48 protein-coding genes, 1 tRNA gene and 1 pseudogene (1 of these 50 running past the window's edge) are annotated in these 57,671 nt (G+C 68.4%); 13 read left to right on the top strand and 37 right to left on the bottom strand.

Going from position 1 to position 57,671, the window contains the following annotated elements:
• A protein-coding gene (locus tag EDF18_RS00225) for an FN3 domain-containing metallophosphoesterase family protein (protein WP_123545376.1) crosses the window boundary here: on the top strand, window positions 1-2,305 show its 3' portion. Its footprint begins 215 nt before the window's first position; the window shows 2,305 of its 2,520 coding nt (coding positions 216-2,520); its start codon lies beyond the left edge, outside the window; its stop codon occupies window positions 2,303-2,305.
• A 70-nt stretch (window positions 2,306-2,375) separates the two neighbouring features.
• Here EDF18_RS00225 and EDF18_RS00220 read toward each other — a convergent pair whose 3' ends face one another.
• The 11 genes from EDF18_RS00220 to EDF18_RS00175 form a co-directional block, all read right to left on the bottom strand.
• Window positions 2,376-3,236 (bottom strand): serine hydrolase, encoded by an 861-nt coding sequence (locus EDF18_RS00220; RefSeq protein ID WP_148050017.1) that lies wholly within the window; start codon window positions 3,234-3,236, stop codon window positions 2,376-2,378.
• Window positions 3,236-4,189 (bottom strand): HTTM domain-containing protein, encoded by a 954-nt coding sequence (locus EDF18_RS00215; RefSeq protein WP_123545372.1) that lies wholly within the window; start codon window positions 4,187-4,189, stop codon window positions 3,236-3,238. Before EDF18_RS00215 ends, EDF18_RS00220 begins: the two co-directional genes overlap by 1 nt.
• A complete protein-coding gene (locus EDF18_RS16095; protein ID WP_148050016.1) occupies window positions 4,186-4,779 on the bottom strand; it encodes a DUF5819 family protein in 594 nt (197 codons plus the stop codon). Before EDF18_RS16095 ends, EDF18_RS00215 begins: the two co-directional genes overlap by 4 nt.
• A 59-nt stretch (window positions 4,780-4,838) precedes the next feature.
• Window positions 4,839-5,174 carry a hypothetical protein gene (locus EDF18_RS00210; protein WP_148050015.1) on the bottom strand — a complete coding sequence of 112 codons (336 nt, stop codon included), beginning with the start codon at window positions 5,172-5,174 and terminating at the stop codon, window positions 4,839-4,841.
• 400 nt (window positions 5,175-5,574) lie between these two features.
• Complete coding sequence (locus EDF18_RS00205; protein WP_123545369.1) at window positions 5,575-6,216, bottom strand: TetR family transcriptional regulator C-terminal domain-containing protein; 642 nt, start codon at window positions 6,214-6,216, stop codon at window positions 5,575-5,577.
• Window positions 6,217-6,314: 98 nt separating this feature from the next.
• Window positions 6,315-8,477 carry a CocE/NonD family hydrolase gene (locus EDF18_RS00200; protein ID WP_233568910.1) on the bottom strand — a complete coding sequence of 721 codons (2,163 nt, stop codon included), beginning with the start codon at window positions 8,475-8,477 and terminating at the stop codon, window positions 6,315-6,317.
• Window positions 8,474-8,698, bottom strand: coding sequence for a hypothetical protein (locus EDF18_RS00195; RefSeq protein WP_148050014.1), 225 nt, complete (start codon window positions 8,696-8,698; stop codon window positions 8,474-8,476). The genes EDF18_RS00200 and EDF18_RS00195 overlap by 4 nt, the downstream gene beginning before the upstream one ends.
• A gap of 11 nt (window positions 8,699-8,709) precedes the next feature.
• Window positions 8,710-10,995, bottom strand: a complete 2,286-nt coding sequence (locus tag EDF18_RS16530) for an ABC transporter ATP-binding protein (RefSeq protein WP_158614585.1) — start codon at window positions 10,993-10,995, stop codon at window positions 8,710-8,712.
• Window positions 10,995-11,933, bottom strand: a complete 939-nt coding sequence (locus EDF18_RS00185; RefSeq protein ID WP_123545365.1) for an ABC transporter permease — start codon at window positions 11,931-11,933, stop codon at window positions 10,995-10,997. The genes EDF18_RS16530 and EDF18_RS00185 overlap by 1 nt, the downstream gene beginning before the upstream one ends.
• Window positions 11,930-13,000, bottom strand: a complete 1,071-nt coding sequence (locus EDF18_RS00180; protein ID WP_123545364.1) for an ABC transporter permease — start codon at window positions 12,998-13,000, stop codon at window positions 11,930-11,932. Before EDF18_RS00180 ends, EDF18_RS00185 begins: the two co-directional genes overlap by 4 nt.
• A complete protein-coding gene (locus EDF18_RS00175; protein WP_123545362.1) occupies window positions 12,997-14,601 on the bottom strand; it encodes an ABC transporter substrate-binding protein in 1,605 nt (534 codons plus the stop codon). Before EDF18_RS00175 ends, EDF18_RS00180 begins: the two co-directional genes overlap by 4 nt.
• Before the next feature lie 373 nt (window positions 14,602-14,974).
• Here EDF18_RS00175 and EDF18_RS00170 point away from each other — a divergent pair, with 373 nt between their 5' ends.
• The gene (locus EDF18_RS00170) at window positions 14,975-15,616 is read left to right on the top strand and encodes an SHOCT domain-containing protein (protein WP_123545360.1); all 642 of its coding nucleotides are present in this window, start codon (window positions 14,975-14,977) and stop codon (window positions 15,614-15,616) included.
• Between the two features lie 133 nt (window positions 15,617-15,749).
• On the opposite strand, the gene EDF18_RS00165 is transcribed toward EDF18_RS00170, so the two are convergent.
• Both EDF18_RS00165 and EDF18_RS00160 read right to left on the bottom strand, forming a co-directional pair.
• Window positions 15,750-16,199 (bottom strand): G5 domain-containing protein, encoded by a 450-nt coding sequence (locus EDF18_RS00165; RefSeq protein ID WP_199732281.1) that lies wholly within the window; start codon window positions 16,197-16,199, stop codon window positions 15,750-15,752.
• A gap of 216 nt (window positions 16,200-16,415) precedes the next feature.
• Window positions 16,416-16,760, bottom strand: a complete 345-nt coding sequence (locus EDF18_RS00160; protein WP_123545358.1) for a DUF4234 domain-containing protein — start codon at window positions 16,758-16,760, stop codon at window positions 16,416-16,418.
• 766 nt (window positions 16,761-17,526) lie between these two features.
• Between EDF18_RS00160 and EDF18_RS16090 the strand changes: the two genes are divergently transcribed.
• Both EDF18_RS16090 and EDF18_RS16085 read left to right on the top strand, forming a co-directional pair.
• Entirely contained in the window at window positions 17,527-18,444 is a 918-nt protein-coding gene (locus EDF18_RS16090; RefSeq protein WP_148050013.1) for a hypothetical protein, read from the top strand.
• Between the two features lie 49 nt (window positions 18,445-18,493).
• On the top strand, window positions 18,494-18,784 hold the full coding sequence (locus tag EDF18_RS16085; RefSeq protein WP_148050012.1) for a hypothetical protein: 291 nt from the start codon (window positions 18,494-18,496) through the stop codon (window positions 18,782-18,784).
• Between the two features lie 80 nt (window positions 18,785-18,864).
• Here EDF18_RS16085 and EDF18_RS00155 read toward each other — a convergent pair whose 3' ends face one another.
• Entirely contained in the window at window positions 18,865-20,160 is a 1,296-nt protein-coding gene (locus tag EDF18_RS00155; protein ID WP_233568909.1) for an RNA polymerase sigma factor RpoD/SigA, read from the bottom strand.
• Window positions 20,161-20,332: 172 nt separating this feature from the next.
• Here EDF18_RS00155 and EDF18_RS00150 point away from each other — a divergent pair, with 172 nt between their 5' ends.
• Genes EDF18_RS00150 through EDF18_RS16075 form a run of 3 tightly spaced genes read left to right on the top strand, consistent with a single transcriptional unit; the run spans window position 20,333 to window position 26,508 of the window.
• On the top strand, window positions 20,333-23,521 hold the full coding sequence (locus EDF18_RS00150; RefSeq protein ID WP_158614584.1) for a helicase-related protein: 3,189 nt from the start codon (window positions 20,333-20,335) through the stop codon (window positions 23,519-23,521).
• On the top strand, window positions 23,518-25,416 hold the full coding sequence (gene drmB, locus EDF18_RS16525) for a DUF1998 domain-containing protein (protein WP_233568908.1): 1,899 nt from the start codon (window positions 23,518-23,520) through the stop codon (window positions 25,414-25,416). Before EDF18_RS00150 ends, drmB begins: the two co-directional genes overlap by 4 nt.
• Window positions 25,417-25,419: 3 nt before the next feature.
• Complete coding sequence (locus EDF18_RS16075) at window positions 25,420-26,508, top strand: hypothetical protein (RefSeq protein ID WP_148050010.1); 1,089 nt, start codon at window positions 25,420-25,422, stop codon at window positions 26,506-26,508.
• Between the two features lie 291 nt (window positions 26,509-26,799).
• On the opposite strand, the gene EDF18_RS00145 is transcribed toward EDF18_RS16075, so the two are convergent.
• Window positions 26,800-27,735, bottom strand: coding sequence for an NgoMIV family type II restriction endonuclease (locus EDF18_RS00145; protein ID WP_148050009.1), 936 nt, complete (start codon window positions 27,733-27,735; stop codon window positions 26,800-26,802).
• A gap of 87 nt (window positions 27,736-27,822) precedes the next feature.
• Here EDF18_RS00145 and EDF18_RS00140 point away from each other — a divergent pair, with 87 nt between their 5' ends.
• Window positions 27,823-28,938 (top strand): DNA cytosine methyltransferase, encoded by a 1,116-nt coding sequence (locus EDF18_RS00140; RefSeq protein WP_123547164.1) that lies wholly within the window; start codon window positions 27,823-27,825, stop codon window positions 28,936-28,938.
• Window positions 28,939-29,811: 873 nt separating this feature from the next.
• Window positions 29,812-30,702 carry a hypothetical protein gene (locus tag EDF18_RS00135; protein ID WP_148050008.1) on the top strand — a complete coding sequence of 297 codons (891 nt, stop codon included), beginning with the start codon at window positions 29,812-29,814 and terminating at the stop codon, window positions 30,700-30,702.
• Between the two features lie 241 nt (window positions 30,703-30,943).
• Here EDF18_RS00135 and EDF18_RS00130 read toward each other — a convergent pair.
• Window positions 30,944-31,017, bottom strand: a tRNA-Pro gene (locus tag EDF18_RS00130).
• A gap of 210 nt (window positions 31,018-31,227) precedes the next feature.
• On the opposite strand from EDF18_RS00130, the gene EDF18_RS00125 reads away from it, so the two are divergent.
• From EDF18_RS00125 to EDF18_RS00115, 3 genes are all read left to right on the top strand, one after another.
• On the top strand, window positions 31,228-32,121 hold the full coding sequence (locus EDF18_RS00125; RefSeq protein ID WP_123545348.1) for an ABC transporter ATP-binding protein: 894 nt from the start codon (window positions 31,228-31,230) through the stop codon (window positions 32,119-32,121).
• Between the two features lie 64 nt (window positions 32,122-32,185).
• On the top strand, window positions 32,186-33,253 hold the full coding sequence (locus tag EDF18_RS00120; RefSeq protein ID WP_123545346.1) for an aliphatic sulfonate ABC transporter substrate-binding protein: 1,068 nt from the start codon (window positions 32,186-32,188) through the stop codon (window positions 33,251-33,253).
• Between the two features lie 116 nt (window positions 33,254-33,369).
• Entirely contained in the window at window positions 33,370-34,173 is an 804-nt protein-coding gene (locus EDF18_RS00115; RefSeq protein ID WP_123547163.1) for an ABC transporter permease, read from the top strand.
• 261 nt (window positions 34,174-34,434) lie between these two features.
• Here the strand turns inward: EDF18_RS00115 and EDF18_RS00110 are convergent, their stop codons facing one another.
• A complete protein-coding gene (locus tag EDF18_RS00110) occupies window positions 34,435-35,637 on the bottom strand; it encodes an MFS transporter (RefSeq protein ID WP_123545344.1) in 1,203 nt (400 codons plus the stop codon).
• Between the two features lie 54 nt (window positions 35,638-35,691).
• On the opposite strand from EDF18_RS00110, the gene EDF18_RS00105 reads away from it, so the two are divergent.
• Window positions 35,692-36,144 carry a helix-turn-helix domain-containing protein gene (locus EDF18_RS00105; RefSeq protein WP_123545342.1) on the top strand — a complete coding sequence of 151 codons (453 nt, stop codon included), beginning with the start codon at window positions 35,692-35,694 and terminating at the stop codon, window positions 36,142-36,144.
• A gap of 136 nt (window positions 36,145-36,280) precedes the next feature.
• Here EDF18_RS00105 and EDF18_RS00100 read toward each other — a convergent pair whose 3' ends face one another.
• The 20 genes and pseudogenes from EDF18_RS00100 to EDF18_RS00005 all read right to left on the bottom strand — a co-directional run bounded on the left by EDF18_RS00100 (window position 36,281) and on the right by EDF18_RS00005 (window position 56,897).
• Window positions 36,281-36,847 carry a hypothetical protein gene (locus EDF18_RS00100; protein WP_123545340.1) on the bottom strand — a complete coding sequence of 189 codons (567 nt, stop codon included), beginning with the start codon at window positions 36,845-36,847 and terminating at the stop codon, window positions 36,281-36,283.
• A gap of 76 nt (window positions 36,848-36,923) precedes the next feature.
• The gene (locus EDF18_RS00095) at window positions 36,924-37,346 is read right to left on the bottom strand and encodes a hypothetical protein (protein WP_148050007.1); all 423 of its coding nucleotides are present in this window, start codon (window positions 37,344-37,346) and stop codon (window positions 36,924-36,926) included.
• Window positions 37,347-37,450: 104 nt separating this feature from the next.
• On the bottom strand, window positions 37,451-39,244 hold the full coding sequence (locus tag EDF18_RS00090) for a hypothetical protein (RefSeq protein ID WP_123545337.1): 1,794 nt from the start codon (window positions 39,242-39,244) through the stop codon (window positions 37,451-37,453).
• Window positions 39,241-39,555 (bottom strand): hypothetical protein, encoded by a 315-nt coding sequence (locus EDF18_RS00085; RefSeq protein WP_123545335.1) that lies wholly within the window; start codon window positions 39,553-39,555, stop codon window positions 39,241-39,243. Before EDF18_RS00085 ends, EDF18_RS00090 begins: the two co-directional genes overlap by 4 nt.
• Before the next feature lie 143 nt (window positions 39,556-39,698).
• Window positions 39,699-41,207 carry a ribosome biogenesis GTPase Der gene (gene der, locus EDF18_RS00080; protein WP_123545333.1) on the bottom strand — a complete coding sequence of 503 codons (1,509 nt, stop codon included), beginning with the start codon at window positions 41,205-41,207 and terminating at the stop codon, window positions 39,699-39,701.
• 8 nt (window positions 41,208-41,215) lie between these two features.
• On the bottom strand, window positions 41,216-42,046 hold the full coding sequence (gene cmk, locus EDF18_RS00075; protein ID WP_199732279.1) for a (d)CMP kinase: 831 nt from the start codon (window positions 42,044-42,046) through the stop codon (window positions 41,216-41,218).
• The gene (locus EDF18_RS00070) at window positions 42,043-43,230 is read right to left on the bottom strand and encodes a prephenate dehydrogenase (protein WP_123545331.1); all 1,188 of its coding nucleotides are present in this window, start codon (window positions 43,228-43,230) and stop codon (window positions 42,043-42,045) included. The genes cmk and EDF18_RS00070 overlap by 4 nt, the downstream gene beginning before the upstream one ends.
• Window positions 43,231-44,690: 1,460 nt before the next feature.
• Window positions 44,691-45,473: pseudogene (locus EDF18_RS16520) on the bottom strand (pseudouridine synthase); the annotation flags it as partial.
• Window positions 45,463-46,089, bottom strand: a complete 627-nt coding sequence (scpB, locus tag EDF18_RS00060) for an SMC-Scp complex subunit ScpB (RefSeq protein WP_123545329.1) — start codon at window positions 46,087-46,089, stop codon at window positions 45,463-45,465. The gene scpB and the pseudogene EDF18_RS16520, both read right to left, overlap by 11 nt.
• Complete coding sequence (locus EDF18_RS00055) at window positions 46,079-46,936, bottom strand: ScpA family protein (RefSeq protein WP_123545326.1); 858 nt, start codon at window positions 46,934-46,936, stop codon at window positions 46,079-46,081. The genes scpB and EDF18_RS00055 overlap by 11 nt, the downstream gene beginning before the upstream one ends.
• Complete coding sequence (locus tag EDF18_RS00050) at window positions 46,920-47,819, bottom strand: ParA family protein (protein WP_123545324.1); 900 nt, start codon at window positions 47,817-47,819, stop codon at window positions 46,920-46,922. Before EDF18_RS00050 ends, EDF18_RS00055 begins: the two co-directional genes overlap by 17 nt.
• Window positions 47,820-47,913: 94 nt before the next feature.
• Window positions 47,914-48,837: a site-specific tyrosine recombinase XerD gene (locus EDF18_RS00045; RefSeq protein WP_123545322.1), complete on the bottom strand. Its 924-nt coding sequence runs from the start codon at window positions 48,835-48,837 to the stop codon at window positions 47,914-47,916.
• Between the two features lie 31 nt (window positions 48,838-48,868).
• The gene (locus tag EDF18_RS00040) at window positions 48,869-49,441 is read right to left on the bottom strand and encodes an NUDIX hydrolase (RefSeq protein WP_233568906.1); all 573 of its coding nucleotides are present in this window, start codon (window positions 49,439-49,441) and stop codon (window positions 48,869-48,871) included.
• 3 nt (window positions 49,442-49,444) lie between these two features.
• Window positions 49,445-51,190: a CTP synthase gene (locus EDF18_RS00035; protein WP_199732277.1), complete on the bottom strand. Its 1,746-nt coding sequence runs from the start codon at window positions 51,188-51,190 to the stop codon at window positions 49,445-49,447.
• Between the two features lie 155 nt (window positions 51,191-51,345).
• Window positions 51,346-53,055: a DNA repair protein RecN gene (gene recN / locus EDF18_RS00030; protein ID WP_123545320.1), complete on the bottom strand. Its 1,710-nt coding sequence runs from the start codon at window positions 53,053-53,055 to the stop codon at window positions 51,346-51,348.
• The gene (locus tag EDF18_RS00025; RefSeq protein WP_123547159.1) at window positions 53,052-53,975 is read right to left on the bottom strand and encodes an NAD kinase; all 924 of its coding nucleotides are present in this window, start codon (window positions 53,973-53,975) and stop codon (window positions 53,052-53,054) included. Before EDF18_RS00025 ends, recN begins: the two co-directional genes overlap by 4 nt.
• Window positions 53,976-53,980: 5 nt before the next feature.
• Window positions 53,981-54,826, bottom strand: coding sequence for a TlyA family RNA methyltransferase (locus EDF18_RS00020; RefSeq protein WP_123547158.1), 846 nt, complete (start codon window positions 54,824-54,826; stop codon window positions 53,981-53,983).
• A gap of 8 nt (window positions 54,827-54,834) precedes the next feature.
• A complete protein-coding gene (locus EDF18_RS00015; RefSeq protein WP_123547157.1) occupies window positions 54,835-55,038 on the bottom strand; it encodes a hypothetical protein in 204 nt (67 codons plus the stop codon).
• A gap of 13 nt (window positions 55,039-55,051) precedes the next feature.
• Window positions 55,052-56,110, bottom strand: a complete 1,059-nt coding sequence (locus EDF18_RS00010) for an HAD-IIA family hydrolase (RefSeq protein ID WP_123545318.1) — start codon at window positions 56,108-56,110, stop codon at window positions 55,052-55,054.
• The gene (locus EDF18_RS00005) at window positions 56,049-56,897 is read right to left on the bottom strand and encodes a hypothetical protein (RefSeq protein WP_233568904.1); all 849 of its coding nucleotides are present in this window, start codon (window positions 56,895-56,897) and stop codon (window positions 56,049-56,051) included. Before EDF18_RS00005 ends, EDF18_RS00010 begins: the two co-directional genes overlap by 62 nt.
• Between the last annotated feature and the right edge of the window lie 774 nt (window positions 56,898-57,671).

Genomic DNA, 57,671 nt, shown 5'->3' with positions numbered 1-57,671 from the left:
CTGGACCGCCGACGACTTCGACGACTCCCAGTGGAAGAACGCCCAGGGCAGCTTCGGCGCCAAGGGCGGCAAGGCGACCGGCATGGGCGGCGGCTACGCCGTCGACACCCTGCTGCAGCAGTACCTGCCGGGCGGCACCGTCGACGTGCCGACCTACTTCTTCCGCTCCTCGCTCGAGCTCACCGCCGACCAGCTCGCGGGCTGGAAGTCGCTGACCGCCGACGTCGTCTACGACGACGCGCTCGTCGTGTACGTCAACGGCACGAAGGTCGTCGGCTACGAGGACTCCCGCATTGCCGACTTCGAGGGCAACGTCGGCTACGCGGGCGACGGCGGCGGCGACCCCGACCGCTCGACGTTCACGATCGACCCGGCCCTGCTGCACGCGGGCGAGAACACCGTCTCGGTCGCGCTCTACCAGGACCGCTCGACCAGCTCGGACATCTACTTCGACTTCCTCTCGCTGACCCCCGTCTCGGCGAGCGCCGAGGCCACCATCAGCGACGTGTTCCTCAATGTCGGGGCCGACGAGTCGCAGCGTGCGGTGTCGTGGTACTCCGACTCGACCAGCGCCGAGGAGGCGCAGCTCGCGCTGACGAAGGACGTGACGGGCGGCGTCTTCCCGGCCCGCGCCTCCTCGTTCGCCTCCACCAGCGGAGTGGCGACCGACGGGCAGAACTGGCACCACGCGACGCTGACCGGCCTCGTGCCGAGCACCTCGTACAGCTACCGGGTCGGCAGCGACGCCGACGGCTGGTCGGAGACGTACGTCTTCGAGACGCAGGCGACCGGCGACTACGGCTTCCTGTTCATCGGCGATGCGCAGATCGGCGCGGGCGAGACCGCACGCGACACGGCCGGCTGGGTCGAGACGATGGGCAAGGCGTCGGGCGAGTTCCCCGACACGAGCTTCGTGCTGAGCGCGGGCGACCAGGTCAACACGGCGTCGAACGAGCTGCAGTACGACGGGTTCCTCGCGCCGTCGCAGACGAAGACGCTGCCGTTCGCGACCAACATCGGCAACCACGACGTCGCGAGCAAGGCGTACGAGCAGCACTTCGCGATGCCGAACGTCAGCGAGACGGCGGGCCGTCCCGACGCGGCCCGGGCCGGCGGCGACTACTGGTTCATCTACCAGGACACGCTCTACATCTCGTTCAACTCGAACGACCGTGACGACGCCGGCCACGCCGACTTTGCGCGGAAAGTGATCGCCGAGCACGGCGACGAGGCCCGCTGGACCATCGTGACGTTCCACCACTCGGTCTACAGCGTCGCCTCGCACGCGACCGACGGCGACATCGTCACCCGCCGCGCCGAGCTGCCGCCCGTGATGAGCGAGCTCGACGTCGACCTGGTGCTGATGGGCCACGACCACGTGTACGTCCGCAGCTACCTGATGAGCGGCACGACGCCGGTGCACACCGACGAGCCGGTCGACGGTACGGTCGCGCCCGAGGGCGACGAGGTGCTCTACGTCACGGCGAACTCGTCGAGCGGCAGCAAGTACTACGACATCCAGTCGCAGGACTTCGACTTCAGCGCCGTGCAGAACCAGGAGTACACGCCGAACTTCACCAACGTCGAGGTGACGGCCGACTCCATCGCGATGACGACGTACCGCACGACCGACATGGCCGTCGTCGACGAGGTCACACTGTCGCGTCCGGCCGACCCGACGGAGCCTCCCGTCGACCCGACCGACCCGACGACGCCTCCCGTCGACCCGACCACGCCTCCGGTGGACCCCACGACGCCGCCCGTCGACCCGGGCACCGGTGACGAGGACCCGACGGCGGTGCCGCTCTCCGAGCTGACGGAGGCGACGCACACGCTGGTCGTCACCGCCGTCGACGAGGCGGAGGGCACGCTCACCGCGACCGTCCCGCGTCGTCTCGCCGGTGCGGCGCTCGACTGGTTCGTCCACTCGGAGCCAGTCTACCTGGGCGACGACCCCAGTGACGACGACGGTGTGCTCACGCTGCGCCTCCCCGAGGGCCTCGGAGCCGGCACCCACACCCTCGTCGGCCAGACCGACGCGACGGGCGCCGAGACCTGGGGCACCTTCGAGCTGACCGCCGTCTCCGACCCGCTGCCCGGCACGCCGGGTGCCGGCGGTGCTGGTTCGGGCACCGGTGCAGACACGGGTGCGGGCACGTCGGCCGGAGGCTCGACCACCACGGCGCAGGCCGACGGCGCGCTCGCCTTCACCGGCAGCGACGCCCTCCCCCTCGCCGCGGGAGCGCTGCTGGTGCTGCTCGCCGGCCTCGCGCTGGTCATCCGGGCCCGCCGCCGCCGCGCGTAGCCCGCAGCTCGCCCTTGGGGCGTCGAGTTGCCGCACCCGTGCGGCAGCCGGCGCCCCTCGCGCCTCGTGGTCAGCCCGGGGGCTGGGCACCAGCGAGTGCTCGGGCTATGAGGGCAGTTGCGATCTGGTCGGATCGGTTCGGTACCTGTGCCAGCGCGTGAGCCGCGGCCCTGATGCCGCCAGCGGAGACGATGGCCGCACCAGAGGCACGCACCTCGCCGTTGATCCACATCGTCACCCCCTCTCGCTGCCAGCTGACGGTCCGCTCAGGTCCGGCGTCGTGGGCTAGGGCCCAGTCCGCGTACCGACACAGATCCTCGAAGGTCGACCACATGCCACCCGAGGCGGCGTAGGGAGACCCGGCCATCTGCCACGGCGCGAGCGGCCGCCCGAACCAGAGCGACGGCATGATGCAGTCGTGGGCTCTCGGGGTCACAGTGGCCGTGGTGATGCCGGCCGGGACGAGAACGTGCTCCTGGACCGCACCGAACCAGTCTCCGTGCACGCGATCCAAGATGCTGCCGAGCAGGGCGTACCCGGTGTTCGAGTACAGGTACTCGCCCCACGCTCCGCCCTCAGGTCGGACGTCCTCGGGCGACAGGGGCCGACCGACTGTGCCCCGGTAGGGGTCTCGCACGAGACCACCCCGCATGTTCGTGGGCAAGCGCCGCAAGCCCGAGGTGTGGTGGACCAGGTCCGCGACCGTGTACTCGGCGTCCGGGTACTCGGGCAGCAGGTCTGCCACACGACGATTCGTGTCGAGGGTCAGATACGCGGTGGTGCCGACCAGCCCCTTGGTGATGCTGCCCCACTCCAAGAGCGAAGCCCTTGCGTAGGGCCCCGCGGCCCCCCGGTCTTCGACCCAGGCACTGTCGGCCGCAGCACGGACACTCGCGCGCCAGTCACCAGACGCTTTCAGGGAATCTCTCATCACGCACCTCCTCGAGCGTCCGGATCGGGCCGGGGCCGCCACGCCTCGATGAGCTTCCGTACATGAACGCGGAAGCGCTCGATGTGACCATTGACGAAGAGCATGTCGTATGCGGCCATCACGAGAGCGAAGGAGGTGAGGCCCATGAGGACGCCGATGGCAAGGTGGAAAACAAGCATGGCTGTCACTGCGGCGATTCGTCCTCCACGAAAGACGATGAACACAGGAAAGAAGACAGAAACTAAGACCGTGGCGTATCCGCCAAGAACCGGAAGCCAGTCAGATTGCATGAGTAGGGGCGTGACACCGGGGAGGAAGAACTCCGGAACATTCAGGACGTAGTAAAGCGCCGTACCGTCCTGCCAAAGATCTCCTTGAACTTTGTACAGGCCAGCCATCAGATAGACGATGCAGACCTGGACCGCGAGAAGAAGCAACCCAGTGTTGTTACAGACTGCGACGGTAGCGCTCTCAGCCCGCTCTCGTCCTCGTCTCCTCACTGCGAATGACGAATGACACCGCGTAAGCAGGAGAAAGGGAATCGCGGTCGCCGTGAGCGCATCCCCGCCATCCATGAATGAGGGGTTTGCCATGTACAGCGACCAAAGCAACACATAGTGGGCAGCCAGGACGGCCCGCCCGCCGATACCGAGCAGCACAAGGAGGGCCATGACGATGCCGGTATGGAAGATGAGCTCGAAAACAACGGGCGACGATGAGGCGGAGTAGAGACTGAATGTCCCTATGCTGGCCGCATAGTCAGAGATCACCTGCTGCCCGTACACGCCGTCCGGCCCGAAGAAAAGGGCCCTATCTGTGTAGTGGCGAAGGTACAGCGCGAGGGAAGTGAACCCGATCACGGCTCTCATGAGGCTCAGCGCTGTCGTGGCCCGAGCCGCACCGGTCATCCACTCGGAAATCGAATCGGCTCGCGTCCTCAAGGCAGAAATCACAGGACGATCCACTTGGAGTCGAGAACATGCACTTCTCCCCGCGTGCTCAAGTCCATTCGAGTCGACCAAGGCGGGAGCGAACGGGTCACGTATCGAATTTGCACCGCGGTTGGTCTCAATGGTGATTGGCCTGAACAGGCGGTCACACGAGCGGCGTACCGAGCAAGAAGGCGCTCCGCCCGCTTACCGGCCGCGCCGTCGTCCGGAATGAGATCCTCAGCGTTTCTCTCCGAGAGTCGTTGCGCGATGTCGTCCCTCGCGAATCGCTCGACGAGAGCACTGCTGACGATCCGGCTCTCCCTTGACGGGAACAGTCGAGTTCCTTGAGTCTCTGCGATGGCCGGCGAGGAAATATCAACCCACGCTTCGGGATCGCCGTCGCAGCGGAGTCGTGCCACGACCCCGCGCTCGTCGCTCACGGGATCCGGCGCGAACAACTGCCAGTTCTGGGAAAAGTGCGGATTAGGTAGTTGCGCGACCGGTCCAACGTCAAATCGGATCGGGGTAACAGGTCCGGCGAGCACAAGTGCATTCAGTGTGAAAGTCATAACGACGCTCAAGCCGAGCGCAGCACCAAGTTCTTTTCGCATGAACCTTCCTTCGAGGAGCGACGGGGCTCACCCTTTCGGGTGAACCCCATCTGGACGACTTATCGATCGAAGTAGGCGGTTTCCACGTCGGGAGAATTGAGAGGCGTCGCCGACATGAAGCCCAGGACACTAGCCAGTCGGGCCATGTTGCCGACGGCCTGGGGTGCCTTGGCCGCCTTGAAGCCGATGGCCATCGCTCTCGCGACTCCCACCAGACGACGGGGCGCCATCTCGTCGACGCCTGACTCCGTGCTGGCCGGATCGTTGAGAGCTTCCGCCATGGCAGACGTCTGCTCGTACGAAGTGGGAGCGGCATTCGCTGGGGTGCCAGCTAGGACGCCCCCGAACATCATGGCGACTACCAAGCATGAACCGAGTTTCTGATTTTTCTTCATTTTATGAATTCCAATCTGCTGAAATACGAGTTCTATATGTAGCACTTTCAGACCTGTCTGTCTACGGCCAAGATCTGGGCCCCAGAGCCGCGCACCCTGATCGAGCCGGGAGCGCGCCGACCTACTTGGAGGCGCAAGGGCGAACCCGTCGACCCCGAGAAATGGCGCCCACAGGCCAGGTGCTGCTGAGCGGAGCGGTGGCGCTCGTCGCCCTGGCCCGCCGACGCCAGCCCTAGACTCCGCACGCCCTCCCTCGAGAGGCCCCGAATCGACCCCCGAGCCCCTCGGAAGGTCGATTCGGGGCCTCTCGTCCCTGCTGCGCGGCGTCAACCGGCACGGACGGTCGTCGCGAGCCGCTGCGAGAGCGCTTCGTGCCGGTTCAGCACCCTCCAGAAGGGCCTCAGGCGAAGGAGGCGCCCGTCTCGTGCCCGAGGAACGTCCACATCCACGTCGACGCCAGCTCCGACGTCAGCCCCGGAGCCTTCTGCGCCAGCTGCGTCGCGACCCCGTCGCTGTACGCGGCGAGCTTGAGCGCCACCTCCGACGCGCGATCGGCGCCGTCCGGACCAGCAGCCCCGGCCCCATCCGGGCCCGCAGCTCCTGCCGCGGACCCGAGCGCCGGGAACGCGCCCGACTCCGCCCCGCGCCGGAGCGTCCGCGTGAGGCACGCCTCCCAGACGCGGATCCGCTCGACGTACTCTGCGGCGACCGCGGGTTTCCGCGCGACGGCCGTCCAGTAGTCCGACCAGAGCCGCCAGTGTTCGTCGCTCGCGTCCGTCGCGGCGAAGAGCGGCTCGACGAGCATCCGCACGCCGGCGACCGGGTCCGGCTCGGCGTCGACAGCCTCGATGATCGACGAGTAGAAGCGCGCCGTCTCGAGCACGACGACTTCGTTGAGGATCTCCGCGACGCTCTCGAAGTGGTAGGTCACCGTGCCCACCGAGACGCCCGCCTCCCCCGCGATGTCGCGCAGCCGCGTCCCGCCGAGCCCCTCGCGCAGGATGACGCCGCGCGCCGCCTCCACGATCAGCGCCCGTCGCACGGCCGGCTTCTGCCGAGCCCCGCCCGCAGCAGCAGGAGTACTCGCAGACACACCCGCAGGCGCAGCCGAGGAGGCGCCGCTCCCGTCCCCGACCCCGCTCACGCCGACGTCCTCGGCACCCGGTCCTCGAACCGGCGTTCCGCGACGACGACGACCGGCGCCTCGGGCCCGCCGTCCCGAGCCCACGCCTGCACGGTGTTGACGACGACGAACTCGTCCCGGGTCGCCGTCAGCCGCGACGTCGTCTCGAGCCACGCCTTCCACGACGGCTTCTCGAGCCCGATGGCCCAGCGCGACTCCGCGGAGGCCGAGAGCGGGTCGCCGTCGGTGATGCGGTAGGTCTCGCGGCTGTCCTCGGTGAAGACGAGCCCGTCGGGATAGGCGCGTCCGCCGCCGTAGCCGGGGTCGACATCGAGCACCCACTCGCCCGTGCCGACGTCGTGCGAGACGCTGCGCTGCGGCAGGTCCGACGCGGCGGGCAGCGCGCGCACGGCGAGCGGGGTCGCGCGGGTCGGCGCCTCGAACCGCACGCCGTCGTCGCCGTGCCGTGTCCAGACGGGCAGCGTCACCGAGCTGTGCCGCGGGTCGATCGTCAGGGTCGCCTCGTCGGGGTGCGGCCAGATCCAGGGCCAGTAGGCGGACGAGACCGCCACCCGGAGGCGGTGGCCGACCGGGAAGGAATGTCCGGTCGAGACCAAGGCGACCTGCACGACCTCCTCGACCCCCGCCTCCATCGGGACGTTCTGATCGCGACCGTGCCGCTTGTTCAGGTTGAGGACCCCGCGGGTGACGAGCGTCGAGCTGCCGTCGGGGGCGACGTCGCAGAGCCGCACGATGACCGTGGCCGACGTCCGGTCGCTCGTCAGCGCGAGGTCGACGACGACGTTCCCCAGCAGGTCGAGGGGCGCCCCCGTGGCCAGCAGGTCGAAGCAGGCCGAGCGTCCGTCCTCGCCGCGCTGGTCGGGCGGCAGGTCGGTGGCGTTGCCGAAGGGGAAGAAGCGTCCAGCGTCGAGTCCGGTGCTCTGCGGCGAGCGCACCGACACCGGTCCGTGCTCGCCGCCGACGGCGAGCGACAGCGACTCGACCCGAGCCGAGGTCGCCTCCGATGGCCAGGCCTCGGCGGCGACCCAGCGGCCGGTCCGCTCGGCGTAGAACGTCGCGGGAGGCTCGGAGTCGTTGATCCAGGCCCGCAGCGCCGGCTCGTCGTCGACGCCGTTCGGCTCGTCGAGCAGCCAGCGGTCCCACCAGTGCAGCGTCTCCTGCAGGAACCCGATGCCCGGCCCCGGAGCCAGCCCGCGGTCCGGGTACTGGTGCGACCACGGCCCGACGATCCCCTTGACGGGGGCATCGAGGTTCGACACGAGCCGCAGCACGGCGTCGCGGTACGGGTCGGCCCAGCCGCCGACGGCGAGCACCGCGGCCGTGATCGAGGAGTAGTCCTCGCACACGCTGCCGTGCCGCCAGTAGTCGTCGCGCTCCTGGTGGGCGAGCCAGGTCGGCGTCATCGGCACGTTGTGCTCGAGGCGTTCACGCCACTGGGCGATCCAGTCGGCGCCGACCACCTCGGGCCGCGGCGGACGGGAGTTGAACGCGAACATCGTCCCTCCCCAGGCCGCCATGTCGATGCCGAGCACCGCGCCGCCCATGTAGTGGACGTCGTTGTCGTACCGGTCGTCGGTCGAGCACACGGTGACGATCGCCTTGAGCGCGGCGGGGGCGCGACCGGCGAGCTGGAGAGCGTTGAACCCGCCCCACGAGATCCCGAACATGCCCACGGCGCCCGTCGACCACGGCTGGGCGGCGAGCCACTCGATCAGGGCGATGCCGTCGTCCAGCTCCTGCACCGAGTACTCGTCGTCGAACAGCCCGTCGCTCGACCCCGTGCCCCGGATGTCCACCCGCACCGACGCGTACCCCCGCGCCGCGTACCAGGGGTGCCGCTCGCTGTCGCGCGGAGCGGTCCAGTCGTCGAGCCGGTACGGCAGGTACTCGAGCAGCACCGGCACGGGGCGCTCGACCCGCGGCGCCCAGATCCGTGCGTGCAGCCGAGTGCCGTCCGGCAGCGGCACCCACTCGTCGCGCACGTCGACCTCATGCAGCGCCTCGGTGTCGCGAAGGAGGCGCGGGTGGCGACTGGCGGACCGGTCGCCCTGGCGCCCTTGGTCGGCCTGGCGCCCCTGGTCGGCCTGGCGCCCTTGGGCGCCGTACGCGCGCTGGTCGCCGTGTGCATGCGGGGCGCGCTGCTCGTCCTGCCCGCTCACGACGCGCCCCCGTCCCGACGTCGGCCCTGTTCGCGCTCACGCAGGCGGCGCAGGAGGTGGGCCTCCGCAGCGATGCCGCCCTCCGCCTCCTCGTCGCCGGCGCGGTCGTGCAGCTGCACCCCGCCGTGCACGCTGGTCCGAACCGCGCCCCTGCCGACGTCGATCCGTCTCGTGCCGGATCGCTCGGCACCGCGCGTCCCCACCACGGCCCCCCTGGTCACGTCGTTCTCCCTCACATCGCCTCCCAGCGCTTGATCCGGTGTCCGTCGCCGTGGTCGTCCCAGCCCTCGGCGTCGCGCCAGCGCGGGCGGCCGTCGCCGACGCTCGGCAGCTCGGTGGTGCCCGGGTCGAGCGTCGCGTCGAGCAGCGTCTGCGTGTACGGATGGTTCGGGCCGGAGAACACGGTGTCGGCCGGGCCGACCTCCACGATCTGTCCGCCCGTCATGACGGCGACGCGATCGGCCACGCCGCGGACGACCGCGAGGTCGTGGCTGATGAAGAGGCAGCTCAGCCCCTTCTCGTCGCGGAGCCCCGTCAGCAGGTCGAGCACCCCCGCCTGCACCCGCACGTCGAGCGCGGTCGTGATCTCGTCGGCGATGATCAGCTCGGGGCCGGCGGCGAGCGCGCGGGCGATGCCGACGCGCTGGCGCTGACCGCCCGAGAGCTGGGCCGGCAGGCGTGCGGCGAAGTCCGGCGACAGCCCGACCTCGACCAGCAGCTCGGCAGTGCGATCAGCCCGGGCGGAGCCGGTCAGCCCCGTGAACAGTGTCAGCGGCCGAGCGATCGCAGCGCCGACGGTGCGTCGCGGGTTGAGCGACGTGTCCGCGTTCTGGAACACGAGCTGCACCGACCGCCGCAGCTCCGCCGTCCGCCTCGCGACGGGCTGGGTGAGGTCGCCCTCGACGCCGTCCGCGCCGCGGAACGTGAACGACCCCGACTCCGCCGGGATCAGCCCCGCCATCGCCGTCGCCAGTGTCGACTTGCCGGAGCCCGACTCCCCCACCACGGCCAACGTCTCCCGCCGCCCGATCTCGAGCGACACCCGGTCGACGGCCGCGGGCAGCCCGCGGCCGTACCGCACGACCAGCTCGCGAGCGACGACGACCGCCTCCGCGCGTTCGCTGCCGGCGGTCTCGGAGACGTGATCAGCGCTGTCAGCGCGACCCGTACCTCCCGCGAACCCCGCAGTGGACGATGCACCCCGCAACGACGAGGTGTTCGGTCCACTCGAGGGTGCATCGCCGCCGGGAACGCTGGTCCCCCGCACCGCACCCGGAGCGTGCCCGGTCCCGGCAGCGCGACCCGCACCTCCTTCGTGCCCCGTTCCGGACAGCGTGCCGCGCTGTGCCGCGTCATGGTGTCCGGAACGCGTCAAGTCACTCGCAGCGCCCGCGGCACCGGCAGCACCGGCAGCGCCGGCAGCAGATTCACCCGCAGGAGGCGCGGCGCCGTCCCCGGCACCGCCCACCACGCGACTCGCCCGCGCCAAGAACCGCGTTTCGAACGATGAACCGCGTTTTATCCCGGTTCTTGGTTCGGAACCCGGTTCATGGTGGTCAGCAGCGTCAGCGTCGTCGGCACCGCCCACGCGCGGGATGCTCGCGAGCAGCTCCCGCGTGTACGGGTCGCGCGGGTCGGCGAACAGGTCCGCGGTGGCCCGGTGCTCGACGACGACACCGTCGCGCATGACGGCGATCTCGTCGGCCATGCTCGAGACGACGCCGAGGTCGTGGCTCACGAGCAGGATCGCCATGTCGAGCTCGACGGCGAGGTCGCGGATGAGCTCCAGCACGGCGGACTGCGTGACGACGTCGAGCGCGGTCGTCGGCTCGTCGAGCACGAGCAGCCTGGGACGCGCCGCGACGGCCATCGCGATCGCGATCCGCTGCTGCTGCCCGCCGGAGAGCTGGTGCGGGTACCGCCGCACGATCCCCTCGGGGTCGGGCAGCCGCACGTGCCGGACGAGCTCGAGCACGCGCTCGTGGCCGCCGGGCAGTCCGTGGCTCTCGAGCGCCTCGCGCAGCTGTCGGCCGACGCGCATCGAGGGAGTCAGCGCCTGTCCGGCGTTCTGGGCGACGAGCGCGGCGGTGCCACCGCGCAGCGCACGGCGGGCCCGCTCGTCGAGCGCAAAGACGTCGGAACCGGCCACGGTGACGCTGCCGCCGACGAGGCGCGAGCCCCGTCGGAGGTGCGCCAGCAGCGTCCGAGCCACCGTCGACTTGCCGCTTCCGCTCTCGCCCACGAGGCCGAGTGCGCGACCGGCGGCGATGTCGAAGCTGACGCCGCGCACCACGGGCACCTCGCGGCGTCCGGCGGAGTACGAGATCGAGAGGTCGTCGACGCGCACGACGAGGTCGCGGGCGGTCTCGCCGACCGCACCCGCGCCTCCTCGGCTCGCCCCCTCCGCAGCGCCAGATGCGACCGCAGGAGGTGCGGCTGAACTCCGCAGGCCTGATCCGTCACGAGACGGATCAGCGCCCGCAGGAGTGTGCCCGGCCGTTCCGATGCGAGCGGTCATCAGATCGCCCCCTTCTGGGCGCGGTCGACGCCCAACGTCTTGCTGAGTCCGTCGGCGCTGAGGTTGAGGCCGATCACGAGTGTGGCGAGCGCGACGACGGGGGCGAGGGTCCCGAGCGGCACGACGGTGAGGGCGGTGCGGTTCTCCTGCACCATGAGCCCCCAGTCGGGAGTCGGCGGGTTCGCGCCGAACCCCAGGAACGACAGCGTCGAGATCAGCAGCACGATCCAGGAGGCGCGCATCGCGAACTCGACGAGCACCACGTCGGTGACGTTCGGCAGGATCTCGCGGAACACGATGCTGAGCGCTCCCTCGCCGCGGGCGCGGGCGGCGGTGACGTAGTCCTGGGTGATGACGGTGCGGGCGGCTCCGCGGACCACGCGCGTCACGGCCGGTGCGTAGACGACGGTGACGGCGAGCACGATGACCCACAGCCCCGAGTCGAACACGGTCACGACGACGAGCAGCGCGAGGATCGACGGCACGCTGAGCAGCGCGTCGACGATCCGCATGACGACCTCGTCGAACCAGTTGTCGGCGTAGGCGGTGACGCAGCCGAGCACCGTGCCGATGCCGACGGCGATCGTCGTCGCGAGGAACGTCACGAGCAGCGCGTACTGCCCGCCGTGCAGGGTGCGCGAGAGGATGTCGCGGCCGTACTGGTCCGTGCCGAGCCAGTGCGACCAGCTCGCGCCGCTGAGCGCGGCGGTGGAGTCGGTCATGACGGGGTCGTGTCCCGAGATCAGCGGGGCGAGCACGGCGAGCAGCACGTGCAGCGCGATGAGCCCCAGTCCGATGCCGAGAGCCGAGGAGGCGCTGATGCTGCTGCCGAGACCCGTCCAGACCGAGCGCAGCCGCGTCGCGATCGGGGCCCTGCCCTCAGCCGAGGCCGAGGCCGGGGACGAAGCGGGAGCAGGAGGAGGCGTGATCGTGCTCATGAGCGGGCCTTCCGTCGGGTGCGCAGCCGCGGGTCGAGCGCGAGGGCGATCAGGTCGGCCGCGAGGTTGCAGACGACGTAGACGAGCGCGCTGACGACGGCGATCGCCTGGATGGTGGGCAGGTCGCGGTTGAAGACCGACTCGAGCATGAGCTTGCCCATGCCCGGGTAGTTGAAGACGTTCTCGACGACGACGACTCCCCCGAGCAGCCACGCCACGTTGAGGGCGACGACGTTGAGGGTCGGCAGCAGCGCGCTCGGCACGGCGTGGCGCCAGACGACCTGGCGGGTCGAGAGGCCCTTGAGCTCGGCGGTGGTGACGAACTCCGAGGCCATCACGTCGATGGTCGACGAGCGTGCCGTCCGGACGATGTAGGCCGCCATGGCGAGGGTCAGCACGATGGCGGGCAGCCACACGCTCGGCAGCAGCTCCGTCACGGTGGCGCTGTCGCCGCGCAGCACGACGGCCGGGAAGATCGGGATCGCGACCGCGAACAGCAGCACGAGGATCGTGGCGACCATGAACTCGGGCACGCTCATCACGATCAGGCTGATCAGCGAGATGGCGTGGTCGCTCGGGCGGCCTCGGCGCACGCCCGCGACGACGCCGAGGGTCAGCGACAGCGTCACGCCGACGAGCAGGGCCGGCACGGCGATCAACATGCTGTTGCGGAACGCGACGAGCAGGTCGGGCCCGACCGGAGCCCCGCTGACCAGCGAGATGCCGAAGTCGCCGTGGCTGGCGCCGACGAGCCACTGGCCGTAGCGGGCCCAGACGTTCTGGTCGAGGCCGAGCGTCTCGCGCAGCGCGGCGACCGCGTCGGGAGTCGCGTCCTGGCCGAGGAGCTGCTGAGCGACGTCGCCGGGCAGCGCCTGCACCGCGAAGAACACGAAGAAGGAGGCGAGCAGCACGGTGAGCAGGGCGGTGCCGACCCGGCGCAGCACGAGCAGAGCGGTGGTGACGGCCGCGCCTCCTGGGCGGGCGCCTCCTCGGCTCTGTTTGTCGAGGCCCGACGACGGACGCGGCTGACCCGGCGGCGTGGGCGGGCTGGTGATCTCGGTACTCATGCGCGCAGTCCGATCTGCAGGTAGTCGAACTCGAAGCCGTACTCGCGGTAGTTGACGACGTTCCGGCCGAGGCCGACGAGGCGGTCGCCGAACATCGGCGTCATGTCGGCGGAGTCCTCGACGATGACGCGCTGGGCGTCCTGGTAGAGCATCCGGCGACGTTCGTCGTTCATCTCGGCGCGGGCGGAGTCGAGCAGCCCGTCGAAGGTGGGGTTCGACCAGGCGCTCTCGTTGTACGACGAGCCGGTGCGGAAGATCTGGTTCAGCAGCTGGTCGATCGGGCGGCCGGTGAACCAGTAGCTGACCATCAGCGGCTTCTGCATCCAGATCTGCGTGTAGTACGAGTCCGAGGAGGCGTTGCGCACGACGAGATCGATGCCCGCCTCCTTCACCTGGTCGCGGTACGCGACGGCCATCGAGGTGAAGACCGACTCGTAGCTGGATGTGTAGATCTCGGTGCGGAAGCCTTCGCGACCGGCCTGCTTGAGCAGTGCCCGGGCCTTGTCGGGGTCGTGCTGGCGCTGCTCGTCGAGCCAGACCGCCTGGGTGGGAGGCACGGGGTTGTCCCACCCCGGCGAGCCGGTGCCCTGCAGGGCGGTGTCGACGATGGCCTGGGGGTCGTAGGCGAGCTTCATGGCCTGGCGGACCAGCGGGTCGCTGAACTCGGCGGAGGTGAACAGCATCGGGATCGTGTACCACTGCGCGTTGGCGGAGCGGGCGACGGTGGCGGTGCTCGAGGCGCTGACGACCTGGGCGGTGGCGAAGTCGAGGTTGGTCTGCGAGATGAGGTCGATCTGGCCGGCGAGCAGGGCGTTGACGCGCGCCGTCGTGTCCTGGATCGAGTAGAAGTCGATGCCGTCGAGCACCGGACATCCGGCGAAGTGGTCCTCGAACGCCTCGATGCTGCCCGTGCCCGCGGGCTCGAAGCTGCTCAGCTTGAACGGCCCCGTGCCGATGCCGGTGGTGCCGATCCCGTTCGGGTCGCCGGGCTCGGCGCTGCCCTCGGGGACGATGTAGCACTGGTACGCGGTCAGCAGCGAGGGGAACTCGGCGTTGGCGGTCAGCAGCTCGAAGCGGAGGGTGAGCGGGTCGGGGGCGCTCATGCTGCCCGGGCCGATCATGGCGGCGAGAACCTCGCCCTGGGGCGAGCCGGTGTCGGGGTCGAGGATGTGCTCGATCGAGTAGATGGCGTCGGCGGCGGTGAAGCGGCGTCCGTCGTGGAACGTGACGCCCTGGCGCAGGCGGAAGGTCCAGGTGACGCCGTCGGGGGTGGCGGACCACTCCTCGGCGAGGTCGGGCACGGTGACGCCCTGCTCGTCGAGCTTGACGAGGCGGTTGTAGAGGGCGCCGAGGTACTCGTAGGCCGAGAGGGAGCTGGCCGAGTCGAGGGTCTCCGCAGCGGAGGCGGCGGGTCGGGCGATGCGGAGGCTTCCGCCGCTCTTCGCTGTGCCAACGGCGGCGGCCTCGGGGATGGTCGGGTTGCTCCGCGCCGGCGTGCAGCCCGACAGGGTCAGCAGGCCCAACCCGGCGAGCCCGGCGGCGCCGGCCAGCACGGTGCGCCGGCTCAGGCCGGATCGGTGTTCAGGGACGATCGGTGTCATGCGGGGATGGCCTTCCGTTTATCGTTCCGCTGAACGATAAGGGACTTACGTCCCTGCCGCGAGGCCGTCAGACCGTAGGAGGCGGCACCTGCGTGCGCACTCTGCACCCCGCGATCCCCGCAGCTACGGGCCTCGAGCGGGGCTCGCGCCCTCCCCCTCCCGCCCCCGAAGCTTCACGCACTCGTTACACGAGGCGGCGCCCGCCCGATGGGCTTTCGCATAGCTGTTCCCAATTTCGGGCGTGAATGAGGTGGCCACCCTCGGGAACGGCTTCGATGTTGTGCGGCACCGTGAGGAGTTGCACTCGGCGCGGTCTCGTTTGCCCCAAGGTGATGAGGCTGGTCAAGACTTCCCACCCCACTAAGGTGACGACATGGTGATGAATGGTCGGGTTGTCGGTGGCAGCTTCCTTGATGGCGTGGTCACGGTGGCACCCATCGGAAGCGGCCTGGTCATTCAGTCTGGATTCAAGTGGCGCAAGCTCGACGCCGAGCGGGTCCAGGCCTGGGAGGACCTTCCTTCAGGCACCGGCAACAGCGCCATCAGCACGGTCGGACAGGCCGTCGCTGGCGCTCTGCTGCCTAAGTTCCTGGGCAAGGGCGCATCCGCCGCCGTGGGGGCGACGCTCGACTCGACCATCCGCCCCCAGCACACGGTCCGTGTCGATTGGGCCGATGGCAAGCAGTCCCTGCTGAAGCTGCCAGAGAGCCTCTTCAAGCACCTGGAACTCCTCTTACGCGACCAGCGATCGATCGCACCGGTCCAGGACTTGGCCGTTCCGGTCGGCTCTGCACCGGCTGAGCCTGTAGGCCCATCGTCGATCAGTGAGCAAGCGTTCTCCCTTGTGTCGGGTCTCATCTCGGACCGGTGGCCGGCCTCTCCTGAACCTTTGGAGAAGTCGACGCAGCAGGACACGACCCTTCAGCTGAAGCGACTCGCGGCCCTGCGCGATGAGGGCATCCTCACGGAGGAGGAATTCTCAGCCAAGAAAGCGGACCTGCTTTCTCGCATGTAGTCCAACTAAGGACTTCGTCTAAACACTGCGCCTGGCGCCGAACACCACGATGTCCATGCGGCACCGGGCAGGCACCTACCCAAACGTTCGGGTCCGATGGTCCGATGGTCCGTTCGAGTGCGCGACGGAACGCTCAGTCGCAGGCGATGCCGTCGCCGTCGCGATCGAGGTCGTAGATATCGGAGCCGACGACGCTCACGGGACCCCGCACGTATGCGGGTCCGTTGCCGCTGCCGCCGTCACAATCCACGTCGGAGGCCACCGGCACGCAAGCACCTGAGTAGTTCGAGTCACAGCCCTGGGCAGCGGGCGCCGGGGCAGGTGCGGGTGCCGGCGCCACGTAGGGCTGCCTGGTCCCCCTGCTCGTGACCTGCTGGACCGGAGGCGCCGCGATGGCCTCGCTCGCCAGCGACCTCGACGTCTCGACGCCGTCCGTGTAGGTGACTTCGTACGTCTTGACGCGAGTGCCGTCCTGACCGGCCGTGGTGATGGCGTCCTGTCCCATGTCGCGTCCCGCGTCGTCGACCGTGACGGCGTCGAACGGGATCGCCTCGCTGACGTCGACGCTCTCCGTGGTGACCACGGGCGTCGGTGTCGGCGTCGGCGTCGGCGTCGGCGTGGGGCTGGCCGACTCTGTCCTCTGGACAGCAGTGTCGGCAGACGCCGAACCGCTGCTGCCGTCCGGGGCGATGAGAGCCCCGGCGATGAGCAAGGCGGCGACTCCCCCAGCTCCCGTCAGGAGACGCCCCTTGTTCGTCAGACCGTTCCACCAGCGTTTCATCGCGAGAGACACGGGGATCTAGGCCATCGCCGGCGTGACGGCGACCGGGGCGCCAGCCTGGGCACTGTTCATGCGCGCCTGCACGATGGCCTGGCCGATGCCGCCAAGAAGGAGGAGCAGCGCGTAGTTCCCACCAGTTCCGAGCCCCGTGGCGACGTTGATGCCCTTGGCTAGCGACCAGAGGTACCAGAACAGACCGAAGGGGCAGAGGATCCACCAGGTCGTGATCGCACTCGCACCGCTCGCGTTCACCTCTTCGCGAGTCTTGGCGTACCAGACGATGGAGTAGATCCCGAAGGTGACGAGAGGCAAGAAAAAGACGGCCGCAGCAGAGCGACGCTGGAGGTGAACATTGTTCGACATCTGCGAAAAGTACCGTCTAGTCGGTTATGACTTCGCGCCCCCGTTCGGGGATGCGGAGGCCCATCGCTTAGTGCTCGCCCTCCAGGACCCGTGCAGCCGTCTACTAGGCGTGAGCAGCCATATTCGTATGTGAACATGACTCACAAACAGTTGCGATCAGGCACGACCTGAGTACGGATCACGACACGGCTGCAGAGAGGTTTTTGCGGTCGCGGCCCGGCAAAAGCGACTCAGACATACTGCGACGCTGGTCGAACGGCTCGAGGCTGCTGCGGGCCTTACATCGATGAAGGCCCCCGCACCCTGTGCCATGGTCCAGGCCATCGACCACCTTGCGTCAGATCACCGGAGCTGGAAACGACCTGACGCCAAGAACCGCCCCGATGCGAGAAAGGCCGAACTGTGGCTAATCGCGGTAGACAAGGGCCGGGACAGAGCCATCGACGCCGACGAGACGGTGTTGCAACGACGAATCACCTCGAGGACGGGGCATTTAGCCGTGCCGAGGCGTTTTGGGGTCGGCGGACCGAACGCCTTGTGGAGCGCGCCCGGCGGTGGGAGAGAGGGGGCTAGCCAAAGTCCATGTGGCACAAGCGGCACATGGCCAAACTGGGACGCCGTGCCAGGTCGGCGTGTGCCCGAACGCGGTGACTATCCAGTCGGTCCGAATTCATCGGCACCCCCTCGAGCAGTGGTTCACTGACAGCAGCGGGCCGTTCGCAAGTTCTATGAGCACCTCGAGGCAGCCGCGCGCAAGGCTCTCCGCTTGGGCACCATCGGTGACGTCTTACCTACGGGCTCGAGCGGGCCACAGCAAGCGCGGGAACGCCGTCGCAAGCGCTATCCTGATTCGATATCAGCTTTGTCCTTGGGGGAACACTTGAAAATTTCTGGCAGTATCAGCCCAACGCGCTTGCTCGACGCGCTCGAAGGGCCCGGCGCGCCGCAATTAGTCATAGACCTTTCAGGAGCATCCTGGGTCCAACCTGTTGGTCTCGTCGGTATCGCCGCCATAGCTGAAAGCGCTCGTCGTGAAGAGCGGCAAGTTATGTTTCTAACGCCGACCGACGGGAATGTGGCGAACTACGTTTCGCGGATGCGGCTCGGACTGGCTTTCGACAGCCTGCACGTACAGCATTCCATTCGACCAGTGCGAGAGACGGATCTCTCCGGAGACCTACTGGAGCTGACCAAGGTTGAGGGCGAGTTCGGTGGCGAGCAAGTAGCAAATCTGGTGTTTGAGCGCTTGGAGCGCATGGGGGCTAAGTCGTCGTTGGCAGAGTCTCTCCATGCCTCGATCTGCGAGGTCGTTGGCAATATGCACTTCCACTCTGGAGCGGAAGGCGGATGGGTAGCCGCGCAAACAACTCACAACGGTCAGAAAATAACTTTTGCGATTGCCGACTCAGGCTTAGGTCTTCAAGCAAGCCTTCGGAACAATCCTCAACTCACTGTGACGGATGACACAAATGCCCTCCAGCTTGCTGTCGCGGAGAATATTTCTGCCACGGGAGAGAGGGGACGGGGACAAGGCTTGCCCGAAGTCATCAGGTCATCGACAGGCCTCAATGGCTCTGTGCACATTGCATCTGGCACAGCTCGTGCGGTCCACCGTTCGCAAAACACCGCCACCGGGTTCCAGTCCTTTGCGTTCCCGGGCACTATTATCCAGGTAGAACTCTGAGTCTCATTCAGGTACGCTTCAACCCCATCCAGCGAACGGAGGTCTCCCCATGACCACCATTTCTGTTCCACGGCTTGCGGGCAGTCGAGAGCACGCTGCTCGGATCGCCCAGTCTTTGCCGGATGATTTGCGGGGCATATCAGTCCTGCTTGAGGCGGGAGCGGTGCGCTCTGCCGCGCAGTCATTCGCAGACGAGCTCTGCAAACAAATTCTCGTCATACGGCAAGCTGACCGGCTCGAAGTTCATTCAGCAAGTGCAACCTTTGCTCGCTACTTGAACTCTTCTTCCAATCTTCGGGAAGTCGCCGACCGCATATCGATCGACGTTCGTCCGACCTAGTTCGGAAAGTGCTTGAGAGCCCCGGTCCGCAAATGCGGACCGGGGCTCTTCTGTGCCATACCTCCATTCTGGGAAGCGCTTCAGGGTTGGCCACGGAGCACACTCGGCAGGAGCGAACCGTCTTCGTACGAAGCTGCGGGCACGCTAAAGTCGTCCGCGAGCATCACTCTCAGCTTGCTCTTGGCCTTGCTCTCTATCTGTCTGATTCGCTCGCGAGTCAGGCCCATAGTCCGGCCTATTTCGTCCAGAGTCCGTCCCTCTACTCCGTCCAGACCGAAACGTAGGACGATGACGGATCGCTCGTTATCCGAAAGACTCAAAAGGGTTCCACCGAGAATGTCTGTCGTGATGCCCCTGTACCCGGTATCCCAGTCATAAATCGGACCGACGTTCTGCTCACGCGTCAGAAGCTCCACCAGCGCAAAAACGTCTTCGGTCCCGAGTTCTGCGTCATAGGACAGCACATCGGTCGATGCACCCATAATTTCTCTGACTCTGGTGACAGGCATGTCGGCATGCCGCGCGATGAGCTCGGCGCTTACCTGAACACCCTGAGACTCTAAATCAGCAGCGACACGTCGCAACTTTCTGTTCTGCTCATGCATGTACACCGGAAGTCGGATCATGCGACCTTGGTTCGCAATTGACCGCGTGATGCCCTGCTTGACCCACCATGTTGCGTACGTCGAGAACTTAAAACCCATGTTCGGATCAAATTTTTGTACGGCCTTGATCAGGCCAGCAGAGCCTTCTTGAATAAGGTCCGCCATTTCAAGCCCCTGGTTCACGTACTGCTTCGCGATACTGACGACAAGACGTAGGTTGGACAACACCATTGCGTCGAAAGCGACAGCCCCCCGAACGACCAACTCCTCGAACCGTCGACGGTCCGCCCTGGGCAACGGATTTCCTGCCTCGAGCCGCTCACGTGCAAGTACCCCTACGTCGGCGAGGGTTGCAAGTAGCACCTCGTCCTCAGCCTTGAGTAACGTACCGCGACCAATTCTGATCAGGTAGTCGCGTACTAGGTCGTCTGACAGAATTACCTCGCCGTCCCTAACCACCGAGATGGCTTTCTGTGAAGGCAACGCCTCCGCAACGAAGGTCGAGCTGAGAGGGCTTGGTCGTGGATCGGCCTCGATAGCGTCCAGTTTTGCCGGAAGCGCTTCCTGTTCGCTTGCGGGCATGCCTGCCGCCCCGTTGTCGAGCTCATCACCATCCACAGGGCGAATGGGCGCAGCTGCAAAACTTGCCGGTTTCTCTTGATCCCCCAGGACCTTGACGGCAAGGGTGAGATCGGCTGCCGTGTTGACGGATGCGGCGTATCGAATGACGTTTTCGGAGCTGACTGCATAGGCGTCAGCGAGAGAGCGCATCAGCTTTGCTAGCGCAACCCCAGCCTCGCTCGACCCCATCTCTCTCCCTCGTTTTGCAGCGGGGCGGTGGTGACCCCGGTATGGCCTATCTTGGCAGAGAGGGGCGAAGATTAGATTCCCTCACGTCAAAAAGTCGGTCATCTTGACCAGAACAGCGTTGGGGGCCATGCGAATGGATGCAATCGAGTCACTAGTTGAGGAAGAAGTCAGGGATCGTTTCGTCGGCTTCCTTCTAAACGAGCTTGTGGGACCAATGGGCGGGGCGACTGAGGTCATTTGCGACCCACCGAACCGACGGTACCTCGCTGGCACGATCTTCCCGCGGCCAGGTGATGCGCGGATTGATTCCGCCGTTCAAGGTGTTCTTCAAACTGACCTCAGGGACGAATTGGATCCCAAGAAGTACGAGGAGACATTTGGAGCCGAGGGGCAAGCACCTAGCGCACCCGTGGAAGCCAGTACAAAGTTCCTCCCCTCCTCGATGGGAGTCTCTTTCTTCACATCGGCAAGTGAGATTGTTGTCACATGCTCCGCTGGCCGCTACATCACGATCGAGGCAGCAGAAACGCCCGGTCAGCAGCGGGGAGAACGCACCTGGCAGCGGGTCGAGACCATGCATGAAACCGTCGCTGCCAGCAGCTCAGTCCGTAAATACCCCGTGTTTAATCAAGGTCGCGGCAACATTGATGTCCGATGGCGTCACCGCCCGGACGGAAACCTAGTCACGGTCACGCTGTCGAACTCCGCGGTGGCGTCTACAGTCGCCGTCGAACGGATGTGGGACGAGATGTTGACCCAAGCCGAGCTTCGGATCAGCATGCCTGCGGGCTCACTCCTCGAATATCCGTCGATAGTCAGCGAAACCATGGACGAAGAAGAGCAGGAATTGCGGCTGCAGTACCGTAACCATGCGAGCTATGCGGTAGGCCATGGCGCGGCGCCAGCGTGGACGACAACGGCGACTGCCGACACAGTGGACGCAGTGACGGTCCCGCAATCGACGGTCCGTGGGACGTCGACGGAACTGTCCCGGGATTATAAGGTCTCCCCTTTGGCATTCGACGCCACCGCTATGGCCGATCCAGACTCAAGCCGGGAGCTCGTGTGCTCGGCTCTCGATTCGTTGGTCGACAACTACAAGACCTGGCGCGTAGGACTGGGGGGCGATGAACCTGTAGCCCGGCGTATCACTGCGCGCGTCGCGGAAACTGAGGCACGAATGCGCGCTGGTGTCGACGTTCTAAGGAACGATGATACGTCCTGGCTCGCCTTCCAGCTTGCGAACCGTGCCATGATTCTGCAGTACCAGCGCAGCATGGTCGAGTACGCCGGAGTCCGCCGAACGATCGACGACTTAGCGGACCTGTCACCGCAGTCGCTGGACCATGTCATTGGCAGGCCGTGGCGTCCGTTTCAGATTGGCTTCTTCCTGAGCATTCTGCCGGGACTCGCTGACGCGGGGTCCGTCGATCGCGAACTGGTCGATTTAATTTGGTTCCCCACAGGCGGCGGAAAGACCGAGGCATACCTTCTAGCGGCCGCTTACGAAATTTTTCGGAGGCGCCTGGCTGACGGAGAGTTTGGGGCTGGCACGGCAGTACTTAGTCGATACACGCTTAGTTTGCTCACCGCCCAGCAGTTCCAACGAGCATCCGGCACCATCCTCGCGTGCGAGATCATTCGACGCGAGCGCGACGATCTTGGCGATCGTCCCATCTCGATTGGGCTTTGGGTAGGCGACGCGACGACTAAAAACCGCTTCGGGGACGCACACAAGCAGTTCACTGAGGAAAGGGCCAATGCCGAGCCGAGTGACATCTTCATAGTCGATCGATGCTCGTGGTGCGGTACCGAAATTATGCCGCGGGTCTTCTCCGAGGATGACCGCCTATACGGGGTGACGTCAAGCGGGGTTGCGTTCATGCTCAACTGCCCGCGTCAGGATTGTCCTTTCCATGACGCCCTTCCAATTCACGTGGTTGATGACCAGATCTACGAGGAAGTGCCCAGTTTTATTCTCGGTACCGTCGACAAATTCGCGGACCTCCCCTGGAACCGTCGTGGAGGCACATTCCTCGGCAACTTCGGCCAATTTGCGCCGCCCAGCCTGATCATCCAGGACGAACTGCACCTTTTGACCGGTCCTCTGGGCACCACTGTCGGCATCTACGAACACGCGATCGAGATCGCATGCGAACGAGACGGAAGACCGCCCAAGGTTGTCGCAAGTACTGCGACCGTGAGAAGGGCGACTGAGCAGGTTCGAGGGCTATTCGGGCGGGATGTCGCTGTGTTCCCACCACCGGGAACAGACGAAGCAGACTCGTTTTTTGCACGCAGGGACGAGGCTGGCCCGGGCCGGCTCTACCTCGGGGTCATGCCACAGGGTCACACCTCTGACACCGCTGTCGTTCACACCCTCTCGGCGCTACTCCAAGCACCAGTAAGTCTAAATCTCACCGCATTGGACCGGGATCGTTTCTGGACGGTTGTCGCCTATCACAGCTCCCTGCAAGAACTTGGCCGAACGGTGACTATCGCCCGCGACGACGTGCCCCTGCGACTCGCGGCGCGATTCGGGGATAGCGCCAGGAGCTTGCAAGTCGACGACATCGAGGAACTCACCGCGAACGTTGAGCGCGCCGCTCAGCCTCGGCTCCTTGAACGGCTCGCAAAGCGGGAGGTCACTGGTGACGCGATTTCCGTCTTGGCCGCGACCAATATGTTGTCCGTCGGGGTAGACGTCCCGCGCCTTGGGCTCATGCTGGTCAATGGACAACCAAAGGGGACTTCAGAGTACATCCAGGCCACCAGCCGCGTCGGTAGATCAGGGCCGGGCCTTATCGTCAGCGTATTTCGATCTGCTCGTCCCCGAGATCGCTCACATTTCGAGACCTTCGCGTCATACCACAGTGCTCTGTACCGGCATGTCGAACCCACGACTGTGACCCCGTATTCGTCGCCGTCACAACGTAGGAGCCTGCATGCTGCTCTGGTGATTCTCGCCCGGTTCCACGCAGGCTTACCCAACAACGGGGACGCCGGAAAGGCGTTCCCCAGTCATGAGGCTGACATCCGAGCGTTGGCTGATCGACTGGTAGCCGTGGTGAATCGCGTAGACCCGCGGGAAAGCAGTCTGGCCCGGGACATCCTCGGCGACTTCATCGATGAATGGGCCAAGTCCTCGGCGGAATCCACGATCTTGTACACAGACGGTAAAGAACAGGTAAATCGACTGCTTAAGGAGTTTGGGCAAAGCGGCAGCGGCACCTCAACGCTCCGATCAATGCGGAATGTCGACGCTCAAACACCGCTCCGAGTCAGAGGTCGAGACGTTGCGAAGAAGGGAACAAAGAAGTGAGTGAAGAGAAACTGCGTCAAACGCAAGTCATCGCCCCTAACGGTGTTGGTGCGATCTTTGATATCTCTGGTCAGTCGTTTGTAGTGGAGGGAACGGACGCCTGGTTCCCGGGAAAGAGCCGTCGTGTGGCCATCGCTTCGCCCCGCCTATCGCGGGCGCTTCGCACTAGAACTTTCTACGCCCCACCAGTAGGCAATCCCGACCACCAATTCACTGACCCCTCAAAAGGCCCAAGCCTGCCTGTCGTTCGGTTCCCAACCTGGCTCTTCTGCGGATCCTGCCGCCAGATGGTGCAGTGGACCCGAGGGAAGGAGAGCGCAAATCCCGACGCGATTTGCCCGGCATGCCGTCACACCAAAAAGAAGAAGCTCCAGCTCGTGCCCATGCGGTGGGTCCAGATATGTGCGAGCGGTCATCTAGGGGATGTTGACTGGGCCTGGTACGCGCACTCCTCTACCGCGGCAGATTGCCGCAAACGGGATGGCCTTAAGTTTATCCAGAGCAAGGCAGGCGGCGCTGGCCTTAGCTCAGTAGAAATTCGCTGCAGCTACTGCGTCTCAGCGCGCTCGCTTGCAGACATTAACGATCGCAGGCTCAGCGCGAAGATTGGGCTCCACTGCACCGGCCGCCAGCCCTGGGAAGGGTGGGATAAGGAGATCTCTGCAACTTGTACCAGTGAAGCGATCGTCGTGCAGCGTCGGGCAAGTAATGTTTACTACCCGGACGTCCACTCTGCGATCGAGGTGCCCTTTGTGGCTTCTGCCAAGTCCGAGGAGGATTTGGCAGTCCTGAAGCACGCGTTCTTCAAGTCGGTCGTCGACGCTATCGAACTTGGTAACGAAGCGGAGGCACGACGCATGTGCGGGATGCTCGAGCCGCTTATGCACAGGCCGGCGGCTGAATTGTTCGCGATCGCAGTCGCGGAAACCGGCTCCAATGTTGATTCTCCCGAGCTTCTGTCCGAGATACCCGAAACCGTGAACGAGATCGCGGAATCTGAATGGGCGGCGTTTTCCAGTTCGACGAGTTTCGACGACCCTGACTTCAGGACCCGCATCGAGTCTTTTGAGAATGTGGTGCAGGGCCCCGCCACCGCCGCCCTTGCCTCACTCGTGCCACGCATTACGCTCGCGGGTGCGCTTAGAGAAGTTAGAGCGTTTACAGGGTTTCGTCGCGTTACTCCCGGTGGAGAATCCGACTTTGTTCGAGCAGACGGACGCAGGCTGTCTGACAAGCCAAAGCCGACGTGGTTGCCGGCAATCGAGACACGCGGCGAAGGCATATTCTTGTCGCTCGATCAGGCTGCCCTTTCAAAATGGGAAACGAACCAGCAGGTCGTCGATCGCGTGGCAATTCTTCGAGACCGGGCCCCGCAGTCATTCATGTGGAGCCGCCTCGAGAAGCACACGGGAACAGCCGTCTCTCCGCGCTACGTGCTTCTTCACACGCTCGCGCACCTACTCATCCGTCGTCTCGCCTTCGAGAGCGGATACGGCGCAACTTCGCTTCGCGAACGAGTATTCGCTCGTACAAACCCGACAGGGGTGCCGCAATTTGGCGGGCTCCTGATCTACACCGCGGCTGGTGACGCTGAGGGCACGTTAGGTGGGCTGGTGCGCCAGGGTCAGCCGCATCGGCTCGCTTCGACGCTCCTGGGCGCAATCGACGATGCCGCGTGGTGCTCAGCAGATCCGCTCTGCAGTGAGCAAGAATCAGTGTCGCTTGATGGGTTAAATCTTGCATCCTGCCATGCGTGCACCCTGGTATCCGAGACAAGTTGTGAGAACGGGAACTACCTTCTGGATCGCGCTCTTATTGTCGGGACACCGGACGTCCCTGGCTTTTTCCGTTCAGTCCTCGACGCGGCCGCGGCCGCGGCCGCGCGCGAAGAGTAAGTAGTGAACCCGACGATTGATCATCGATGGAACGTGCACTATGACCGTCTCTCGGACTACCAGCACGCGGCAATGGCGTTGCCCTTTGGAGTCCCGCAACTCATTACTGGGCTGGCGGGCAGTGGTCTGACTACGGTCGCGGTATTCCGAGCAGCGGCACTCTTGCAAGCGGGCCCGCAAATCTCACGACCTCGCCCGGTGTTCCTTGCAACCTCCGTCCTCCGGATGCGGCGGGTTCGACACCTGCTTGGCCCGCTCGCTGAGCACATGGATGTCACAACTGTGAGCGACTGGCTGTTGCGCCGTTTTGTCGCGACGACGGGGGAGCCCGCTCCCCCGCCACAGGGGGTGAATTGGATGACCCTGGCGTTGGCGACGAGCTCTGCTGGCGCCAGCCCTGCTTTTTCGGTCATGGTGGACGATGCCCACCACCTGCGACCCGAACAATTGATGGCGCTGCGTCTGCTGACCGCCGACCCATTCGTTACGGCGCACTCAGCTGCCGCTTCCAGCACTGGGGCCAGCCTGATGCTGCCTGTTGCTGCCGAACTGGACAGGCGGCGGCGTCAACCCCGCCGCGTGGTCAGAGTCGCCGCGGCTTGGGGAGCAGAGCCCCCACGCACAGACCGAGAGGGAAGCTTTGAGGACGGCGTGGTTGATGTTCGTCCGCTTAGCGCGGCCCAGGCTGCACTCGACGCCCTAGCTCGGTGGAAAGTCAATCGAAGTTCGCGAGTCGTCATTGCGCCGATGGTGACAGATCACGTCCCGAAAATTGCAAACATGCTCATCGCGCGAGGGCTTGGGCGCAATCGACTTTTCAGCAGCGACGTACCCAAAAACGCATTCCACCGGTGGGACGTCGGAGCGGGCGGAATCTACGTCATGCAGCCGGGCCAGCTAGAAGGACTCGAATTTGACGACGTCGTTGCGACGGATCTCGAGCACTTGGCGGGCGATCTATCCGAAGCAACGAATATTTACAGGCTACTTGCCCTCGCGAATGCAACTCGTTCGAGATTGGCGTTGCACTGGGACGGTTCTACCAGCGACCGTCCACCGGCGGTGCGTTTGCTAGATGGCGTGGATATCTGAGCCCGGACGGTAGTCGACAATCAGAAGTTCCACGCATCCCATCCGTCTGGACTGGGTTCTAACCCGCGGGAGGCATTAAAGACTTTTTGCGTCGACGGTCGAGTTCGAAAACACCGAAACTCAAGATCACCAAGAAGAGCTCGAGCTCGAGCTCGAGCTTAAATGAGAACGAGAACTAGAACTAGAACTAGAACTAGAACTAGAACTAGAACTAGAACTAGAACTAGAACTAGAACTAGAGCTTGAGCAAGACGCCTCGCCGGCTGGCGTGGAGCATGCTTACTAATTCGCTTAGTGATTCACCCCGGCTTCAGAACACCGCACCACTTGAGCCGTGGCGCTTGGCGCACCATCGGTGGGTATGGCGTCCATTGCCGTCACGAGTTCGTCGTAGTCGCGGAGGCGTCGCTGGCGGATAAGGCGATCGAATGTAACGCCCGGAGACCACGGCCTGCCGTGTGCCGATGTTCGCTTTTTTCGCTGAACTTCAACCGCTTCGATTAGGGCAGGCAGATGCAGGTGATAAACGCAGTCAATGGCTCCGGATCCATCGGCAAGAATTTTGAGCATCGAGGGGCGCGGCTCCATCGTGATAACCGCAAAATGAGGCATGGCCCCTCGACGTTGGGTCGCCAGCTTTGATCCTTGCGAGATGCAGTCCTGTGCACGGTCGGTTCGAAGCGACCACTTGGCCGAGAGACCCAAGTGCATTAGTGGCGGGCGAGCCTCACTTCGGTGCTGACCCACGGTGACATCGACTCGAAGGAGTGACTCTTCTGGCATGTTGTCGAGCATCTGAGAGACGAGGTAGTCCCGTCCCTCAAACCTGCTTCTAGACTGCTGTAGAACATTTCGCAAACGAGTAGTCGCTGGCGAGGTAGGTAGATTGTCGGCAAGCCGAATGAATTCCTCGATGTCAGACGACGACGGTGCGTATCCCTTACGGAAATTGCCGAACACACCGAGATGACGATACTGGTCGAAGTCGGTCACCGCGCGCGAGAGCTCCAGATCGAGATCGGGGCGCCGCGGTGCGAGGTCCGCAGCGACAGCAGCTTCCAAGTTTTTCCCCGGGTCGTCGCCCACTTCTTGCCCGTCAGGCACGCCTACCGCTTCGAAGAGCGACTTCCCGAGATATTTCGATTGATCGTCGTTGTTGTCAGAAGTGTTGGGGTTACCGTTCTTTTTTCTGTAACCACAAAGATCGGCGGCGAAGGATGCGGGCATGACTTGACCCTGCCAGCTCCGATCCAAGTTAAGCTCGTCCAACACGCCCACAGCCCGATGTCGGTGGTCTGCGGGAGAATCAGATCCATGAAGCACGAAGAGGCCCCAGTGACCACAACAACTCTTGACCTGTTTGCTGGAGCAGGCGGGCTTTCACTTGGATTCGAACATGCGAACCTAGGGTTTAGGCCGACGTTCGCGGTCGAGATCGAGAAGGCGGCCGCCGCAACTTTTCGCCGCCACTTCGACTGCGACGTCGAGACTGGATCGATCGAGGACGTCGGTGTTTTTCCGCAGGCCGACGTCATTATCGGAGGGCCTCCGTGCCAGGGCTTTTCTCCCCTTGGAAAGAGAGGTACCCCTGACTCACGAGCCAAGTTGAATGTCCTCTGGGAGGAGTACCTTCGGGCCGTCCGACAGGTTAAGCCCGCGGTCTTCGTCATCGAGAATGTACCTGAGTTCCAGAAGTCGGCTCAATTCCTGGAACTGCTTCACGAGATGGAGACAGACCCAGTCTTGAAGGAATATTCCTTCGCCTATGGGCCGTTGAACGCGGCTGACTATGGAGCGCCGCAACGGCGGATTCGAGGTATTTTCATGGCTGTGCGCGGGGCCGAGACGGTGGAATGGCCGCCTCCCCGGACACATGGTCCGAAAGCCGAAACGGGTGTCCCCTACGTAACCGTGCGCGACGCTATTGCCGATCTGCCAATGTATCCCGAGAAGTCGGAGCCAGAGATCTCGCAGAGCGTGCATGGAGAACGGCAAGACCTCCATTTGAAGCGGAACCCGCGGCAGTCGAGCCTCGAGCGGTACATGGCGATCCCTGAAGGGGGCAACCGGTTCGACCTTGCGCGCAACCGACCGGACCTTCTCCCTCGTTGCTGGGCCGAGAAGCCCACCGGAACAACTGATGTCATGGGGCGCCTCTGGTGGGAACGCCCATCCCCGACCATTCGTACTGAATTTTTCAAGCCCGAGAAGGGCCGCTATCTTCACCCTGAGGCGCACCGCCCCATAACTCACCGAGAGGCAGCTCGGCTTCAAGGGTTTCCCGACAGCTTCATCTTCACGGGAACGAAAATTGAAATTGCTCGCCAGATCGGCAACGCTGTGCCCGTCCAGTTGGCAGCTGCTATTGCCCGCCACGTTCAGTATGCACTGGCTCATGTGACGCGCAATCACGAGCAGCTTGCCTCATAGGTCGACCACGTTGAGCTTGAAGCGCCGTCAGAGGAATGGCCTGTTCGTTCCAGCCTCGCGAATGGAATAGGCCTGACGTCCTTAGCGACGCGGGCACGGTCACAGGAAAAAGGAGGGAGCCCCTCCCCGGCGAACATTAACTCACGCCGAATGGAAAGTTTGTCGTGGGGGGGTTGGGGCGAGGGCGGGCCCAGTCGAGTGGCGGCCAGGCGTGCCCTCATGCAGCTCGTAGGTAGTCGAGGTCGATCGTGTAGTTCAATAGCTCCGCGTAACGTGAGCCCGTTCAGGGCCTCTTATGCCAGATTCGCCGTCGGTCTTGGTGTTCAGGGCTGACTAAATTAGTGCCGGAGATCCCGAGTACCCCGTCGCGCTCGCTCCACCGTCTGAAGTCGACTCATCACGATGCTCGCAAACCTCTTTGTCACCCCGATTCGCGAAGGCTAACGTACAGGCCCATAATGTTGCCCAAGGCAACAACGAGGCCAGCTCATCTGGACCTGGAGTTTTATTCGGGCTGACAGAATTTAAACCTCCGAACCCTTGACACCCAGGCGAGCACCTGCCCTAAGACCAGCGGGTATAGCCAATTACCAAACGCGCCCGGCGGGTGCCACTTTCGCCCGAGCTTGCAGGCAAGTCGACTCTCAGAAGTGGCTCGCTGTGGTTGTCTCCGGCTGGGGTCGGTAGGCGTCGGCGAGGCAGCGTTTGTGGGGTTTTGGTGGGTTTTGCCGGTAGCCGAGCCAAAGGTCAGCGCGCCGTAGTTGAGGTTGACTCGTCGACCGTAGGATCGACGACAACCAACGGGGGTCGAACATGCGCGTCACAAAACATTTCAAACTCGGTGTCAGCAGCTGATCCGTCTCCTTCCTGAACGTGAACGTTCTCAAGGACAACCGGCTGTTCGTCGACCCCGCAGTCATTCGCATGGAGGCGAGCGGCAACAAGTGGGCGGCAAAGGCCGACAGGGAACTAATCGAATTCGTCGACTTCGTGCTGCTGTGCCTTCAAACGCCATCGATGCACACGGCTGGCAAAAGGGCGCTGAGTCAATTCCACGAGCCACGGGAAACCCGCCTAGGCATGGCGGCGACGGGCTTCGACGGCGCAGGGGCTAGCGAGCGCATAGGAGACGACATCTGGTCAGCGCTACTAGCCAACCCCCTTTGCCAGGTGGGCGTGGCCCTGCTGAAACGCGTCGAGGACATTGCTCTGTTCGTCGGCAACGTCGCCGACGACCGTATCTCTGATCTGACTAGCCGGATCATCATCCGCACGCTGGTGGACTACACCCAAGTGCAGATGCGGAAGCACCCGAAGCTGAAGCGCAACTCGATCATGCACCGCCTGCAGGTGTGGGATGCAGCCAGTCATTCATGGGGAACCGCGGAGTTCGAACTACCTCGTGTGACGAGGGCGGGAGCACCCGACTCCGCTCTTATTCTTGTACCCAAGCGCTTTGTCCACATCGGTTTGCGGATGACGAGGGGCGGCTTCTGGAGTCACGGCCCGATCGCAGCGGTCCAACGGGACGAGACCAAAAGCGTTGGTGTGGTGAAGGGTAGAGAGCGCTTCCAGCGTCCCGACAAGACGGAGCTGAAGCAGCGTCCCGAACTGGGAGACATTCTCCCGACCAATATCGAGCAGACACTGCGAATTTGGGAGCGGGATCAGGAGAGCCTGATCGAGGCTTACCGCCAGTTCGTGGAGAGCAAATACGAGCCCGTAACTGTGACTCAGATGGCATCCAGAATTCCTAGGAGGTAGCGCCTCTATCCAGGGTTAGACCCAGCGGGCGCCTCCGCGTCGGACAGCTCGTGGCTGGCGGTTCGGGGTCTCACCAGCCCGTATGCCCTCGGCTCGCAGCGCACGGGCGGGCTCCTGTCAGCAGCCTCTCAGACCTCTCACCCTCAACGGAACGACACGCCCGCACCCGCCAGGTGGGGTTGTCTGCGGTGGGCACAAGTAAAGCCCTGCCAAATTGAGACTCCGGACAGGGCTTTTGCGGTCGGGCTGACAGGATTTGAACCTGCGACCCCTTGACCCCCAGTCAAGTGCGCTACCAAGCTGCGCCACAGCCCGAGAAATCCGTTGCTGAGCAACCGACTTCTTGGTGTTGCCCCGACCGAGGCAACTCGAACAGCATAGCCGATTTTCCGAGCCCGGTTGCGCACGTGCAAGCTCGCTCCGGCGACGCAAGGGCCTGGGCCTAGGCCTGGGCCTGACCCACCACTGTTGCGCCCCGTTACACCTCACGCGACAGCAGCCGCCACCCCGCCCTACCGTCGGGACATGCCCGCCTCCTCGACGACCGCCTCCCGCGCTCTGCCGTTGAGCCTACGCGGAGTGGGCCGGCGGTTCGACCGGCCCGTGCTGCACGGGGTGGAGCTCGACGTGGCCGCCGGCGAGATCGTCGCCGTCCTCGGGCCGAGCGGGTGCGGCAAGTCGACGCTGCTCCGCCAGCTCGGCGGACTCGACCAGCCCGACACGGGCACCGTCCGGATCGGCGACGAACCCGCCCGCCACGCCGACCAGCGCTGCGCCGTCGCCTTCCAGGAGCCGCGCCTCCTCCCCTGGCGCACCCTCCGCGACAACGTCGCCCTCGGCCTCCCGAAGCCGAGCAAGAGCACCTCCACCTCCTTTCCCAAGCTCACGAAGGCCGACCGCCACGCCCGCCTCACCGAGCTGCTCGACCTCGTCCACCTCACGCCTGCCGGAGCTCGCCGCCCCCGCGAGGTCAGCGGCGGCATGGCCCAGCGCGCCAGCCTCGCCCGGGCCCTCGCCCGCCAGCCCGCGGTCCTCCTCCTCGACGAGCCGTTCGGCGCCCTCGACGCCCTCACCCGCCTCCGCATGCAGGACCTGCTCCTCGACGTCCACGACGCCCTCCCCACGACCGTCGTCCTCGTCACCCACGACGTCGACGAGGCCCTCTACCTCGCCGACCGCATCGTGCTGCTCGCCGACCTGAGCCAGCAGCCTGCCGACCAGCCCGACCCGGCGAGCGCCGACTCGACGCACGCCGACACCACAGGAGGCGCTACCAGCATCCAGCGCATCGTCACGGTCCCCGGAGCCCGCCGTCGAGACCGCGACGCCCCCGAGCTCGCCGTCCTCCGCCAGGAGCTGCTCGAGGGCCTCGGCGTCCACCGCGTCCCTGCGGCCAGCCGCAGCACCGCGCGCTCCTAGCCCTCCCCCGCACCGCCCACCTCGAGCACCACGCCATCCCCGACACAGCACCGGAGACGACACCATGACCAGCACCCGCACCTCCCCCGCCCGCCGCAGCCGCGCCTCCTTCGCCGCCCTCGCGCTGGGCGCAGCCGCAGCCCTCGCGCTCACCGGCTGCGTCGCCGGCGAGGACGCCCAGGGCGAGCCCGCCGAGGCCGCGGGAGGCGATGCGAGCGCGTCCAGCGGCGAGTGGAGCACCGACACGCTGAACATCGACTTCGCGACCTACAACCCGCTCAGCCTGATCGTCAAGGACCAGGGCTTCATCGAGGACGCCCTCGGCGACGACGTCACCGTCACCTGGACCCAGTCCGCCGGCTCGAACAAGGCCAACGAGCTGCTGCGTGCCGGAGCCGTCGACGTCGGCTCGACCGCCGGCTCGGCCGCGCTGCTCGCCCGCTCGAACGGCTCCCCCATCCACACGATCGACATCTACTCGCAGCCCGAGTGGTCGGCGCTCGTCGTCCCCGGCGACAGCGACATCAGCGACGTCGAGGACCTCAAGGGCAAGACGATCGCGGCGACCAAGGGCACCGACCCCTACTTCTTCCTGCTGCAGGCGCTCGACGAGGCCGGCCTCAGCGCGAGCGACGTCACCATCGAGAACCTCCAGCACGCCGACGGCCGTGCCGCCCTCGAGAACGGCAGCGTCGACGCCTGGTCCGGGCTCGACCCGATCATGGCCGCCAGCGAGGCCGAGTCGGGCACCAAGCTGCTCTACCGCAACGTCGACTTCAACACCTACGGGTTCCTCAACGCGACGGAGTCGTTCCTGACGGAGTCGCCCGACGTCGCCCAGGTCGTCGTCGACTCGTACGAGAAGGCCCGCGCCTGGGCCGAGGAGAACCCCGACGAGACCGCGACGATCCTCTCCGGGGTCGCCGGCATCGACCCGGCCGTCGCCAGCACCGTGCTCGACCGCACCCACTTCGACGTCGACCCCGTCCCCGGAGCCGCGCAGGCCGACGTGCTCGAGACCGTCGGCCCGATCCTGGTCGAGTCCGGCGACGTCGCCTCGCAGGACGCCGTCGACGACGCCCTCGACACCCTCTTCGACGACACCTTCGCCAAGGACGCCGACGCCTCGTGACCGACACGTACCCGCTGAGCGGCACCGAGAAGGAGGCGGACGCCCTCCAGGTCGTCGAGCGCACCCGCAAGGCGGCCGAGCGCCGCAGTGCAGGTAGCAGCGGCAGCGGTGCCAGCGTGAGCAGCCGATCGCAGGAGGCGCGGGCCAGCTCGACCCCCACCTCCCGCGGTCCGCGTCGCGGCCTGGCACTGCTCGGGGCGATCCTGCCCGCGGCCGTCCTGCTCGCGTGGGTGCTCGCGACCGAGGTCGTCGACGTGCCGAGCTACAACCTCCCCTCGCCGTCGGACGTCTGGCTGGCCGGCGTGCAGCTGGCGCAGGCGGGGCTGCTCGGGCAGTACGTCGCGATCTCGGTGCAGCGCGTGCTGATCGGCTTCGCGGTCGGGGCCGGCATCGGCATCGTCCTCGGAGCCGTCGTCGGCCTCTCGCGGATCGGTGAGGCGCTGCTCGCCCCGTCGATCGCGGCGGTGCGGGCCGTGCCGTCGCTGGCGTGGGTGCCGCTGCTGATCCTCTACCTCGGCATCGGCGAGGACTCGAAGATCACCCTCATCGCGATCGGCGCCGCGTTCCCCGTCTTCACGACCGTGGCGGGCAGCCTCCGCCACGTCGACCCGCAGCTGGTGGAGGCGGGCCGCGCCTACGGGCTCGGCCCCGTCGCGCTCTTCACGACGGTGCAGCTGCCGGCGGTGATCCCGTCGCTCGTCTCGGGCCTGCGCCTCGCGCTCGCCCAGGCGTGGCTGTTCCTGGTCGCGGCCGAGCTGATCGCGTCGTCGATGGGACTCGGCTTCCTGCTCACCGACTCGCAGTACAACGGACGTGTCGACCGCATGTTCCTCGCGATCATCCTGCTGGCGCTGCTCGGCACGCTGACCGACTTCGTCCTCAACGCTGCCCAGCGCGTGCTCCTCCGCCGCTGGCGCTAGCGCGCCCCGCGCCTGGCCTACGCCTCCTGCGCTGCCCGGCCCGCACCCCCTCGCGCTGCAATGCACCGTTCCGGACAAGATGGCGCCGCACAACGCGGCACTTTGTCCGGAACGCGGCATGACGGGACGCGCCCGTGAATCGCGGCCCGGCCCGCGCCTCCTGCACCCTGGTGTGGACGATGCACCCCGACACGATGGGGTGCATCGTCCACTCCGGGGTGCGAGACGCGGCGAACGCGCTCGGCCCGACTCCTGCGCCTCCTACGCGGCCAGGCGCTCGCGCTCGCGCCGGCGCCGCCCGCCCATCACGACCACCACCGCCACCATCGCGGCGAGCGCCAGCCCCACGATCGCGGGAGCCCCGACGTCGACGGCGCTCTCGAGCCCTCCGCGGGTCGCCTGCGCGCCCAGCCACAGCGCCGTCGCCCCCTGCACCAGGTACGCAACGAGGTACACGGCGGACAGCGTCCCCGCACGGTGGTGCTCGGGAGCGAACCGCGACACGATCCCCAGTCCCGACGCGAAGAACAGGCTGTAGCCGACCCCCGACAGCACGCAGAACACCAAGAACAGCGCGAGCGACTGCTGTGCCGCGGCCAGCACCAGCGCCGTGAAGCTCGCCGCCGTCGCGACCGCCGCCACCACGACCGCGACCACCACCGGCACCCGCCGCGACGCGAGCGCCACGACCGCGATGACGACCATCGACAACGCGATGATGGCGCCGGTCACGAACGCGTTCGAGCTGCCGATCAGCGTCGTCCCGATCTCCGCACCCAGCGACAGCACGACCGCACCCAGGGCGTAGGAGGCGCTGACGCAGACGGCCGCGGCGCCTACAGCCCCGAGGAGCCCCCGCGGCACGCTCAGCCCCCGTGGCCGCCAGCGCCCGGCTGTCGCGTCCCGGTCGCGGGGCAGGCGCCACACGAGCGCGAGCACGCCGAGCTCGACGACGAGCAGCACCCAGTAGGTGAGGTGCAGCGGCTCCGGCGCGTACTGCACGAGTGCGCCGCCGAACAGGGTCGCGAAGACGAGGCCGACGGCGGTGGAGGCGGTGCTGATCGCTCCGGTGCGGGCGGAGTTGACCGGCCCGGCGATGTCGATCATGGCGGCGGTGGCCGGGCTCAGAGAGAGGCCGACGCCGATGCCCATGAACGCGCGCCCGACGAGCACCCAGCCGACGTTCGGTGCCAGCGCGAAGAGCAGCACGCCCACGATGGAGGCGCTGACACCGAGCAGGATGCTCGCCCGGCGTCCGATGGTGTCGCTCAGGCTGCCGAAGACGAGCAGCACGACGACGAGCACGAGCGGGTACACGGCGAAGATCGCGGTCGTGACGAACGGCGTGAGCTGCCAGTCGGTCGCGTAGAGCGGGTAGACCGGCGTCGCGGCGCCGCTCGTCCACAGGGCGAGGGCGAGGACGGAGGCGCAGGTCCAGAACGCGAGGCGCTGAGCATGGGGCATGAGCGCGACGCTAGCACCCTGGATACGAAAAGCCTATCGAGGTAGGGTGACCGCATGGCAGCTCGCACTCCCCTCGACCCGCGCTGCGGCATCGCCCGCAGCCTCGACGTGCTCGGCGAGCGCTGGGCGCTGCTCGTCGTCCGGGAGGCGCTGCTCGGCCACACGCGCTTCTCGCAGTTCCGTGCGCGGCTCGGCCTGTCGCCCGACGTGCTGACGGCCCGACTCGAGTCGCTCGTCGCCGCCGGGGTGCTGCAGCCCTCGACCTACCGCGAGGACGGAGCCCGCGAACGAGTCGAGTACCTCCTCACCGACGCCGGTCGCGACCTCGCGCCCGTGCTCGCCGCACTGGCCGCCTGGGGCGACGAGCACGACCCCCACCCCGACGGAGCCGCCCGCGAGTTCACCGCGGCCGACTCCGGCGAGCCCGTGCGCATCGCGTTCGTCACCGCCGCCGGACACGTCGTCGACCCGGCCGCAGTCGAGATGCTGCCGCGCGTCGGCAGCTGACCCGCGCCTCCTGCGCTGCCGGCCCGCGCCTCCTCGGCTGCCGGGCCCGCGCCTCCTCAGTCCCCTCTGGGCCATCACGGGCGAGTCCTTCGCAGGCGGGCCGTCACGACCGCCCGCAGCCGACGAACTCGCCCGGTCAGGAGCGGTGATCGTCGGCGGACGGCGGCTCAGACGCTGCCGACGCCGCCGACGCCGCCGGTCGCGGGAACGCCGCCCGCATGTGGTCCGTCGTCAAGAGGTCGCCGATGCCGATCATCAGCAGCGAGAACACGATCTGCTCGACGACCATCCAGCCGGGGTAGAGCCCGGGGATCGTCGCGACGATCAGCGTCACGATCGGGAAGATCCGGCTGAAGAGCCTCAGCCGCGAGTACGCCCACCAGTAGCCGAGCTGAGCCCGCCAGGCGAAGACGTAGAGCGACGCCGTGATGAAGAGCACGACGGTCGAGCGGAACCACACGGCCCACGGCACGTGCTCGCCCCGGCTCCACAGCACAGCAGCGATGAAGATCGCGGTCAGCCCGACGACGGTCTCGCCGAGCAACAGCCACCGGATGCCCATGAACGCCCGGACGGTCCGCGGGTGCTCCCGCATGTCCTCATGGATGACGTGCTCGGCCTGACGCCCTCCGGCGATCCTGTCCAGCCGGAGGCGCCTCCACAGCCGGTCGGCGGAGTCGCTGAGGGCGCTGGTCGCGTCCACACCGTCCCTGGGCCCGACCACCCCGCCTCGCACCGTCCGCACCACCCCATCGTGCCGCATCCGGAGGGTCGGCCCGTCACTCCGCGAATATCTCCCAGGCGTAGCCGTCCCGCTCCTCGTCGTAGGCGAAGCACGTCGAGAACGAGGCCACCTGCAGGGACTCCTCGATCATCTCCACGTAGTAGTCGCCCAGGACAGGGCTCCGCAGGATGAGCCGCGGCTCCTGGGTGGAGCCCTCCGTCAGATCGACCTCGAAGTCGCCCGCGCGCGACCAGCGTGCCCGCAGCTCTGCCGTCAGCTCATCGAGATCCGGAGGCCTGCTCACCGGCACCGCTGTGTGGCTGCCCCAGCTCACCGCTCCGGGGGCGCAGTCGGAGATCGATCCCCCAGCTGAGTAGACCTCGCCCGCGACGAGGTCGAGGGGCACGAAGGCCGCGACCTCCTGCTCGATCCCCTTCACGACGGGCTTGATCTCGGCCAGGGTCTGCTGCGAGACCACCGGCGTGGCGCTCGTGCTGTTCGAGAGGCCTACCGTGCTGCACCCTCCCAGACTCGTGACCGCGACGACGGCGAGTGTCGCCGCCCGTGCGGCCCGATCAGCCCTCATCGTGGGTCCACCTCTCGCAGTTCCTTGAGAACGTCCCGGATCACCTGGTCGTTCTGCCTCGAGTCCGTGGCGATCAACGCGTGGTTCGTCAGCAACGCGGCTGCTCTCAGCCACGCCGGCGAGTCCCATCCCATCGCGCGGTCCGCGTCGCTCTCGTACTCGTGCTGCTCGAACTCGGAGAGGTACTGCGGATTCCGGTGCCGGTAGACGATTCCGGTCGCCTGCACGACGCCGAGGGCGTCGTCGTACCGCAACGAGTCGTACTCGGTGTCCGGGGAGCCCGACCACTCCGGCACGGCTCCGGCGCCCGCGAGCGAGACCACGTGGTCCCAGTGGGCTCCTGCCACTTCTGAGGCGACGATGTTGGATGTGCCCCAGCTGTGTCCGATGCCGATCGTCCGAGGAGGAGGCGAGCCGGGAGCGGAGCCCCCGGCGTCGAGCCCGGCGCGGAACGCGGCGAGTCGTTCCCCCGCCTCCCGAGCGAACGGTGAGGAGTTCGCCTGAGCGAGGGCTGCGACGAGGCCCTTCCCCTCGGCCGGGAACACCTGGTCGCCTCCGCCGGGGAACCGGCCGTCCTTGTAGACGAAGGCGACGCTGTCCATCCCGTCGTCCTGCATCAGCCGGCGGGTGAAGTCCTGCAGACCGGCCCCGGTCTTCCAGAAGTCCTTCATCTGCGCGGACGTGCCCGGCACGTACGTGTACACGCGCTCAGGCACACCCACGCCAGGCCACTCCCCGAGCATCTCCACGATCCGGTCTCTGGCCCGGTCGTACGTGTAGAGCTGCACCCTCGGCGGAACGGCCGCCGCATCGCGCAGGTACGCGTTCTCCCGTTCGAGCTCCGCGATCAGCTCCCGTGCCTGAGGATCGTGCAGGGGGTGTCGCGCGATGTCGTCGATCACGTGCTGGTTCTCGGCGACCTGTCCCGCTGCCGTGACCGCATTCGCCTTGATGCGCACGAGCGGCGGTACGCCGTCCAGGTTGCCGATCAGCCACGGGACCGCGAGCACCAGCGCCTGCTGCGCCGCCGACAGGCCGTCTCCCTGGAGGGGACGCACCCGCGCGAGCGAGTCCCACCACTCGCGCACCGCCTCCGGCGACGCCTGCGCGATGAGCACGGCGAGGAGCGCGTTCTCGCCGAAGAGGAGCGCGAGCTCGACGACGGAGAGACCGTCCAGTCGGCGCAGCGCCTCCTCCGGCGTCGTCGACTCGCGGACCTCGACCGCGGCAGCCAGGAAGTCGCCCGCAGCCGCGGCGTACAGGCCCTCGATGCAGGCGCTGTCCGCCGCGTCGCGACGCTCGACCAGCTCGGCCCACCGCCGCCCGACCCCGGCCAGCTCGTCATGGTCGGCCTGCTCGCCGCGGCGGAGGGCCTGCCTCTCGACGTCGCGCAGATCGGATCCGGAGAGTGGCGACGCCGCCTCCTCCGCCTCGAGCACGAGGAGCGAGTCGGACGTGCGGCGCAGCGCCGTCGCGACCTCGACCCGGCGACGCTCGAGCAGTCGCTGCACCGAGGCGATGTCGCCGACCTCGAGCCCGTACGCCTCGAGCACCACGCCGTGTAGCTCGACGGCGTCCATCAGCGCCGCGAACTCCGCGACGAGCAGCTCGCCCGAGTCGCAGAAGGCCGAGCCTGCCTCGGCCCGCCACTCCGTCGCCGCCCAGCGCAGACAGGACTCCAGGCGGTGCCGGCCGAGCCCCAGGTCGTCGTGCTTCTCGCGCCGCACCCGGGCGAGGCGGGCGATCCCGGCAGGGTCGCCCTTGCCGGGGTCGACCTCGTCGACGCTCATCGGTCGACCTCGGACGAAGCCCCGGAGCCGGCGTCCGCCTGCGCCGCGAGCTGCGCGTCGACCTCTCGGACCCCGGCCGCGAAGGCCGTGGCCGTCGCGGTGAGCCGCTCGAGCAGCTCGAGCGTCAGGTCGACGCGTCGCGCGAGGTGCACCGTCACCTCGCCCAGCACCCCGGCCACGCCCCGGTTGCCCAGGGCCGCAGAGCAGTCGCCGGTCAGCACGTGCGAGAAAGACAGCCCGTCCCGGGCCGTCCGCGCTGTCGCGGTCATCCCTTCCAGCGCCTCGAGGTCCACGTCGATCGTCGCACTCATGCATCGCCTTCCGTCGGTGAGGTGGTCGCGCCGACGATATGTCAATTTCGTACGCGAGGCCATCACACTAGCAATGCGAACGCCCGGCCGTGGACGGATCCACAACCGGGCGTTCTGCCCACAGGGGGCGGGGAAGAGACGAGCTACGGGCGCTTGCGCTTCTCGCGCACGCGCATGTTCACCGTGATCGGGGTGCCCTCGAAGCCGAAGATCTCGCGCAGGCGACGCGTGATGAAGCGGCGGTACTGCGGGTCGAGGAACCCGGTCGTGAAGAGCACGAAGGTCGGCGGGCGGTTGGCCGCCTGCGTGCCGAACAGGATGCGCGGCTGCTTGCCGGAGCGCAGCGGGTGCGGGTGCTCGGCCACGAGCTCCGCCAGCAGGGCGTTGAACTTGCCCGTGGGGATGCGGGTGTCCCACGACTCGAGCGCGAGCTCGAGGGCCGGCACGAGCTTCTCGAGGTGACGACCGGTGCGGGCCGAGATGTTCACGCGCGGCGCCCACGACACGTGGTCGAGGTCCTGCTCGATCTCGCGCTCCAGGTACCGACGACGGTCGTCGTCGAGCAGGTCCCACTTGTTGAAGGCGAGCACGAGCGCGCGGCCCGACTCGAGCACCAGGTCGATGATGCGCAGGTCCTGCGTCGAGATGGGCTCGGTGACATCGATGACGACGACGGCGACCTCGGCCTTCTCGAGCGCGGCCGAGGTGCGGAGCGACGCGTAGAAGTCCGCGCCCTGCTGCAGGTGCACGCGCTTGCGGATGCCGGCGGTGTCGACGAAGGTCCAGATGCGCCCGGCGATCTCGACCTGCTCGTCGACCGGGTCGCGGGTGGTGCCGGCCAGCTCGTTGACGACGACGCGCTCCTCGCCCGCGGCCTTGTTCAGCAGCGAGCTCTTGCCGACGTTCGGGCGGCCGAGGATGGCGACGCGGCGGGGTCCGCCGATCTCCTCCTTCGCGACCGTCGAGACCGCGGGCAGCTTCGTCATGATCATGTCGAGCAGGTCGGCGACGTTGCGGCCGTGCAGGGCCGACGCGGGGAACGGCTCGCCGAGGCCGAGGGTCCACAGCGAGGCCGCCTCCAGGTCCTTCCGGGCGTCGTCGCTCTTGTTGGCGACCAGGATGACCGGCTTGTGCGAGGCGCGCAGCATGCGGACGACGTGCTCGTCGGTGGACGTGGCCCCGACGTTGACGTCGACGACGAACAGGACGGCGTCGGCCAGGTCGACGGCGATCTCGGCCTGCATCGCGACGGACTTGTCGATGCCGATCGCGTCGGGCTCCCACCCGCCTGTGTCGACGAGGGTGAAGCGGCGTCCGCCCCACTCGGCCTTGTACGAGACGCGGTCGCGGGTGACGCCCGGCTTGTCCTCGACGACGGCCTCGCGGCGGCCGAGGATGCGGTTGACCATGGCGCTCTTGCCGACGTTGGGGCGGCCGACGATGGCGAGCACCGGCAGGGCCGGGGCGTAGGTGAGGGCGTCGGGGTCCCACTCGCCGCCCTCGAGGACGTCGACGTCTTCGTCGTCCAGCTCGTAGTCGGACAGACCGGCGCGGAGGGCGCGGGCGCGCTGCTCCGCATCTTCGTCGGGCATCGCCTGGATGCGGCCGACCATCTGGTCGTCGAGCTCGGGGTACTTGTCGTCGTCTGCCATGGAGGCTCCTAGCGTGTGGGGGTGCTCGCTCGCACGAGCTCGACCACGGCCTGCACCGTCTGGTCGAAGTCGAGATGGGTGGAGTCGACGGTCGACACGCCCTCGGCGGCGGTCATGAAGTCGACGACCTTGCTGTCCAGCCGGTCGCGGGTCGACAGCTGCCGAGCGGTCTCCTCGGCGGACTGCCCGGTGACCTCGGCGGAACGCCTGGCCATCCTAGCCTCTTCGGTCGCCGTCAACAGGATGCGCACCTGGGCGTCCGGCGCGACGACCGTGGTGATGTCGCGGCCCTCGGTCACGATGCCGGGCCGGTCGGTCGAGGCGATGATGCGGCGGAACAGGTCCACCATGAAGCGCCGCACCTCCGGGAGCTTCGCCACGTGGCTCACGGCGCCGGTCACGCGGGGCGTGCGGATCTCGTCGGTGACGTCCGCGCCTCCCACGGTCACCGAGGAGGCGCGGGCCGGGTCGATCTCGATCGCGTACGCGAACGAGGGCAGCGCCCCGATCACGGCGTCCGCGTCGTCGAGGTCGACGCCGCTGTCGAGCGCGTGCAGGGCGAAGGCGCGGTACGCCGCGCCGGTGTCCTGGTAGTCGTAGCCGAGGGCCACGGCGGAGGCGCGGCTCACGCTGGACTTGCCGCTGCCGGCCGGCCCGTCGACGGCCACGACGACGTGCCGGTGCACCGCCTCCGCGGTCCGCTCGCGCAGCTCGGCGGTGTGCGCCTCGCCGGCGGGGCCGCCCACGCCGTGCTCGCCGGGGGTGCGCTCGACGTCGACCTCGACGCCCGAGTCGGCCGAGTCGGCCGAGCCGGTCGCCTCGTCGCGTGCGGCGCTCATGCGAACGCCCCGGACACGGTCCAGCCGCGCCCCTCGAGCTCGGCGACGAGTCGTTCTTCTTGTTCGGGCACGATGCTGACCTCCGCGAGTCCCACCTGCGCGCCGGGCGAGTGCTCCAGCCGCAGGTCTTCCAGGTTGACGCCGATGTCGCCGATGTCGGCGAGCAGGCGGGCGATCTGGCCCGGGGCGTCGTCGACGATGACGACGACCGAGCTGAACCGTGTCGACTGCCCGTGCTTGCCGGGCAGACGTGCGACGCCGGTGTTGCCGGCGCCGATGGCCTCGGCGACCGTGCGGCGAGCGCCCGGGGCCGAGGGGTCGGCGAGCGCCGCGATTACGCCGTCGAGGTCGTCGCGCAGCTCGCGCAGCACCTCCACGACGCGGGACGCGTTGGCGCCGAGGATCTGCACCCACAGGGCCGGGTCGCTGGCGGCGATGCGCGTGACGTCGCGCACTCCCCCGCCGGCGAGCCCCAGGGAGGCGTCGGTCGCGTCGCGCAGGCGGGTCGCCATGAGGCTCGACACGACCTGCGGCACGTGGCTGACGAGGGCGACGCCCGCGTCGTGCTCCTCCGGCGTCATCTCGATCGGGGTGGCGCCGAGGTCGAGGGCGAGGTCCTCGACGGCCGCGGCGCGGCGGTAGCTGATGTCGTCGTGGCCGGCGATGACCCACGGGCGGCCGGCGAAGAGGTCGGCGCGGGCCGAGATGGCCCCGCCGCGCTCGCGACCGGCCATGGGGTGGGAGCCGATGTAGCGCGAGACGTCGGCGCCGCGGGCACGGAGCTCGTCGAGCGGCGCGACCTTGACCGAGGCGACGTCGGTGACCAGCGCCTCCGGGTAAGCGTCGAGCTCGCGGTGGACGATCTCGGCCGTGACGTCGGGCGGCACGGCGACGACGACGAGCACGGGGGCGTCTCCCTCGGCGGCGACGCGACCCGCGCCGTAGTCGACGGCGAGGCTACGGGCCGCAGGCGAGGCGTCGTCGAGGATCACGTCGACCCCGTGCTCGCGCAGCCGCAGCCCGATGCTCGTGCCGAGCAGGCCCGAGCCCACGATCCGCACCTGGCCGTCGAGACGGCGCGTGCCGCCGACGAGGTCGTCGACGGTCGCACCGGGTCGTGCCGATCCCGTGCTCGCGTCAGCGACGCTGAGGTCCGTCGAGGAGGCGCGGGTCGGGTCGGTCACGAACGCCCGCCCCCGCGGGGACCACGTCCCCCGTCGTCGGGGCGGCCACGGAACGGACGGTCGCCACCGCGCTCGGGGCGTCCGCCGCGGTCGTCGCGACCCTGGTAGCCGCCGCGCTCGGGGCGTCCACCACGGTCGTCGCGACCGGAACGGTCGTCACGGCCCTGGTAGCCACCACCAGCAGGACGACCGCCACGGTCATCGCGACCCTGGTAGCCACCACCGGAGGGACGTCCACCACGGTCATCGCGACCCTGGTACCCGCCACCAGCGGGACGTCCGCCACGGTCATCGCGACCCTGGTAGCCGCCACCAGCGGGACGTCCACCACGGTCGTCACGACCCTGGTAGCCGCCGCGCTCGGGGCGTCCGCCACGGTCATCGCGCCCAACGCGGTCGTCGCGACCCTGGTAGCCACCACCAGCAGGACGACCACCACGGTCGTCACGACCCTGGTAGCCGCCGCGCTCGGGGCGTCCGCCACGGTCGTCGCGGCGCTGGTAGCCGCCGCGGTCGTCGCCGTCACGGGCGCTGCGGTCCTCGCGGCCGCCGCGGCCGGATCCGGGTCCGCCGGCACGGACGCCCGAGGGGCGGCCGGTGCGCGGGTCCTTCGGCAGGTCGCGGTTCGGGTAGCCAGCGGCGCGTTCCTCGCCGGGGCTCAGCGGGCGGTCGCCGCCACGGGGAGCGCCGCCACGGCCGTCGCGCGACACGTAGCCGCCGCGGTCCGGGCGTCCGCCGCGGTCGTCACGGGAGACGAAGCCGCCGCGCTCGGGACGCGCACCACGGTCGTCGCGACCCTGGTACCCACCACGCTCCGGGCGTGCACCACGGTCGTCACGACCCTGGTACCCACCACGCTCGGGACGTCCACCACGGTCGTCACGACCTTGGTACCCGCCACCGGCAGGACGTCCACCACGGTCGTCGCGACCCTGGTAGCCACCACGCTCGGGGCGTCCGCCACGGTCGTCGCGAGCAGCGCCTCCTCGAGCACCCGAGCCCGGGCGGTCGGCGCGGGGCGCGTAGCCGCCACGGTCCTCGCGGGCGGCGTAGCCACCACGGTCACCACGGTCTCCGCGGTCGTCACGGCCCTCGTAGCCACCACGCTCGGGCCGGCCGGCACGGTCGTCGCGCGCCGGGCGCCCGCCACGGTCGTCGCGCGCCGGGCGCCCGCCGCGGTCCGCGCCCTGCTCGCGGCGTCCTGCCTGCTCGCGCCGCACCTCCGCGCGTCGCGACACGGGGGCGTCGCCCTTGCCGACGCCTGCACGGGGGCCGGCACCGGGCACGCGGCGACGGGCGTCGCGGGCATCGGTCTCGGGGTCGTACTCGTCGTCGTCCTCGTCGTAGAACTCCTTCTCGACCTCGTCCGCGTCGAGGGCGACCTCGACCACGTCGGCCTCGTCGACCGGCGCGTCGCCGCTCTCGATCGTGGGCACGGAGTCGACCTTGGGCGACGGCGAGGCGTCGCGCGCGATCGTGAGGATGGCGCCGAGCTCGGTCTTGTTCAGCGAGCGCACGTGGCCCGCCTTGAGGGTGCCGAGGTGCAGGGGGCCGAACGAGCGGCGCACGAGGTCGATGACGGGGTGGCCGACCTCCTCCATCATGCGGCGGACGATGCGGTTGCGCCCCGAGTGCAGGGTGATCTCGACCAGGGACGAGTCGGCGGAGCGCGACAGGCCCGCGCCTCCTGCGACGACGGCTGCACGGTCGGCGGCGATCGGGCCGTCCTCGAGGTCGACGCCGGCGAGCAGCTGCGCCAGCACGGCGGGCGTGACGACGCCGCGCACCTTGGCGATGTAGGTCTTGGTGACGCCGAACGAGGGGTGCGCCAGCACGTGGGCGAGCTCGCCGTCGTTCGTCAGCAGCAGCAGGCCGCTGGTCTCGACGTCGAGGCGGCCGACGTTGAACAGGCGCTCCTCGAAGTCGGAGGTGAACTGACGCAGGTCGGGGCGGTCGGCCTCGTCGCTCATCGTGCTGACGACGCCGACGGGCTTGTTCAGCATCACGTAGCGACGCGTCGTGTCGAGCTGGACCGCGGCGCCGTCGACGACCACCTTGTCCCTCTCGGGGTCGATGCGGCGACCTGCCTCGGTCACGACCTTACCGTTGACGGTGACGCGGCCCGCGGCGATCAGGTCTTCGGAGACACGGCGCGAGGCGACGCCCGCGGCGGCCATGACCTTCTGCAGGCGCTCGCCCGTGGGCAGGTCGTCGTCGGGGGTGGTGGTGGGGTCAGATGACATCGTCGAATCCTCCGGATCCGTCAGGGAGGAGCGGGGAGATCAGCGGGAGCTCGTCGAGCGAGGCGATGCCGAGGTGGGTCAACAGGAGATCCGTCGTTTCGTAGGTGAGGGCGCCGGTCTCGGGGTCGGTGGACGACTCCGTGACCAGGCCGCGACCCACCAGTGTACGGACGACCGAGTCGACGTTCACCGCGCGGATCTGCGCGATGCTGCTCCGGGTGATGGGTTGCTTGTAGGCGATGACCGCCAGCGTCTCGAGAGCCGCCTGCGACAGTCTGGACGGGTTCTCCGTCAGCACGAAATCGCGCACGACGGGATCCAGCTCTTCCCGCACGTAGAAACGCCAGCCGCCGCCGACCTCGCGCAGCTCGAAGCCGCGCCGGGGAGTGCCGTCGACGCCGTCGAAGTCAGCGACCAGGTCGGCCACCGCACGGCGCACCTCCGCGGTCGGTCGGCCCACGGCGGCGGCCAGCGACAGGAGCGACTGAGGCTCGTCGGCGACCAGCAGCACGGCCTCGAGGGCCCGGGCGGTCGCACGGTCGTCGTGGGTGCGGTCGCGCGGCTCGTCGTCGACGACGCTGCGAGCGGAGGAGGCGGTCGTCGCGTCAGCCGTCATAGTCGGCCCCCAGCGAGTCCAGCGCCTCGTCGGTCCAGTGCTCGGCCACCCAGCGCACGCTGAGCTCGCCGAGCGGCTCGACCTGCTCGAACGCGAGCGATCCGTGCCGGTACAGCTCGAGGAGCGCGAGGAACCGCGCGACGACGACGCCCTTCTGGTCGACGTCGGCCACGAGCTCGCGGAACGTCGCGACCCCGGCGCGGCGCAGCATCGCGACCACCCAGGCGGCCTGCTCGCGGATGCTCACGAGCGGGGCGTGCAGGTGGTCGAGGCCGACCGTCGGCACGGCCTGGGGCGTCAGGGCGAAGGCGGCGAGCGCCGCGAAGTCGTCGGGCGAGAGCGTCCACACCAGCTCGGGCGTCGTGACGCGGTACTTCTCCTCCAGCCGCACGGTGCGGGGGTGGCGGCGGGACTCGACGGCGCCGCGCTCGGCGAACCACTCGGCCGCCTGCTTGAAGGCGCGGTACTGCAGCAGCCGGGCGAAGAGCAGGTCGCGCGCCTCGAGCAGCGCGACGTCTTCTGCGTCGACGAGTTCGCCCTGGGGCAGCAGGCCGGCGACCTTGAGGTCGAGCAGGGTCGCGGCGACGACGATGAACTGGCTGGCCTGGTCGAGGTCCTCGTCGGTGTCGACGGTGCGCAGGTAGGCGATGAACTCGTCGGTGACGGCGCTGAGCGCGACCTCGGTGACGTCCATCTCGCGCTTGCCGATCAGGGTCAACAGCAGGTCGAACGGGCCGCTGAAGTTCTCGAGGACGACCTCGAAGCCCCGCGCCGACGGACCGGCTGCGGGATCGGGGGCGCCGCTCGGGTCGGCGGCGACGACGGGGGCCTCAGGCTGCGGCACCACGCGCGATCAGCTCTCGGGCCAGCTGGCGATAGGCCTGCGCCGCCGGGTGCTCGGGGGCGAACTGGGTGATGGGGATGCCCGCGACCGAGGCGTCGGGGAACTTCACGGTGCGGCCGATGACGGTCTCGAGCACCTCGTCGCCGAACGCGTCGACGACCCGCTCGAGCACCTCGCGGCTGTGCAGGGTGCGCGAGTCGAACATCGTCGGCAGGATGCCGTCGAGGGTGATGGCGGGGTTCAGCCGGTCGCGGACCTTCTCGATCGTCTCGACGAGCAGGGCCACGCCGCGCAGGGCGAAGAACTCGCACTCGAGCGGGATGAGCACGCCGTGCGCCGCGGTGAGGGCGTTGACGGTCAGCAGGCCGAGCGAGGGCTGGCAGTCGATCAGGATGACGTCGTACTCGGCGCTGACCTGGCGGATGATGCGGGCGAGGATCTGCTCGCGGGCGACCTCGTTGACGAGGTGCACCTCGGCTGCGGAGAGGTCGATGTTCGCCGGCATGACGTCGAGGTCGTGCACGCGGGTCGGCACGATCACGTCGTGCGCGTCCTTGACGGAGCCGATCATGAGGTCGTAGATCGTGGGCTGGTCGTGCGCCTGCACGCCCAGACCCGCGGTGAGGGCGCCCTGCGGGTCGAAGTCGATGGCGAGCACGCGACGGCCGTACTCGGCGAACGCGGCGCCGAGGTTGATGGTGGTCGTGGTCTTGCCGACGCCGCCCTTCTGGTTGCAGAGGGTGATGATGCGCGCGGGGCCGTGGCCGTCGAGTCGCTCGGGGACGGCGAACTCGGTGCGCGGGCGACCGGTGGGACCGTTCGCGGGGACGGTCGCCGGAGCGCTCTCGAAGAGGGCGGGCGTGCTCGAGGTCGACTTGGTGCTCACACGTCGATGGTACCGGCGGCCCTCTGCCCGGCCGGGCTGACGCGCCCGTCCCGCGGGCAGGAAGCCTCATGCGGCGGATGAAGGTAGTGCCTGGTCAGGAGGCAGGTCGGAGGGCCCGCGGGTGGGCCGTGACGTACATGTCGCGCAGGGCGTCCGCCGTCACGAGCGTGTAGATCTGCGTCGTCGCGACGGACGAGTGGCCGAGCAGTTCCTGCACCACCCGCACGTCGGCGCCGCCCTCGAGCAGGTGGGTCGCGAACGAGTGCCGCAGGGTGTGCGGCGAGACCTCGACGTCGAGCTCCGCCCGCTCGGCCGCGGCCTGGATGACGAGCCACGCGCTCTGCCGAGAGAGGCGCGCACCCCGCGCACCGAGGAACAACGCGGGCGTCGCGTCTCCTCTCGCCGAGAACTCGGGCCGGCCCCGGACGAGCCACGCGTCGAGCGCCCGCCGCGCGAAGCTGCCCACGGGCACGATCCGCTGCTTGCCGCCCTTGCCGAAGAGCCGCACGACGTCTCCCCCGTCGATGACGTCGTCGACGTTGAGCGCCACGGCCTCGCTCACGCGGGCGCCCGTCGCGTACAGCAGCTCGAGCAGCGCCTTGTCGCGCACGCGAGCGGGCTCGTCGCCGTCGGTGGCGGCCAGCAGGGCCTCGACCTGGGCGACCGATATCGCCTTCGGCAGGCGCGAGGGCAGCTTCGGCGGGCGGACGCCGGCCGCGACGTCGACGGCGACCAGCCCCTCCTCGTGCATGAACCTGTGGAGGCCCCGCACCGACGAGAGCATCCGGGCCACGCTGGAGGCGCGCAGAGGGTCGTCCGCACGGGTCGCCAACGCGGCGGGGAACGCCGCGACGTCCGCCGGCGCGACCTCCTCGACGGAGGCGCGTCCCGCCTCCTCGAGGTGCGCCGCCCAGAGCACGAGGTCGCGTCGGTACGCGGCCGTGGTGTTCGGGGACAGGCCGCGCTCGACCGTGACGTGCCTCAGGTAGCGGGCCACCGCCTCCTCGATCGAGGTCATCCTGCGCTCGTCCCGACCGACCGCCGCGTCGTCAGCGGCGGGCGGCGACGGTCGCGGCCAGGGCCGCGATGCTGAGGATGGAGTTGTGCAGGCGCCCGGCCAGCACGCCGTCGACGATCTCGTCGAGGGCGACCCAGCGCTTCTCGATGTCGGCTTCCTCGTCGGTGCGGTCGAACGCCGCGTCGGTCGCGCTGACGCCGGTCGCCCGGTAGACGGTGACGAGTTCGTCGTTGCCGCCGGGGCTCGTGTGGAACGAGACGAGCTCGTCCCAGTCGGTCGCCTCGAGGTCGGCCTCCTCGGCCAGCTCGCGCTTGGCCGCGTCGAGCTTCGACTCGCCCTCGGCGTCGAGCAGGCCGGCAGGCAGCTCCCAGTCGCGGGTGCGGATCGGGTGCCGGTACTGCTTGATGACGAGCACGCGGTCGTGCTCGTCGACCGCGAGCACCGCCACGGCGCCGGTGTGCGCGACGTACTCGCGCGTCATCGGCGAGCCGTTGTAGTCGACGACGTCGCGGACGACGTTCCAGACGGCGCCCTCGAAGACCGTCTCGGAGGAGGTGACGGTCGGGTCGGCGGGCTCGTCGCGGAGCAACTCGGAGTCGGCCACGGCTCAGGACCGCCCGGGGGCTGCGGCCTCGGCCGCGCCGTCGGTCGGGTCAACGGCCGCAGCGACCGCGTCGGCACGGGTCTCGCCCGCGTCGTCGCCCTCGTCCGCGAAGAGGCGGCTCGAGTTCTGGCGCTCGAGCGACGCGCCGACGAGGCCGCTGAACAGCGGGTGCGCGCGGTTGGGGCGCGACCGCAGCTCAGGGTGCGCCTGGGTGCCGATGTAGAACGGGTGCTCGGCGCGGTCGAGCTCGACGTACTCGACGAGGGTGCCGTCGGGCGAGGTGCCCGAGAACACGAGGCCCGCGTCGGCGATCTGCCGGCGGTACTGGTTCGAGACCTCGTAGCGGTGGCGGTGACGCTCGTCGACCAGCTCGGAGCCGTACAGCTCGGCCGCGAGCGAGCCCGGCTGCAGGGCTGCCGGGTACAGGCCGAGGCGCATCGTGCCGCCCAGGTCGCCGTCGGCGATGATGTCGACCTGCTCGGCCATCGTCGCGATGACCGGGAACTCGGTGTCGGGGTCGAACTCGGACGAGGAGGCGCCGGCGAGGCCCGCCTTGTCGCGGGCGTACTCGATGACCATGCACTGCAGGCCGAGGCAGAGGCCGAGCGTCGGGATGCCGTTCTCGCGGGCGAACTTCAGCGCGCCGAGCTTGCCCTCGATGCCGCGGATGCCGAAGCCGCCGGGCACGCAGATGCCGTCGACCTGCGACAGCGCCGCGGCGGCGCCCTCGGGAGTCTCGCAGTCGTCCGACGGGATCCACACGAGCTTCGCCTTGGCCTGGTGGGCGAACGCACCGGCGCGGAGGGCCTCGGTGACCGACAGATAGGCATCGGGCAGGTCGATGTACTTGCCGACGAGGCCGATGGTGACCTCGTGCTTCGGCTGGTGCACCGCGTCGAGCACGGTCTGCCAGCCGGACCAGTCGACCTCGCCGGCCTTCTCGGCCAGGCCGAGGTGGCGGATGATGTACGAGTCGAGGCCCTGTTCGTTGAGCATCGAGGGGATGTCGTAGATGCTCGCGACGTCTTTCGCGTTGACGACCGCATCTTCGTCGACGTCGCACATCAGCGCGATCTTGCGCTTGTTCGCCTCGCTGACGGGGCGGTCGCTGCGGAGCACGAGGGCGTCGGGCTGGATGCCGATCGACCGGAGCGCCGCCACGGAGTGCTGCGTCGGCTTCGTCTTCTGCTCGCCCGACGCGCCCATGTAGGGCACCAGCGAGACGTGCACGAAGAACACGTTGTTCCGCCCGAGCTCGTGCCGCACCTGGCGGGCCGACTCGATGAAGGGCTGGCTCTCGATGTCGCCGACCGTGCCGCCGACCTCGGTGATGATCACGTCGGGGGCGACGTCGCCCTCGGCCTGCTGGCGCATGCGGCGCTTGATCTCGTCGGTGATGTGCGGGATGACCTGGACGGTGTCGCCGAGGTACTCGCCCCGCCGCTCCTTCGCGATGACGGTCGAGTAGACCTGGCCCGTCGTGACGTTCGCGGCCTGGTCGAGGTCGATGTCGAGGAACCGCTCGTAGTGCCCGATGTCGAGGTCGGTCTCGGCGCCGTCGTCGGTGACGAACACCTCGCCGTGCTGGAACGGGTTCATCGTGCCCGGGTCGACGTTCAGGTACGGGTCGAGCTTCTGCATGACCACGCGCAGCCCGCGCGCCGTGAGCAGGTTGCCGAGGCTCGCGGCCGTCAGGCCCTTGCCGAGCGACGAGACGACGCCGCCGGTGACGAAGATGTGCTTGGTCACATTGCTCTTCGTGACGCTGGAGGAGTTGCTACCGGACGAAGGAGACTCCGAAGGGCCACCTCCGTCGATCGAGGAGGAATCAAGGCCCGAGTTCTCAACGTTCACCACGGGATTCCATCCTATGTCACGCGGGGCCGGTCAGCCACCGCTGCCTGTTACGAGTGTGTGACGGCGCGGCCGGCCGAGGCGAGCTCGAGCAGCTCGCGGGCGTGGTCGAGACCGCTGGCGCTGTCGGGCAGCCCCGAGAGCAGCCGGGCCATCTCGGCGACCCGCTCGTCGCCCTCGAGCTGCTGGACGCTGCTCGCGGTGACCTCGCCCGACGCATCTTTGACGACGCGCAGGTGGTTGGTGGCGAACGCGGCGACCTGGGCGAGGTGGGTCACGACGATGACCTGGGCGCGCTCGGACAGCGCGGCGAGCCGGCGGCCGATCTCGATCGCGGCGGATCCGCCGACGCCCGCGTCCACCTCGTCGAAGACGAAGGTCGGCACGTCGCTCGACCCGGCCATCACGACCTCGAGGGCGAGCATGACGCGCGAGAGCTCGCCTCCCGACGCGCCCTTGCCGAGCGGGCGTGGCTCGCTGCCGGGGTGCGGGCGCAGCAGCAGCGACACGACGTCGGCGCCGGTGCTGCCGAGCTCGTCGCGCGGCGTCACCTCGACGACGATCTCGGCGCCGGCCATGGCGAGCGCGGACAGCTCGGCGCTGACCCGCTCGGACAGGTCCGCCCCGGAGGCGCGGCGCAGGTCGCTGAGGACGCCGGCCCTGGTCTCGGCCTCGGCCCGGAACTGCGCCACCTCGTCGTCGAGCGACGCGAGCCGGTCGTCGTCGCCGTCCAGCTCGACCAGGCGCTGGCTGCCCGCGTCGAGCAGCCGCAGCACGTCGTCGAGGCCGGGGCCGTGCTTGCGCATCAGCGACGTCAGCTCGGCGCGCCGGGTCTGGACCGCCTCGAGGTCGCCCGCGGCGTCGGCGTCGAGGCCGCCGAGGTAGCTCGACAGGCGCGACGAGGACTCGGACACCTGCACGCTGACCTCGGCCAGCAGGTCGGCGATCGGCGCGAGCGCGGGGTCGTGCGGGGCGACGCGCTCGACCTGTCGCCGCGCCTCCTCGACGAGGGAGAGGACGTCGCGAGTGCCGTCGACGGCGTCGGTGGAGAGGATCTCGTGCGCGAGGCCGGCGGCGAGCCGCAGGTCTTCGGAGTTGCTGAGCCGGTCGGCCGTGGCGTCCAGCTCGTCGAGCTCGCCGGCCACTGGAGCCGCCGCCTCGATCTCGTCGATGGCGGCGCGCAGCGCGTCGGCCTCGGCACGGCGCTTGTCGCGGTCGCGGGTGATCTCGGCGAGCTCGTCACGGGCGGCCGTCCAGGCCTCGAACGCAGCCCGGTAGGAGGCGGCGGCCGCGGCCAGGGGCGCGCCTCCGTGGGCGTCCACCGCCGCCCGCTGCGCCTGCGCCGACTTGAGGCGGATCTGCTCGGACTGCCCGTGGACGACCACGAGGTGGTCGGCGAGGTCGCCCAGCACGCCGATCGGGGCGGACCGACCGCCCACGACGGCCCGGCTGCGGCCCTCGGCCGAGACGACGCGGCTGAGGAAGAGCTCGCCGTCGTCGACGTCTCCCCCGGCGTCGCGCACGCGCTCGACCACGGCGCCGTCGGCCGGGACGACCCACCGGCCGTCGACGACCGCCTGGGCGCTGCCCGAGCGGACGATGCCGCTCTCGGCGCGCTGGCCGAGCAGCAGGCCGAGCGCGGTGACGACCATGGTCTTGCCGGCGCCGGTCTCGCCGGTCACGGCGGTGAAGCCCGGCCCGAGGGGCAGGGTCGCACGCCCGATGACGCCGAGGTCGCGGATCGCGATCTCCTCGATCACGACGCGTCTCCCTGCTCGGGGCCGCGCCAGCCGGTCACGGGGAGCTTGAACTTGGCGACGAGGCGGTCGGTGAACGGCCCCTGTCGCAGGCGGGCCAGCAGCACGGGCTGGTCCGAGCGCGTGCACTCGACACGGGCGCCGGGCGGCAGGTCGTGCTCGCGGCGCCCGTCGCACCAGAGGATGCCGCGGCCGTCGGTGCGGCTCATCACCTCGACGGCGAGCGTCGAGTCGGGGCCGACCACGAGCGGCCGCGCGAAGAGCGCGTGCGCGCTGAGCGGCACGAGCAGCAGCGCCTGGACCTCGGGCCAGACGACCGGCCCCCCGGCGGAGAACGAGTAGGCGGTCGACCCGGTGGGGGTCGACATGACGACCCCGTCGCAGCCGAACGACGAGAGGGGGCGCCCGTCGACCTCGATGACGACCTCGAGCATCCGCTCGCGCGACGCCTTCTCGACGGTCGCCTCGTTCATGGCCCAGGTGCGCCAGACGACCTCGGAGCCCTCGACGACGCGCACGTCGAGGGCGAAGCGCTCCTCGACGTCGTAGTCGCGCGCGACGACGCGTGACACCGCGTACGCCATCTCGTCTCGCTCGCTCTCGGCGAGGAACCCGACGTGGCCGAGGTTGACCCCGAGGATCGGGGCACGTGTGCCCCGGACGAGCTCGGCGGCCCGGAGGATGGTGCCGTCGCCGCCGAGCACGATGACGCACTCGAGGGCGTCGAGCGCGACGTCCTCGCCGAGGATGTCGACCGGCTCGATGTCGGGCGCCGCGGTCTTGATGTCGTCCCACTCGTCACGCGAGAGCACGGGCACGACGCCGGCGCCGACCAGGAGCGCGCAGACCTCGAGGGCGGCGTCGAGCGAGTCGCGTCGCCCGGTGTGGGAGACGACGAGGATGTGCCGTGTCGTCGTGTCGATCTGTCTCACGCTCCCGTCGTGCTCTCGGACCTGCCGAGCCATTCTGTCGGATTCGACCCGTGACGAGCCGAGAACCGGACGACGTACTCCTTGTTGCCCGCCGTCCCGACGATCGGTGAGGGGATGATCCCCGCCGTGCCGAGGCCCAGGTCGTGGGCCGCCCAGAGGACTCCGGTGACGGCCTCGTTCCGCAAGCGGGCGTCGTGCACGACGCCCTCGCGGATGCCCTGCCGCCCCACCTCGAACTGCGGCTTCACGAGCAGCACGAAGTCGCTGTCCACAGGCACGCTGGCGACCAGCGCGGGCAGCACCATCGTGAGAGAGATGAACGACAGGTCGGCGACGACGAGGTCGATCGAGGAGGCGCGGTCGCTGAGGCCCCGCAGCTGGCCGGCCTCGAGGTAGCGCGCGTTCACGCCCTCGACCACCGTGACGCGCTGGTCGCTGCGGATCGAGGGCGACAGCTGGCCGTGCCCGACGTCGAGCGCGACGACGTGGTCGACGCCCCGCTCGAGCAGCACCTGCGTGAAGCCGCCCGTCGACGCGCCCACGTCGAGCGCCGTGCGACCCCTCGGGTCGACGTCGAAGGCGTCGAGCGCCGCGAGGAGCTTGTGCGCCGCGCGGCTCACGTAGTGGTCGAGGCCGGCCACCTCCACGGTGTCCGATTCGACTACGCGGGTCGACGCCTTGACGGCGCCCGAGCCGTTCACCGTGACGAGGCCGTCGGCGAGGAGGCGAGCGGCGTGCGTGCGGGAGCGCGCGAGCCCCCGAGACGCGAGCGCCGCGTCGAGACGCTGACCGGCCCGCTCCGCCTGCTCGGCGGACGAGGCGGCGTCCTCCGGCTCCTCGATGCGGACGGTCACCGACCACCCGGGCTGTCGTCGGCCTCGCCGGTGTCCCCGCCCGTGCCCTGGAGCGCGACCCGCAGCTCGTCGTGCACGGCGCCGAACGCGACGGCACGCTGGTCGAGAGGGAGGGCCTCGATCGTCCGCAGGCGTCCTGCCAGCCCGGCCGTCGCCTCCTCGTCGGACGTCGTGTCGACGGACCTCGGCTCCTGCTGCATGGTGTCGTCCACCCTACTCACCGGGGTGCAGGGCAGGGTCGATGTCGAGGCCGTAGATCGCCCGGCCGGTGCCCCACACGGCGTGCGCCCCGGCTCGCAGCAGGTCGACGGGGTCGCCACCGGCCGCGAGGACCCGGACGACGCCGCCGCGGACGGCGACGCGGGCGTCGCGCACGGTGACCACGTGGACGTCGTCCTCGTCGTGCTCGACGATCACGGGATACGGCTGGTTCAGCTCGCGCAGGTCGCCGACGATGAAGTCGGGCCGCGAGCCCTTCTCGGCCGCGAGCACCTGCTTGGCGCCGTCGATGCCGGTCAGCACGAGCACGGAGACGAGCCCGGCACGACGGGCGCCGAGGATGTCGGTGTCGAGCCGGTCGCCGATGAACATCGCAGTCGTGGCGCCGAAGCGCTCGACGGCCGCGGTGAAGATCGGCGTCTCGGGCTTGCCCGCGGTCACGGGCAGACGGCCCACGGCGGTGTGCACGGCGCTGACGAGCGTGCCGTTTCCGGGTGCGGTGCCGCGCTCCTGGGGGATGGTCCAGTCGGTGTTCGTCGCGATCCACGGGATGTCCGCCGCGAGGGCGAACGAGGCCTCGGCGAGGTCGGACCAGCCGACCTCGCGGCTGAACCCCTGGACGACGGCCGCGGGCTCGTCGTCCGCTGACCTCGTGACCCGGAAGCCCTCGGCCTCGAGCACGGAGGTGAGCCCGTCTCCCCCGACGACGAGGACGGTCGAGCCGGCCGGCACCGCGTCGACGAGGAGGCGCACGGCCGCCTGCGGGGAGGTCACCACGTCGTCCGCGGTCACCTGCAGCCCGTAGCCGCTCAGCTGCGCGGCCACCGTGGCCGCGGTGCGCGAGGCGTTGTTCGTGATGTAGCCGACGCGGTGGGTCTCGGCCACCGCGGTGAGGCTCTCGACGGCGTGGTCGATGGCGACGGACCCGCGGTACACGACTCCGTCGAGGTCGGCGAGGACGGTGTCGACGCCGTCCAGGGGCGTGGGGCCGTCAGCCACGGTGCTCGGTCTCCGTGTCCGTGTCGAGCGCGTCGTCGGAAGCGGGCTCCTCATCAGCAGCGGGCTCCTCATCAGCAGCAGGCTCCTCATCAGCAGCAGGCTCCTCAACAGCAGCAGGCTCCTCATCAGCAGCAGGCTCCTCATCAGGAACGAGCTCCTCATGCGGAGCAGGCGCCTCGCCTGTCTCGGACGCGTCGTCAGCCGTAGGCTCCTCGAGCGGCACGGACTCGTCCTCGGCGTCCCACGACTCGTCGAGCTCGAGCTCCTCCTCGACGACCTCGACGGTCTCCCGGTCGTCGTCGCCGTGGTGAGCCTCGAGCGCCGCGTCGGCTCGCTCGGCCAGCGTGCGCCACTCCTCCGCGTCACGATCGCGACCGAGGTCCTCGAGGACGGTGGCGTACGCGTCGAACAGGGCCGGGCTGTACTCGAACGCGCGGCGGCGGTCGAGCTGCGGGATCTCGAGCTCGCCGAGCGCAGCGTCGGGCTGGCCGAGGTCGAGCCGAGCACCGCTCATGGCGATGGCCAGCGAGACACGGACTGCCGGTGCGAGGGTCGAGACGTCGACCGATCGCCCGAGCTCGAGAGCGCGCTCGGGACGCCCCAGCCCGCGTTCGCTGTCGACCATCAGTGGCAGCTGGTCGTCTCGACCGGTGATGCGCCGATAGGTCCGCAGCTCGCGCAGCGTCAGTGCGTAGTCCCCCACCGTGTACGCCGTGATGGCGATCGTCTCGCGAACGACACCGATGCGACCAGCGCGACGACCGGCCGACAGCGCGTGCTTGTGAGCCTCCTCCGGCTCGTCCTCGATGAGGCGCCCCGCCATGACGAGGTGCTTGGCCACCCAGTCGGCGTTCTCCTTGCTCAGCGTCTTCAGCTCGCCTCGGGCGACCTTGTCCAGGTCGCGGGGCTCGACGTCGTCGGGGACGTGCGCGACTTCCTGCGCCGGCCGGACCGACTTCAGGCCGTAGGGATCGCGATCCTCAGGCGTCTCGCGGTTCCCCTGGTATCCGCTCGAGGCACGTCCACCGGTGGAGGGACGTCCACCACCCGTCGACGGTCGACCGCCGCCACCGGTGGGCGGACGCCCACCACTCGAGGGACGACCGGAACCGGTCGAGGGACGACCGCCGGTCGAGCCCGCACGACCGCCAGACGAGGGACCGCCTCGACGGTCTCCCCCACCCTGCGGCCGACCCGAGGAGGCGCGGTCCCCGTACGCAGGACGTTCACCGCGCTGGGGCCGGTCGCCCCGGGCCCCGCGGTCGCCGCCCGACGGGCGCTCCCCCCGCGCACCGCCGTCACGCCCGGAGGACGCGTCTCGTCGGGGTCGGTCGGGTCGGTCGTCGTCGCGGTCGCTCACGGAGATGCTCCTCGTTCTGTCGTGCAGGCAGCTGTTGTGTTGTGGGGGCTCGCACCCCGGAAGTCGATCGGCCAGGACGAGCGGTGCTCGCTGCGGCCGAGGTACGAGACTACCAACGGATGCGCCCGAGGCGAGCCAGCATCTCTCGCCGACTGTCGGCGTTAAACAAGAAGAGCCCCTCCAGTGGAGGGGCTCTTCTATCAAAAGGAGTCCGGCGGTGTCCTACTCTCCCACAAGGTCCCCCTTGCAGTACCA

The sequence above is a fragment of the Frigoribacterium sp. PhB107 genome (assembly GCF_003751515.1).
Lineage (GTDB): Bacteria > Actinomycetota > Actinomycetes > Actinomycetales > Microbacteriaceae > Frigoribacterium.
This window is presented reverse-complemented; position numbering and strand designations above follow the sequence as displayed.

Excerpts from the sequence above, each read along its gene's own strand:
- EDF18_RS00150 (WP_158614584.1), top strand. The coding sequence starts at position 20,333 with ATGGATGCAATCGAGTCACTAGTTGAGGAAGAAGTCAGGGATCGTTTC.
- EDF18_RS00185 (WP_123545365.1), bottom strand. The coding sequence starts at position 11,933 with ATGAGCACGATCACGCCTCCTCCTGCTCCCGCTTCGTCCCCGGCCTCG.
- EDF18_RS00210 (WP_148050015.1), bottom strand. The coding sequence starts at position 5,174 with ATGAAGAAAAATCAGAAACTCGGTTCATGCTTGGTAGTCGCCATGATG.
- EDF18_RS00175 (WP_123545362.1), bottom strand. The coding sequence starts at position 14,601 with ATGACACCGATCGTCCCTGAACACCGATCCGGCCTGAGCCGGCGCACC.
- EDF18_RS00015 (WP_123547157.1), bottom strand. The coding sequence starts at position 55,038 with ATGCAGCAGGAGCCGAGGTCCGTCGACACGACGTCCGACGAGGAGGCG.
- EDF18_RS00220 (WP_148050017.1), bottom strand. The coding sequence starts at position 3,236 with ATGAGAGATTCCCTGAAAGCGTCTGGTGACTGGCGCGCGAGTGTCCGT.
- EDF18_RS00170 (WP_123545360.1), top strand. The coding sequence starts at position 14,975 with ATGGTGATGAATGGTCGGGTTGTCGGTGGCAGCTTCCTTGATGGCGTG.
- EDF18_RS00125 (WP_123545348.1), top strand. The coding sequence starts at position 31,228 with ATGCCCGCCTCCTCGACGACCGCCTCCCGCGCTCTGCCGTTGAGCCTA.
- EDF18_RS16530 (WP_158614585.1), bottom strand. The coding sequence starts at position 10,995 with ATGACCGCTCGCATCGGAACGGCCGGGCACACTCCTGCGGGCGCTGAT.
- cmk (WP_199732279.1), bottom strand. The coding sequence starts at position 42,046 with ATGAGCGCCGCACGCGACGAGGCGACCGGCTCGGCCGACTCGGCCGAC.
- EDF18_RS00155 (WP_233568909.1), bottom strand. The coding sequence starts at position 20,160 with ATGCGCTCTCTCGCTGACGCCTATGCAGTCAGCTCCGAAAACGTCATT.
- EDF18_RS16095 (WP_148050016.1), bottom strand. The coding sequence starts at position 4,779 with ATGCGAAAAGAACTTGGTGCTGCGCTCGGCTTGAGCGTCGTTATGACT.
- EDF18_RS00120 (WP_123545346.1), top strand. The coding sequence starts at position 32,186 with ATGACCAGCACCCGCACCTCCCCCGCCCGCCGCAGCCGCGCCTCCTTC.
- EDF18_RS00105 (WP_123545342.1), top strand. The coding sequence starts at position 35,692 with ATGGCAGCTCGCACTCCCCTCGACCCGCGCTGCGGCATCGCCCGCAGC.
- EDF18_RS00145 (WP_148050009.1), bottom strand. The coding sequence starts at position 27,735 with ATGCCCGCATCCTTCGCCGCCGATCTTTGTGGTTACAGAAAAAAGAAC.
- EDF18_RS00140 (WP_123547164.1), top strand. The coding sequence starts at position 27,823 with ATGAAGCACGAAGAGGCCCCAGTGACCACAACAACTCTTGACCTGTTT.
- EDF18_RS00010 (WP_123545318.1), bottom strand. The coding sequence starts at position 56,110 with ATGAGGAGCCCGCTTCCGACGACGCGCTCGACACGGACACGGAGACCG.
- EDF18_RS00180 (WP_123545364.1), bottom strand. The coding sequence starts at position 13,000 with ATGAGTACCGAGATCACCAGCCCGCCCACGCCGCCGGGTCAGCCGCGT.
- EDF18_RS00045 (WP_123545322.1), bottom strand. The coding sequence starts at position 48,837 with ATGACCTCGATCGAGGAGGCGGTGGCCCGCTACCTGAGGCACGTCACG.
- EDF18_RS00090 (WP_123545337.1), bottom strand. The coding sequence starts at position 39,244 with ATGAGCGTCGACGAGGTCGACCCCGGCAAGGGCGACCCTGCCGGGATC.
- EDF18_RS00085 (WP_123545335.1), bottom strand. The coding sequence starts at position 39,555 with ATGAGTGCGACGATCGACGTGGACCTCGAGGCGCTGGAAGGGATGACC.
- der (WP_123545333.1), bottom strand. The coding sequence starts at position 41,207 with ATGGCAGACGACGACAAGTACCCCGAGCTCGACGACCAGATGGTCGGC.
- scpB (WP_123545329.1), bottom strand. The coding sequence starts at position 46,089 with ATGACGGCTGACGCGACGACCGCCTCCTCCGCTCGCAGCGTCGTCGAC.
- EDF18_RS16085 (WP_148050012.1), top strand. The coding sequence starts at position 18,494 with ATGACCACCATTTCTGTTCCACGGCTTGCGGGCAGTCGAGAGCACGCT.
- EDF18_RS00160 (WP_123545358.1), bottom strand. The coding sequence starts at position 16,760 with ATGTCGAACAATGTTCACCTCCAGCGTCGCTCTGCTGCGGCCGTCTTT.
- EDF18_RS00110 (WP_123545344.1), bottom strand. The coding sequence starts at position 35,637 with ATGCCCCATGCTCAGCGCCTCGCGTTCTGGACCTGCGCCTCCGTCCTC.